Source organism: Caldanaerobacter sp. (assembly GCF_049701115.1).
GTDB lineage: Bacteria > Bacillota > Thermoanaerobacteria > Thermoanaerobacterales > Thermoanaerobacteraceae > Thermoanaerobacter.
In genome coordinates, this window is the sequence record NZ_JBNATX010000003.1 from 1 (window position 1) to 57,671 (window position 57,671).

General features: G+C 36.9%; 57 protein-coding genes, 2 tRNA genes, 1 other RNA gene and 1 riboswitch (1 of these 61 running past the window's edge). Of the genes, 14 read left to right on the forward strand and 46 right to left on the reverse strand.

The genetic code is table 11. The features are described 5' to 3' along the window. Nucleotides 1–45: 45 nt before the first annotated feature. From ACPLVE_RS02255 to ACPLVE_RS02330, 16 genes are all read right to left on the reverse strand, one after another. Nucleotides 46–1,161, reverse strand: coding sequence for a Nif3-like dinuclear metal center hexameric protein (locus ACPLVE_RS02255; RefSeq protein WP_424609455.1), 1,116 nt, complete (start codon nt 1,159–1,161; stop codon nt 46–48). Beyond that, nucleotides 1,121–1,825 carry a tRNA (adenine(22)-N(1))-methyltransferase gene (locus ACPLVE_RS02260; RefSeq protein ID WP_424609457.1) on the reverse strand — a complete coding sequence of 235 codons (705 nt, stop codon included), beginning with the start codon at nt 1,823–1,825 and terminating at the stop codon, nt 1,121–1,123. Before ACPLVE_RS02260 ends, ACPLVE_RS02255 begins: the two co-directional genes overlap by 41 nt. 63 nt (nt 1,826–1,888) lie before the next feature. Next, nucleotides 1,889–1,964: transfer RNA gene (locus ACPLVE_RS02265), tRNA-Ile, on the reverse strand. 6 nt (nt 1,965–1,970) lie between these two features. Next, nucleotides 1,971–2,045, reverse strand: a tRNA-Asn gene (locus ACPLVE_RS02270). A 53-nt stretch (nt 2,046–2,098) separates the two neighbouring features. Beyond that, on the reverse strand, nt 2,099–3,178 hold the full coding sequence (gene rpoD / locus ACPLVE_RS02275) for an RNA polymerase sigma factor RpoD (RefSeq protein ID WP_424609459.1): 1,080 nt from the start codon (nt 3,176–3,178) through the stop codon (nt 2,099–2,101). A 13-nt stretch (nt 3,179–3,191) separates the two neighbouring features. Continuing rightward, nucleotides 3,192–4,994, reverse strand: coding sequence for a DNA primase (gene dnaG / locus ACPLVE_RS02280; protein WP_424609461.1), 1,803 nt, complete (start codon nt 4,992–4,994; stop codon nt 3,192–3,194). Nucleotides 4,995–5,090: 96 nt separating this feature from the next. Then, nucleotides 5,091–6,110, reverse strand: a complete 1,020-nt coding sequence (locus tag ACPLVE_RS02285) for a deoxyguanosinetriphosphate triphosphohydrolase (protein WP_424609463.1) — start codon at nt 6,108–6,110, stop codon at nt 5,091–5,093. Between the two features lie 60 nt (nt 6,111–6,170). After that, a complete protein-coding gene (gene secG / locus ACPLVE_RS02290) occupies nt 6,171–6,410 on the reverse strand; it encodes a preprotein translocase subunit SecG (protein ID WP_424609465.1) in 240 nt (79 codons plus the stop codon). 124 nt (nt 6,411–6,534) lie between these two features. Beyond that, entirely contained in the window at nt 6,535–7,824 is a 1,290-nt protein-coding gene (gene eno, locus ACPLVE_RS02295; RefSeq protein ID WP_424609467.1) for a phosphopyruvate hydratase, read from the reverse strand. A gap of 25 nt (nt 7,825–7,849) precedes the next feature. Further along, on the reverse strand, nt 7,850–8,596 hold the full coding sequence (gene tpiA, locus ACPLVE_RS02300) for a triose-phosphate isomerase (protein ID WP_424609469.1): 747 nt from the start codon (nt 8,594–8,596) through the stop codon (nt 7,850–7,852). 13 nt (nt 8,597–8,609) lie between these two features. Further along, on the reverse strand, nt 8,610–9,794 hold the full coding sequence (locus ACPLVE_RS02305) for a phosphoglycerate kinase (protein ID WP_424609471.1): 1,185 nt from the start codon (nt 9,792–9,794) through the stop codon (nt 8,610–8,612). A gap of 67 nt (nt 9,795–9,861) precedes the next feature. Beyond that, nucleotides 9,862–10,869: a type I glyceraldehyde-3-phosphate dehydrogenase gene (gene gap, locus ACPLVE_RS02310; protein WP_424609473.1), complete on the reverse strand. Its 1,008-nt coding sequence runs from the start codon at nt 10,867–10,869 to the stop codon at nt 9,862–9,864. Between the two features lie 47 nt (nt 10,870–10,916). Continuing rightward, nucleotides 10,917–11,939, reverse strand: a complete 1,023-nt coding sequence (locus ACPLVE_RS02315; RefSeq protein ID WP_424609475.1) for a sugar-binding transcriptional regulator — start codon at nt 11,937–11,939, stop codon at nt 10,917–10,919. A gap of 118 nt (nt 11,940–12,057) precedes the next feature. Continuing rightward, complete coding sequence (gene rpoN / locus ACPLVE_RS02320) at nt 12,058–13,413, reverse strand: RNA polymerase factor sigma-54 (RefSeq protein WP_424609476.1); 1,356 nt, start codon at nt 13,411–13,413, stop codon at nt 12,058–12,060. Between the two features lie 115 nt (nt 13,414–13,528). Next, on the reverse strand, nt 13,529–13,801 hold the full coding sequence (locus tag ACPLVE_RS02325) for an acylphosphatase (protein WP_424609478.1): 273 nt from the start codon (nt 13,799–13,801) through the stop codon (nt 13,529–13,531). A gap of 4 nt (nt 13,802–13,805) precedes the next feature. Beyond that, a complete protein-coding gene (locus ACPLVE_RS02330) occupies nt 13,806–14,642 on the reverse strand; it encodes a Cof-type HAD-IIB family hydrolase (RefSeq protein ID WP_424609480.1) in 837 nt (278 codons plus the stop codon). A gap of 173 nt (nt 14,643–14,815) precedes the next feature. On the opposite strand from ACPLVE_RS02330, the gene ACPLVE_RS02335 reads away from it, so the two are divergent. Then, a complete protein-coding gene (locus ACPLVE_RS02335) occupies nt 14,816–15,238 on the forward strand; it encodes a Fur family transcriptional regulator (protein ID WP_424609482.1) in 423 nt (140 codons plus the stop codon). A 70-nt stretch (nt 15,239–15,308) separates the two neighbouring features. Here ACPLVE_RS02335 and ACPLVE_RS02340 read toward each other — a convergent pair whose 3' ends face one another. From ACPLVE_RS02340 to ssrS, 11 genes are all read right to left on the reverse strand, one after another. Beyond that, nucleotides 15,309–16,799, reverse strand: a complete 1,491-nt coding sequence (locus ACPLVE_RS02340; protein ID WP_424609484.1) for a VanW family protein — start codon at nt 16,797–16,799, stop codon at nt 15,309–15,311. A gap of 98 nt (nt 16,800–16,897) precedes the next feature. After that, on the reverse strand, nt 16,898–17,539 hold the full coding sequence (nth, locus tag ACPLVE_RS02345; RefSeq protein WP_424609607.1) for an endonuclease III: 642 nt from the start codon (nt 17,537–17,539) through the stop codon (nt 16,898–16,900). A gap of 5 nt (nt 17,540–17,544) precedes the next feature. Beyond that, the gene (queG, locus tag ACPLVE_RS02350) at nt 17,545–18,666 is read right to left on the reverse strand and encodes a tRNA epoxyqueuosine(34) reductase QueG (RefSeq protein WP_424609486.1); all 1,122 of its coding nucleotides are present in this window, start codon (nt 18,664–18,666) and stop codon (nt 17,545–17,547) included. After that, on the reverse strand, nt 18,663–21,023 hold the full coding sequence (locus ACPLVE_RS02355) for a Lon protease family protein (RefSeq protein WP_424609488.1): 2,361 nt from the start codon (nt 21,021–21,023) through the stop codon (nt 18,663–18,665). The genes queG and ACPLVE_RS02355 overlap by 4 nt, the downstream gene beginning before the upstream one ends. 98 nt (nt 21,024–21,121) lie before the next feature. Continuing rightward, nucleotides 21,122–21,352, reverse strand: a complete 231-nt coding sequence (locus ACPLVE_RS02360) for a small, acid-soluble spore protein, alpha/beta type (RefSeq protein WP_424609489.1) — start codon at nt 21,350–21,352, stop codon at nt 21,122–21,124. 82 nt (nt 21,353–21,434) lie between these two features. Continuing rightward, the gene (locus ACPLVE_RS02365; protein WP_424609491.1) at nt 21,435–21,623 is read right to left on the reverse strand and encodes a ferredoxin; all 189 of its coding nucleotides are present in this window, start codon (nt 21,621–21,623) and stop codon (nt 21,435–21,437) included. A 102-nt stretch (nt 21,624–21,725) separates the two neighbouring features. Next, nucleotides 21,726–22,388 carry an iron dependent repressor gene (locus tag ACPLVE_RS02370; RefSeq protein WP_424609493.1) on the reverse strand — a complete coding sequence of 221 codons (663 nt, stop codon included), beginning with the start codon at nt 22,386–22,388 and terminating at the stop codon, nt 21,726–21,728. A 65-nt stretch (nt 22,389–22,453) separates the two neighbouring features. Beyond that, complete coding sequence (locus ACPLVE_RS02375; protein WP_424609495.1) at nt 22,454–23,806, reverse strand: radical SAM protein; 1,353 nt, start codon at nt 23,804–23,806, stop codon at nt 22,454–22,456. 138 nt (nt 23,807–23,944) lie between these two features. Continuing rightward, complete coding sequence (locus tag ACPLVE_RS02380; protein WP_424609497.1) at nt 23,945–25,477, reverse strand: methyl-accepting chemotaxis protein; 1,533 nt, start codon at nt 25,475–25,477, stop codon at nt 23,945–23,947. A 305-nt stretch (nt 25,478–25,782) separates the two neighbouring features. Further along, on the reverse strand, nt 25,783–27,426 hold the full coding sequence (locus ACPLVE_RS02385) for a nucleoside kinase (protein ID WP_424609499.1): 1,644 nt from the start codon (nt 27,424–27,426) through the stop codon (nt 25,783–25,785). A gap of 70 nt (nt 27,427–27,496) precedes the next feature. Continuing rightward, a non-coding RNA gene (gene ssrS / locus ACPLVE_RS02390) (6S RNA) lies at nt 27,497–27,675 on the reverse strand. A gap of 101 nt (nt 27,676–27,776) precedes the next feature. Here ssrS and ACPLVE_RS02395 point away from each other — a divergent pair. After that, nucleotides 27,777–28,610, forward strand: a complete 834-nt coding sequence (locus ACPLVE_RS02395; protein WP_424609501.1) for a radical SAM protein — start codon at nt 27,777–27,779, stop codon at nt 28,608–28,610. Here the strand turns inward: ACPLVE_RS02395 and ACPLVE_RS02400 are convergent. After that, the gene (locus ACPLVE_RS02400; protein WP_424609609.1) at nt 28,605–29,462 is read right to left on the reverse strand and encodes an RluA family pseudouridine synthase; all 858 of its coding nucleotides are present in this window, start codon (nt 29,460–29,462) and stop codon (nt 28,605–28,607) included. The genes ACPLVE_RS02395 and ACPLVE_RS02400 overlap by 6 nt on opposite strands. A 63-nt stretch (nt 29,463–29,525) precedes the next feature. Here ACPLVE_RS02400 and ACPLVE_RS02405 point away from each other — a divergent pair, with 63 nt between their 5' ends. Beyond that, nucleotides 29,526–29,990, forward strand: a complete 465-nt coding sequence (locus ACPLVE_RS02405; protein ID WP_424609503.1) for an NUDIX hydrolase — start codon at nt 29,526–29,528, stop codon at nt 29,988–29,990. Here the strand turns inward: ACPLVE_RS02405 and ACPLVE_RS02410 are convergent. Then, nucleotides 29,951–30,160, reverse strand: coding sequence for a YgiT-type zinc finger protein (locus tag ACPLVE_RS02410; RefSeq protein ID WP_424609505.1), 210 nt, complete (start codon nt 30,158–30,160; stop codon nt 29,951–29,953). The genes ACPLVE_RS02405 and ACPLVE_RS02410 overlap by 40 nt on opposite strands. A 240-nt stretch (nt 30,161–30,400) precedes the next feature. On the opposite strand from ACPLVE_RS02410, the gene pckA reads away from it, so the two are divergent. Both pckA and ACPLVE_RS02420 read left to right on the forward strand, forming a co-directional pair. Beyond that, a complete protein-coding gene (gene pckA, locus ACPLVE_RS02415) occupies nt 30,401–31,966 on the forward strand; it encodes a phosphoenolpyruvate carboxykinase (ATP) (RefSeq protein ID WP_424609507.1) in 1,566 nt (521 codons plus the stop codon). 91 nt (nt 31,967–32,057) lie between these two features. Continuing rightward, entirely contained in the window at nt 32,058–32,189 is a 132-nt protein-coding gene (locus ACPLVE_RS02420; RefSeq protein WP_424609509.1) for a hypothetical protein, read from the forward strand. 40 nt (nt 32,190–32,229) lie between these two features. On the opposite strand, the gene ACPLVE_RS02425 is transcribed toward ACPLVE_RS02420, so the two are convergent. The 9 genes from ACPLVE_RS02425 to ACPLVE_RS02465 all read right to left on the reverse strand — a co-directional run bounded on the left by ACPLVE_RS02425 (nt 32,230) and on the right by ACPLVE_RS02465 (nt 40,762). Then, nucleotides 32,230–33,552: a replication-associated recombination protein A gene (locus ACPLVE_RS02425; protein ID WP_424609511.1), complete on the reverse strand. Its 1,323-nt coding sequence runs from the start codon at nt 33,550–33,552 to the stop codon at nt 32,230–32,232. 11 nt (nt 33,553–33,563) lie between these two features. Next, nucleotides 33,564–33,926: an HIRAN domain-containing protein gene (locus ACPLVE_RS02430; protein WP_424609513.1), complete on the reverse strand. Its 363-nt coding sequence runs from the start codon at nt 33,924–33,926 to the stop codon at nt 33,564–33,566. 272 nt (nt 33,927–34,198) lie between these two features. After that, nucleotides 34,199–35,005: an SDR family NAD(P)-dependent oxidoreductase gene (locus tag ACPLVE_RS02435; protein ID WP_424609515.1), complete on the reverse strand. Its 807-nt coding sequence runs from the start codon at nt 35,003–35,005 to the stop codon at nt 34,199–34,201. A 47-nt stretch (nt 35,006–35,052) separates the two neighbouring features. Next, a complete protein-coding gene (locus ACPLVE_RS02440) occupies nt 35,053–36,309 on the reverse strand; it encodes an MFS transporter (protein ID WP_424609517.1) in 1,257 nt (418 codons plus the stop codon). A 7-nt stretch (nt 36,310–36,316) separates the two neighbouring features. Next, a complete protein-coding gene (locus ACPLVE_RS02445) occupies nt 36,317–36,892 on the reverse strand; it encodes a carboxymuconolactone decarboxylase family protein (protein ID WP_424609519.1) in 576 nt (191 codons plus the stop codon). Between the two features lie 25 nt (nt 36,893–36,917). Beyond that, complete coding sequence (locus ACPLVE_RS02450; protein ID WP_424609521.1) at nt 36,918–38,108, reverse strand: patatin-like phospholipase family protein; 1,191 nt, start codon at nt 38,106–38,108, stop codon at nt 36,918–36,920. 151 nt (nt 38,109–38,259) lie between these two features. Continuing rightward, nucleotides 38,260–39,156: a zinc metalloprotease HtpX gene (gene htpX / locus ACPLVE_RS02455; protein ID WP_424609523.1), complete on the reverse strand. Its 897-nt coding sequence runs from the start codon at nt 39,154–39,156 to the stop codon at nt 38,260–38,262. 18 nt (nt 39,157–39,174) lie between these two features. After that, the gene (locus ACPLVE_RS02460) at nt 39,175–39,720 is read right to left on the reverse strand and encodes a LemA family protein (protein WP_424609525.1); all 546 of its coding nucleotides are present in this window, start codon (nt 39,718–39,720) and stop codon (nt 39,175–39,177) included. 67 nt (nt 39,721–39,787) lie between these two features. Beyond that, a complete protein-coding gene (locus ACPLVE_RS02465; RefSeq protein ID WP_424609527.1) occupies nt 39,788–40,762 on the reverse strand; it encodes a P1 family peptidase in 975 nt (324 codons plus the stop codon). 77 nt (nt 40,763–40,839) lie between these two features. Between ACPLVE_RS02465 and ACPLVE_RS02470 the strand changes: the two genes are divergently transcribed. Further along, nucleotides 40,840–41,964: an N-acetyltransferase gene (locus ACPLVE_RS02470; protein ID WP_424609529.1), complete on the forward strand. Its 1,125-nt coding sequence runs from the start codon at nt 40,840–40,842 to the stop codon at nt 41,962–41,964. Here ACPLVE_RS02470 and ACPLVE_RS02475 read toward each other — a convergent pair. Both ACPLVE_RS02475 and rlmD read right to left on the reverse strand, forming a co-directional pair. Beyond that, complete coding sequence (locus tag ACPLVE_RS02475; RefSeq protein ID WP_424609530.1) at nt 41,959–43,047, reverse strand: glycosyltransferase; 1,089 nt, start codon at nt 43,045–43,047, stop codon at nt 41,959–41,961. The two genes, ACPLVE_RS02470 and ACPLVE_RS02475, sit on opposite strands and share 6 nt — an antisense overlap. Before the next feature lie 93 nt (nt 43,048–43,140). Next, complete coding sequence (gene rlmD, locus ACPLVE_RS02480) at nt 43,141–44,490, reverse strand: 23S rRNA (uracil(1939)-C(5))-methyltransferase RlmD (RefSeq protein WP_424609532.1); 1,350 nt, start codon at nt 44,488–44,490, stop codon at nt 43,141–43,143. A gap of 137 nt (nt 44,491–44,627) precedes the next feature. Here rlmD and ACPLVE_RS02485 point away from each other — a divergent pair, with 137 nt between their 5' ends. The 5 genes from ACPLVE_RS02485 to ACPLVE_RS02505 all read left to right on the forward strand — a co-directional run bounded on the left by ACPLVE_RS02485 (nt 44,628) and on the right by ACPLVE_RS02505 (nt 47,023). Continuing rightward, on the forward strand, nt 44,628–44,777 hold the full coding sequence (locus ACPLVE_RS02485; protein WP_424609534.1) for a hypothetical protein: 150 nt from the start codon (nt 44,628–44,630) through the stop codon (nt 44,775–44,777). A gap of 14 nt (nt 44,778–44,791) precedes the next feature. Continuing rightward, nucleotides 44,792–45,919 (forward strand): sodium ion-translocating decarboxylase subunit beta, encoded by a 1,128-nt coding sequence (locus ACPLVE_RS02490; RefSeq protein WP_424609536.1) that lies wholly within the window; start codon nt 44,792–44,794, stop codon nt 45,917–45,919. Between the two features lie 124 nt (nt 45,920–46,043). Then, nucleotides 46,044–46,166: a spore coat associated protein CotJA gene (locus tag ACPLVE_RS02495; protein ID WP_424609538.1), complete on the forward strand. Its 123-nt coding sequence runs from the start codon at nt 46,044–46,046 to the stop codon at nt 46,164–46,166. A 10-nt stretch (nt 46,167–46,176) separates the two neighbouring features. Continuing rightward, nucleotides 46,177–46,434, forward strand: coding sequence for a spore coat protein CotJB (locus tag ACPLVE_RS02500; RefSeq protein WP_424609539.1), 258 nt, complete (start codon nt 46,177–46,179; stop codon nt 46,432–46,434). Nucleotides 46,435–46,450: 16 nt separating this feature from the next. Next, complete coding sequence (locus ACPLVE_RS02505) at nt 46,451–47,023, forward strand: manganese catalase family protein (protein WP_424609540.1); 573 nt, start codon at nt 46,451–46,453, stop codon at nt 47,021–47,023. 79 nt (nt 47,024–47,102) lie between these two features. Here ACPLVE_RS02505 and ACPLVE_RS02510 read toward each other — a convergent pair whose 3' ends face one another. The 3 genes from ACPLVE_RS02510 to ACPLVE_RS02520 are packed head-to-tail and all read right to left on the reverse strand — an operon-like array spanning nt 47,103 to nt 50,927. Next, nucleotides 47,103–47,558 (reverse strand): YbaK/EbsC family protein, encoded by a 456-nt coding sequence (locus tag ACPLVE_RS02510; RefSeq protein ID WP_424609541.1) that lies wholly within the window; start codon nt 47,556–47,558, stop codon nt 47,103–47,105. A gap of 24 nt (nt 47,559–47,582) precedes the next feature. Then, nucleotides 47,583–50,009, reverse strand: coding sequence for a homocysteine S-methyltransferase family protein (locus ACPLVE_RS02515; RefSeq protein ID WP_424609543.1), 2,427 nt, complete (start codon nt 50,007–50,009; stop codon nt 47,583–47,585). Between the two features lie 12 nt (nt 50,010–50,021). After that, nucleotides 50,022–50,927 (reverse strand): methylenetetrahydrofolate reductase, encoded by a 906-nt coding sequence (locus ACPLVE_RS02520; protein ID WP_424609544.1) that lies wholly within the window; start codon nt 50,925–50,927, stop codon nt 50,022–50,024. 61 nt (nt 50,928–50,988) lie between these two features. Further along, a riboswitch (SAM riboswitch) is annotated at nt 50,989–51,088 on the reverse strand. A gap of 501 nt (nt 51,089–51,589) precedes the next feature. On the opposite strand from ACPLVE_RS02520, the gene glgP reads away from it, so the two are divergent. Beyond that, nucleotides 51,590–53,212, forward strand: a complete 1,623-nt coding sequence (gene glgP / locus ACPLVE_RS02525; RefSeq protein ID WP_424609546.1) for an alpha-glucan family phosphorylase — start codon at nt 51,590–51,592, stop codon at nt 53,210–53,212. Nucleotides 53,213–53,241: 29 nt separating this feature from the next. Here the strand turns inward: glgP and ACPLVE_RS02530 are convergent, their stop codons facing one another. Then, nucleotides 53,242–54,597: a glucose-6-phosphate isomerase gene (locus tag ACPLVE_RS02530; protein WP_424609548.1), complete on the reverse strand. Its 1,356-nt coding sequence runs from the start codon at nt 54,595–54,597 to the stop codon at nt 53,242–53,244. 176 nt (nt 54,598–54,773) lie between these two features. On the opposite strand from ACPLVE_RS02530, the gene ACPLVE_RS02535 reads away from it, so the two are divergent. Together ACPLVE_RS02535 and pepT are read left to right on the forward strand one after the other, a co-directional pair. Beyond that, on the forward strand, nt 54,774–55,271 hold the full coding sequence (locus ACPLVE_RS02535) for a nitroreductase family protein (protein ID WP_424609550.1): 498 nt from the start codon (nt 54,774–54,776) through the stop codon (nt 55,269–55,271). Nucleotides 55,272–55,289: 18 nt separating this feature from the next. Further along, nucleotides 55,290–56,519 (forward strand): peptidase T, encoded by a 1,230-nt coding sequence (gene pepT / locus ACPLVE_RS02540; protein ID WP_424609552.1) that lies wholly within the window; start codon nt 55,290–55,292, stop codon nt 56,517–56,519. Between the two features lie 137 nt (nt 56,520–56,656). On the opposite strand, the gene ACPLVE_RS02545 is transcribed toward pepT, so the two are convergent. Both ACPLVE_RS02545 and ACPLVE_RS02550 read right to left on the reverse strand, forming a co-directional pair. Continuing rightward, the gene (locus ACPLVE_RS02545; protein ID WP_424609554.1) at nt 56,657–57,433 is read right to left on the reverse strand and encodes an alpha/beta hydrolase; all 777 of its coding nucleotides are present in this window, start codon (nt 57,431–57,433) and stop codon (nt 56,657–56,659) included. 68 nt (nt 57,434–57,501) lie between these two features. After that, a protein-coding gene (locus tag ACPLVE_RS02550; protein WP_424609556.1) for a DUF1848 domain-containing protein crosses the window boundary here: on the reverse strand, nt 57,502–57,671 show its end. It continues 733 nt past the right edge of the window; 170 of the gene's 903 nt are visible here — the last part of the coding sequence; the start codon falls outside the window, past its right edge; the stop codon is at nt 57,502–57,504.

A 57,671-nucleotide genomic window follows, 5' to 3' on the forward strand; every position in this document is an offset into this window, starting at 1 on the left:
GCCAATGATATATTAACACAGTATTTTCATATTGTCAAGCCCCGTTCAAAGGCAGATAAAAGGATCTTTCTGAACCTCACTCACAAATACCTCTATTTCGTATCCTTGTTTTTGAGTTTCATCAATCAAATACTCGGCAATAAACCTAACGGCTATGTTTTCTGTGGCAAAATGCCCTGCATCAATCAAAGCCAAACCGAGGTGCTGGGCTTCTACTGCATCGTGATAACCTATATCGGCAGTTATTAAGACGTCTGCTCCTCTCACAACAGCCTTATGAATCAGGCTTGCACCACTTCCACCACATACAGCAACTTTCCTTACCTTTTTCCCTAGGTCTCCCACTACTTTAAGAAACGGAGTCTTAAGTTTTGTTTTTACCTTCAAAGCCAAATCCTTTAAAGTAGTCTCCTCAATAATCCCTATTCTCCCTAGCCCATACTCCTCCCGCAGATTCTCCATAGTATAGACATCATAAGCAACTTCCTCATACGGATGAACATTTAGCATAGCATTTATTACCTTGTCTAAGTATTTCTGCGGAACAACCGTTTCCAGTCTTATCTCTTCAACTCTCTTTAATTCTCCTATTTCCCCGATAAACGGGTTAGAACCTTCCAGAGGTTTAAAGGTTCCCGTACCTTCCACCTGAAAAGTAGAATCACTGTAATTCCCTATAAATCCTGCCCCTGCGCTGCACATAGCATTTCTAACTACATCCTCATAGCCTTTAGGCACATACACAACGATTTTTCTATAAGCTTCTACGTATGTAACATCCAAAATTTCTCTCTCATAAACTCCCAACACGTTACACAATATGTCATTCATACCATTAGGCGCTATATCAAAAGAAGTATGAGCTGCATAAAGAGAAATATCGTGTTTAATGAGTCTCATAACAAGCTTACCCGTTGGTGTGTCGGATTTTACAGATTTTATAGATCTAAAAATCAAGGGATGGTGAGTGACAATCATATCTACTTTCTTTTCTATCGCTTCTTCTACTACCTCCTGAGTAGCATCAAGCGCTACCAATACTTTAGAAACATAATGCTCGGGGTCGCCTACAATCAAGCCTACATTGTCCCAATCTTGAGCAAATTTTTTTGGCGCAAGCCTATCCATCATTGAGACTATTGTCTGGCATTTTACCGCCATAGCCCAACACCTCAAGCTTTTTTATTTTTTCCTCTAAATCCTTTCTTTTAACATCTTCCGTTGGAAGTTTGTTCAAAATATTTTGTATCTTCTTTATTTTGTAAATTAAGTACTCTTTGAGAAGAGGATGACTATTTTCTACAAGTTTGGGTCCTATCTCATAATATACCTCATCTTTAATCTCCTGTCTACCATGTTCTGCTACTATAATTTCGTAAAACTTGTCTCTCTCTTTTACTAAGTCTTCTTCACAGATTTTATACCCTTCATAGAGTAAATATCTTCTCAATTTATCAGCGTCTTTCATAGGCTGAAAGATAAACCTTTTTATAGTCTTAGCTATCTCTTTTCCTTCTTCAAGAATCTTTATTATCAAAAGCCCCCCCATCCCAGCAATGATCGCGACTTCTACCTCATAAGCTTTCAAAACCTTTAATCCATCCCCTAATCTGGTATCTATATTTTCTTTTAAACCCTCTTTTTCTATGTTCTCTATTGCCCTTTTAAGAGAACCCCAATTTAAATCGGTTGCTATCACCCGCTCTACAATTCCATTCTTAACCAGATAGATAGGTATAAAACCATGGTCAGTACCAATATCCGCTAACCTTACTCCTTTTGGAACATATTTTACAATAGTTTTCAATCGCTTTGTAAGCCTCATAAAATCCCCCAAAATAAAAAAATAAAAAGCATTTGACAACCCCAAATGCTTTTTAATCAAAGATGGTGGGCCTTCAGGGATTCGAACCCCGGACCAATCGGTTATGAGCCGACCGCTCTGCCAGCTGAGCTAAAGGCCCAAAAAGTGGCTCCTCAGGTAGGATTCGAACCTACAACCTGCCGGTTAACAGCCGGCTGCTCTACCCTTGAGCTACTGAGGAATACGCTAATATTAATTATAATGATTTTTGAGAGATTGTCAAGAAGCCATTAATTAATCAAGAAAATCTTTTAATTTCTTAGACCTTGAAGGATGTCTCAATTTCCTCAAAGCCTTCGCTTCAATTTGCCTTATTCTTTCTCTCGTTACATTAAATTCCTTGCCGACTTCTTCAAGGGTTCTGGCTCGTCCATCATCAAGACCAAATCTCAGCCTTAAAACCTTCTCTTCCCTTGGGGTCAGCGTATCTAAAACATCCATGAGCTGTTCTTTTAGCATGGTATAAGCAGCAGCTTCTGCGGGAGCTGGCGCATCCTCATCGGGTATAAAATCTCCCAAGTGACTATCTTCTTCTTCCCCTATAGGAGTCTCTAATGAAACTGGTTCTTGAGCTATTTTAAGAATTTCTCTTACCTTTTCTTCAGGCATCCCCATTTCTTTTGCCAGCTCTTCAGGCGTAGGTTCACGCCCTAACTCTTGAAGTAGCTGTCTCTGCACCCTTATGAGTTTGTTTATGGTTTCTACCATGTGCACAGGGATTCTTATCGTCCTAGCTTGATCGGCTATGGCTCTCGTTATAGCTTGCCTGATCCACCAAGTTGCATAAGTGCTGAATTTGTAGCCTTTCCTGTAGTCGAATTTTTCCACGGCTTTCAAAAGCCCAAGATTACCTTCCTGGATAAGATCTAAAAACAGCATCCCACGTCCCACATATCTTTTTGCTATACTTACCACAAGTCTTAAATTAGCCTCTATGAGGCGTTTCTTTGCTTCTTCATCTCCCTGCTCTATCCTTTTTGCCAGTTCTATTTCCTCTTCCGGGGTGAGTAGAGGTATTTTCCCAATTTCCTTCAAGTACATTCTTACAGGATCATCTATGCTGACACCCTCAGGAAGAGAAAGGTCATCCAAATTAAGGTCTTCTTCAGATATTTCTTCCTGACGAGGTTCATCTCCTACTATCTCTATCCCCATATCCTCAAAAGTATCATATACTTTTTCTATCTGGTCGGGATTCAAATCTATATCCTCAAGGGAATCCATTATTTCGTTGTAAGTCAACATTCCAGTTTTTCTTCCTTTATTTATGAGCTCATTAATGGCTTCTCTTGCTAATTCCTCATGGTTACTCATAAACATCCCCTCCCTATGGGTTCCTCTCTTTCTGTCCATCTTTTATCTTAAGCATCTCCTTTTCACAATTTTGAAGTTCAAGAAGCAATTCTCTTTCTCTTTCTATATCTCCCAGAAGATGAGCATTCAGTATTTCTTTTCTTATTTCTTCTCTTTTTCGTTCAAGATTGTTTAACAAAATTTTCTGAAGGATATCCTCCAGCATCTTAGAAATATCTTCCGCTTCAAAAAGAGCTTTAGCTATATCATTAAAATCTGAAAGCAACCCATCTTCTTCCTGAATAAGATATATTATATCTTTTATTTGAACTTGTTTTCCTCCTTCTAAATTTGACGTTATTTCCTTAAAAATAGTTCTCAATTTTTCTTCCTGAAACATTTCCGGCTTTATAACATCTTTTATCCTATGATATATCTCATTGTCGTGTAGTATTAAAGCAATTAAGTACTTTTCTGGTGATATTTTACTGCTACTGTATATATTATGCCTTATATTGCCAGTCCTATACATAAATTTTTGCTTTTTTTCAACTTCTATCTTGACAAATCGGTCAACCTCTGCTCTAATAGCATTTTCAGGTATTTGAACAGTTTTAGCCACAGTGCTAATGTAAATTTCTCTCTTTACCTCATCAGAAATTTTTGCTATTTCGGTTGCAATTTTTTTAACATATATTATTCTATCTTCAACTTTTTCAAAGTCAAGACCTTTTTTGAAAATTTTCGACTTAAATTCTATTAAACTTTCAGCATTTTCAACAAGCCTTATAAAAGCTTCGCTTCCTTCTTTTTTAACAAATTCGTCTGGGTCTTTCCCTTCAGGTATGCTCAGCACTTTTATATTTATATTCAATTTTTCTAAAATGTCAAGCCCTCTCAAAGTAGCATTAATCCCGGCCTCATCGGCGTCATAAGCAATTACAACATTTTTCTTATACCTTTTTATAAGTCTTGCCTGTTCTTCGGTCAAAGCAGTCCCTAAAGAAGCAACAGCACAATCAATGCCTGCCTGATGAAGAGAGATTGCATCCATATATCCTTCTACTATTATAAATTTATCCTCCCGAGTTTTCTTAGCAAAATTTAGGGCAAAAAGCGTTTTCCCTTTTTTGAAAACCTCTGTCTCAGGCGTATTTAGGTATTTAGGCAAAGAATCATCAAGTGCTCGCCCACCAAAGCCTATGATATTACCCCTTGCATCGATAATCGGAAACATTACTCTATTTTTGAATCTATCATGGTATTTACCACTTTTATAAACCACAAGCCCTGCTTTGCTTAAAAAATTTTCTTTATATCCTTTTCCTTTTAGGAAATTAAGAAGGTCATCATTTAAAGAGGCATAGCCTATTCCAAATTTTTTTATTGTAGTACTTTTAAGTCCTCTCTCCTTTAAATATTCTAAAGCCCTGACTCCTTCTTCCGAAAAGAGTTGACGATGAAAAAACAAAGCAGCTATCTTATTTACTCTATATATTTCTTCAATTATTCTTTTTTTCCTCGTTTCTTCTTCACTCAAATCCACTTCTTCTAAAGGAATGCCTGCTCTCTCAGCCAAAAATTCAATAGCTTCTTTAAAGCTTAAATTTTCGATATTCATTATAAAAGTCACTACATTCCCACTTGCATTACAACCAAAACAATGGTATACTTGTTTGGTAGGACTTACCATAAAAGAGGGTGTTTTTTCTCTGTGAAATGGACAAAGTCCCTTGAATTCTTTCCCTGCTCTTTTAAGGTCCACATATTCAGAAATCACATCTACAATGTCATTAGCCTCTATCACCTTCTCAATAGACTCTCTCGTATAAGCCATTAATATCACCTAATTATTCTATTCGACAGAAACTGTTAAATTCCTCTTTTTATGACGTCCAATATATATTCGACAAAAAATTAAAAAATCCTTCTTCTATAAGTCAAAAATATTTTGCTCAAACCAAGGACTGGGTAAAAAGATCTCCTTATATTTCAAAAGGGCATATTTATCTGTCATCCCTGCAATGTAGTCAGCCACAGCCCTCTCCCTTCCATAAATTTCGGCAAGTCTTATAAACTCTTTAGGCATTTTATCTACATTGTCATAAAAATAATAAAAGAGCTGCTCGACGACCCTTTTTGCCTTTTCTTCGTCTTTTTTAGCTTTTGAACCAATATATACCTTCTCAAAAAGGAAAGCCCTTAACTGATATGTAGCTTCATATATTTCCCTACTCATAGAAATCTCAGGCTTCCCTATACTGTTGTAAATCACATCTTTTACCATAGTATCTATTCTCTTCCCGTGTTTATCACCCAAAATAGCTATCAAATCTTTGGGCAAGTCCTCGGGTTTTAGCACTCTGCCTCTTATAGCATCATCTATATCGTGATTTATATAAGCTATCTTGTCGGAAATCTGCACTACTTGTCCCTCTAAAGTAGCAGGCTTTCCACCTGTAGAATGGTTTAATATCCCATCCTTCACTTCCCAGGTGAGATTAAGCCCCTTACCATCATTTTCTAAAACCTCCACTACCCTTATACTTTGCTCGCTGTGTCTGAACCCATTTTTTAGTAGTTTATTTAAAACTTCTTCACCGGAATGCCCAAAAGGGGTATGCCCTAAATCATGTCCTAAGGCAATCGCTTCAGTTAAGTCTTCATTCAGCCTTAAAGCCCTTGCTATTGTACGGGCAATTTGTGCTACTTCCAACGTGTGGGTAAGCCTTGTCCTGTAGTGGTCTCCTTCTGGAGAAATAAAAACCTGAGTCTTATGGCTTAACCTCCTAAAAGCTTTGCTGTGAATTATTCTATCTCTATCCCTTTGAAAATCAGTCCTTATATCACATTTTTCCTCTTCTCTGGCTCTACCCCGACTTTCCCTGCTTTTCGCAGCATATGGAGAAAGGAGCTTATATTCCAGCTCCTCTGTAATTTCTCTGATTTTCATCTGACCACCCGGCCTTTTTAATAGTAAAAATAAAAACCCGTAAAAGGGTTTTTTCATCGTTTATCTTGCCATTAATATTGTAAGTATTATCGATAATACTATAAAAAGTGTAGCACCGATTACTGTAAGTCTCTCTAGGGTACCCTCCAAAGTCCTCGCCTTGTGTTTACCAAAGAAGGTTTCAGCACCGCCTGCAATTACTCCAGAAATACCAGCGCTTTTCCCTTTTTGCAAAAGCACCATCACTATTAAGAATATACTAACCAACACTTGTATAACCATAAGCACCGTTGTAAGCATATATACACCGCCTCACTTAAAATTTTAAAACCCACAATGCCACAGTATATATTATACAAGTACATCTTTTGCAAATCAAGAGGAAATTTAGAAAAGGGGACGCGGAAAGTCCCCTTTAAACTTTTTATTTTCTGATGTTGTAAAAAGCATTTTTCCCAAGATATTGAGCCATACTTCCCAACGCTTCTTCTATCCTTAGCAATTGGTTGTATTTTGCAACTCTATCGGTCCTCGCTGGAGCACCAGTCTTAATCTGCCCCGCATTTACTGCTACCACTAAATCAGCTATTGTTGTATCTTCTGTTTCACCTGACCGATGGGATACAATCGTTGTATAGCCAGCTCTTTTTGCCATTTCAATAGCATCCAGTGTCTCTGTTAAAGTTCCTATCTGATTGAGTTTTATTAGTATTGAATTTGCAACTCCCATATTAATTCCTTTTGAAAGTCTTTCTGTATTGGTTACAAAAAGGTCATCTCCTACTAATTGCACCTTTTTGCCCAATCTTTCAGTTAAGAGCTTCCATCCATTCCAGTCTTCTTCTGCAAGCCCATCTTCGATAGAAACAATAGGATATTTGCTGACAAGCTGCTCCCAGAACTCTATCATTTCTTCAGAAGTTCTTACAATTCCCTCTCCTTCAAAATGGTATTTCCCATCTTCTTTGTACATTTCAGTAGCCGCAGCATCTAAAGCCAATGCTATGTCTTCCCCAGGTACATATCCGGCTTTTTCTATAGCCTCAAGTATTACTTTAATTGCCTCTTCATTCGATGTAAGGTTAGGTGCAAAACCTCCCTCATCGCCAATCGTAGTCCCCAATCCTTTGGAATGAAGCACATTTTTTAGATTATGATAGACTTCCGAACACATTCTTAAAGCTTCTTTAAAATTTGGGGCTCCTATAGGCATAATCATGAACTCTTGAATGTCCACATTATTGTCAGCATGCTTCCCACCGTTTAGTATGTTCATCATTGGAACAGGAAGCGTTTTAGCATTTACACCTCCTAAATACTGGTACAAAGGAAGCCCCAACTCTTCTGCTGCTGCCTTTGCGACTGCTAAAGAAACACCTAAAATAGCATTTGCTCCTAATTTGCTTTTATTAGGTGTTCCATCCAGTTCAATCATAGCTTTATCAATTGCTACCTGGTCTTGTGCCTCCATCCCAATTAATTCTGGCGCAATAATGTCATTTACATTCTGTACTGCTTTTAGTACGCCTTTTCCTAAGTATCTTGACTTATCTCCATCTCTTAATTCAATTGCTTCAAAAGCTCCAGTAGAAGCCCCAGACGGTACGGCAGCTCTTCCCACTGCACCACTGTCTAATTCAACTTCTACCTCAATCGTAGGATTGCCACGAGAATCTAATATTTCCCTCGCATAAATATCAATAATTGATGACATGCCACTTCCCCTTTCTATGTAAAATTTAGTAATTCACAATCTTTGCAAAATCCTCGGCCACAAGGCTGGCACCGCCAACCAAAGCCCCGTCTATATCGCTTTCTGCCATGAAACCAGAGATGTTATCCGGCTTCACACTTCCTCCATACTGTATTCTCACCATTTCAGACTTTTCCTTACCATAAAGTTCTGCTATTGTATTCCTTATAGCTTTTATAACTTCATTAGCATCCTGCGAAGTAGCATTCCTCCCGGTGCCTATTGCCCAAATAGGTTCGTACGCTATGACTACCTTCTCAATATCTTCATGAGATACACCTTCTAAAGCTTTTTTCACCTGTGTCAAGACAACCTCATATGTTTTACCCTCTTCTCTTTGAGCCAGGGACTCTCCAACACAGACAATCGGCTTTAATCCGTGATAAAGCGCTGATAACACTTTTCTGTTTACCATCTCATCTGTTTCGCCAAAATACTGTCTTCTCTCTGAATGTCCTATCACTACATAGGTTACCCCTATCTCCTTCAACATGATAGGTGAAATTTCTCCTGTGTAGGCCCCTTTTTCTTCCCAGAACATGTTTTGTGCTCCTAGCAATATATTAGTACCTTTTATGACTCTGGCAACTTCTGTCAAATCCACAAAAGGAGGGATAACTACAACCTCGGCTTTTGCATCTTTTACCAGAGGAATTAATTCTTCTACCAACTTTACCGCTTCAGAAGGGGTCTTATGCATTTTCCAATTTCCTGCAATTATAGGCCTTCTCAAAACAAACACCCCTTTACTTATCATTCAAAACATCAATTCCCGGCAGAACTTTCCCCTCTAAAAATTCCAATGAGGCACCCCCGCCAGTAGAAATGTGGGTGACTTTATCAGCATAACCAAGTTGTTCTATCGCAGCTGCAGAATCTCCTCCTCCTACTATTGTAGTACCTTTGCACTCACTCAAAGCTTTTGCGATAGCTTCTGTACCTTTGGCAAATTCAGGTATTTCAAAAACCCCCATTGGCCCATTCCATACCACTGTCATGGCATGCTTTATCACTTTTGAATATTCCTCTATTGTTTTAGGCCCGATGTCAACTCCTATTTGGTCTACTGGCATTTTGTCAATGTCAACCACTTCATAAGGTACCCCGGATTTTAACTCTTTCGCGACAACTGTATCAACAGGAAGCATGAAATTTACACCCTTCTGCTTTGCTTTTTCCATTATTTCCTTTGCTAGTTCAATTTTATCCTCTTCTAAAAGAGATTTCCCTATTTCATAACCCTTTGCCTTAATAAATGTATAAGCCATTCCACCGCCAATTAACAGGCTGTCCACTTTTTCCAGAAGATTTGTTATAACCCCAATTTTATCAGAAACTTTAGCTCCACCTAAAATCGCTACAAAAGGTCTCTTAGGATTTTCCAGCGCTTCTCCCATTATAGACAGTTCTTTTTCAATTAAAAAACCTGCAACTGCTGGAAGATATTTGGCAACTCCTGCAGTAGAAGCATGAGCCCTATGAGCAGTGCCAAAAGCGTCATTTACGTATACATCTGCTAAAGATGCCAGCTCTTTTGCAAATTCAGGGTCATTCTTTTCCTCTTCTGCATGGAATCTAACATTTTCCAAAAGAAGAACTTCCCCTTCTTTTAAGGCCGCAGCCTTTGCCTTAGCATCATCTCCAATCACATCTTCTGCCATAATTACAGGTTTTTTTAAAAGTTCAGACAGCCTTTTTGCAACCGGCTTTAAAGAGTAATCCGGATTGAATTTCCCCTTAGGTCTTCCTAGGTGAGATACCAGTATTACTTTTGCGTTGTGATTTATTAAATATTCAATGGTAGGAAGAGCTTCCCTTATGCGCCTGTCATCTGTTATATTCTTATTTTCATCCATCGGCACGTTAAAATCTACTCTAACCAAAACTCTTTTTCCACTTACGTCTATGTCTCTCACCGTCTTCTTTTTCATTTCAAAAAACCTCCCCTATATTAGGATTTAAAGGTCCGGTCCTTTAAGGACGCGGACCTTTGTCCCGTTACATCCTTTCGGCTATATAAAGTGCCAGGTCTACAACTCTGTTAGAATAACCCCACTCATTGTCGTACCAGGAAACAACTTTGACAAGTGTCCCCTCTACAACCATTGTAAGAGGTGCGTCTACTATTGAAGACCTGTCGTCTCCTTTGTAGTCCACAGATACCAGAGGTTCTTCTGAATATCCCAGTATTCCTTTCATATATGTCTCAGAAGCCTCTTTCATAGCGGCATTTACTTCTTCTACAGTGGTTGGAATTTCTACCTCAGCTACAAGATCTACAACAGAAACATTAGGCGTCGGAACTCTCATTGCAAAACCGTTCATCTTGCCTTTTAACTCAGGAATCACCAAGTGAATAGCTTTTGCCGCACCAGTTGTGGTAGGTATTATTGAAACAGCTGCAGCTCTTGCCCTTCTCAAATCGCTGTGAGGAAGGTCCAATATTCTCTGGTCATTTGTATAAGAGTGAACTGTTGTCATCAAGCCTTTTTTAATGCGGAATTTATCATTTAACACCTTTGCAATAGGAGCTAGGCAGTTTGTTGTACAAGACGCATTGGAGATCACATGGTGATTTGCGGGGTCGTACATATGCTCATTTACACCCATCACAATTGTAACATCTTCATTTTTCGCAGGAGCTGTAATTATAACCTTCTTAGCCCCGCCCTGTATATGCTTTACAGCATCCTCTTTGTTAGTGAATCTTCCTGTAGACTCAATTACAATATCTACACCCAAATCTCCCCAAGGCAATTTGCTCGGGTCTGTCTCCTTGAATATCTTTATCTCCTTCCCATTGACAATCAGAGAATCCTCGGTATAAGAAACTTCACCTTCAAACTTGCCCAGTACAGAATCATATTTGAGAAGGTGAGCCAGTGTCTTAGCATCTGTCAAATCGTTGACAGCTACAAACTCAAGATCGGCATTTTTCTTTAATGCAGCTCTGAAAACATTCCTTCCTATTCTTCCAAAACCGTTAATTCCTACTCTAACACCCATTATGTACTCCTCCTTGTTAGTTTTTTAAACACCCTATTCAGGTGTTTTTATACCATCTTTAGAATCTCAAAAGCAGCTCCCTCGTCGGTCACAAGAACCTTCACATTTCCACTCCTGCAGGTAGCTAAAATAGCTTCCGCCTTGCTCTTTCCACCAGAGACACCTATAAGATGTTTCACCGCCTTTAAGTCATCTATCGTAAGGAAAATACTAGGTGTCGCGTATACTATTTTCCCCTCTCTATCAAAATAATATCCTAGGCTCTCCGCTACTGCTCCCTTTTCCTTCAAGAACTGTCTCGTAGATTGAGGAAGATTTCTCCTTTCAGCCATTACATCAGCTCTACCTATCCCAAAGATAAGGATATTCGCTTTTTTCAGTATATCAACTACCTCTTTTATATCAGGCTCTTTCATAAGGCTTTGTACTGCTTCTTTGCTCAAATGATCCGGTACATGCAACATTTTATAGGTACCACCGAGTTTTTTCGCAAGAATAGAAGCTATCGTATTTGCTTGCTTTTCAACTTCCCTACCTAAACCTCCCCTTGCAGGAACCACTACTATGTTGGATTGACTGTACAGTTGAGGCATTCCGCTAGCCACTTCTAAAACAGTAGAACCTCCTGTTAAAGCTATAATGCTGTTATATTCAATTATTTCAGTCAGATAGTTGGCAGCGGATTTACCAAGCTCTTTTTTCACCATCGGGTCTTCTTCAGCATTTCCAGGAATGAGGATGACTTTTTGAACGCCTAACTTCTCCTCCAGTATTTTTTCAACATTATTAAGCCCTTTTAGCTGATGTATAAAGTCTTTTAGACTTTCTATAAGTTCTTCCCCTTCCTTTGTAACAGTCATACCTACTGGATTAATGTCTATAAGACCTTGGGATTTTAAAAAACTGACTTCGGTTCGTATTATCCTTTCTCCTAAATTTAGCTGGTGGGAAAGAGCACGACGCCCAATAGGCTGGTTGAAATAGATATTCCGCATTATAGCATACCTTTTTTCCAGGAGTTCGATGAGTTCTGGCACTATCTTTTGTTGCAAGGCAATTATATCCTTCATGTCTTTTCCCTCTTCAGGACACTCACCGTCCCGTTATTCTTTAAATGTCCCGCCATTTATAAAAATAACTTACATGAACTATTTTATACTAATTTCAAAGCTTTTTCAATAGAAAAACTCAATATCTTTTTCTTTTAAGAGTAGAAGGAATGTTGCACTCCTCTCTATATTTTGCCACGGTCCGCCTAGAAATATTTATATTTTTTTCTTTTAAAATTTCTGCTATTTTCTGGTCGCTCAGAGGATTAGCCGGGTCTTCTTCTTCTATCAGCTTTTTAATCAGATTTTTAACAGTCTCTGCAGAAAATTCCCTTCCATTCTGTCCTAAAAAACCGGATTGGAAGAAAAACTTGAGCTCGAAAGTTCCTCTAGGAGTTTCCACGTATTTGCCATTTATTGCTCTACTCACGGTGGATTCATGTATTCCCAATATGTCAGCAACTTGTTTTTGAGTAAGAGGTTTTAGATAGTTTATCCCCTTATCTAAAAATTCCCTCTGAAGATCCACTATTGCTTTTACAACCCTATAAAGGGTCTCTTTTCTGCTTTCTATACTTTTTATAAGCCATATTGCCGATTGCAGTTTAGAGGTTATATATTTTTTAGCATCTTCATCAGAACTTTCCAATATAGAATAGTAATAACTGTTTATGCGCAACCTTGGAATATTAGAATCGTTTATTAATACTACATACTCTCCATCCCTTTTTATAACTTCTACATCAGGGACAATATATCCCTCTGATTCCTCTGAAAAAGCATTTCCCGGTTTGGGATTCAACTTTTTTATGAGGTCTACTGCTCTTTGTACCTCTTTCACAGAAACATTGTAAAGCTTCGCTAAATAAGAATACCTTCCATCTGCAATGTCTTCCAAATGTTTTTCAACAATTTCTTTTACAAGACCTCTATAGTTTCCCTGAGAAATCAACTGAAGCCTCAAACATTCTTTAAGATTTCGCGCTCCTACACCAGGAGGGTCAAAAGATTGAGCAACAGCCAATGCTTCCAAAACTTCTTCTTCGGTACAACCTAGTATTTGGGCAATTTCCCCTACTTCTTCTTTTAAGTAACCACTGGGAGTTAGGCTAAAAATTATATATTCGCATATTTTGCGAATTCTAGCAGGAACAGGAGTTATATATAGCTGAAAAAGAAGATGATCGCTTAAGGTAGGTTTTTTAGATAAAAAATTCTCATAGCTTACTTCATCTATCTCCTCATCATCAGAATCCCCGTAATAGAACCTCTCCTCCATTTCCCTCACATTTCTTACTAATTCCTTTACATCAAACGAATACATCTCTTCTTCTACTTCTTCTCGTTCAAGAAGAGGATTTGTTTCTAATTCCTGTTGTATCAGCTCATTAAGTTCCAGTGCATTTAACTGCAAAATTTCAATCGCTTGTTTTAGTTCCGGTGTCATTATTAACTTTTGGGTTTGCTGAAGTCTAAGGTCAAATTCCATCTTCATACCAATGCACCCTCAATCCCATCCCACATCTCAATTTAACCTACTAAATAGATGAAGCTTTTTTTATATTATATCATATTTAAACGTTTAAATAAATAAAAAGAAAAGGAAAATCTCAATAAATGCGAAAATCCTTGTACTGCCCCTTATATTCCGACCATCTTTCTTCTACATTTTCCACTCTTGCCCATCTAAGACCAGTCTTTATAAAATGTATAAGTTCCTTTATGCTCTCTTCATCCCCCTCTGCTACTACTTCCACACTCCCATCATAGAGATTCTCTGCATATCCTGTAAGTCCAAGAGACGTGGCTTTTTGATATACAGAATATCTGAGCCCCACCCCCTGAACATGGCCGGTTATCCTCAAGTGAACAGTCTTTTTCATATTCTTACTCCCCTCTTTCAGTATTCAATATGAATTTCTCAATGACATGCTTTACCCCATCCTCCATGTTTGACTTTGTAATATAATCCGCAGCCTTTTTCACTTCATCAATCGCATTTTCCATTGCTACGCCCAATCCTGCAAATTTAATCATTTCTAAATCATTCTCGCTATCACCTATAGCTATCATCTCTTCCCTCGATATTCCTAAATATCCCCCGAGAATCTCTAAAGCCCTTCCTTTACTGACACCTTTATTCATTATCTCAATATTATCTACATAAGAACTTGTAATCTGCACCTCTAATCTTTCTGAAACTTCTTTTCTTATTTTAGCAAGAATATCAACATCATCGTTAAAAACTATCACTTTTAAAATCCTATCTTTTAACCTATCTGCCTCTTCTAATGGATTGTTTATTTCTTCGACTTCCACTTTTATTTCTGTCTTTAGAAGTTTATTCCACTCTGCATATCTCTGAAACTTATTTGTAATTTCTGGCGTATAAACAGTAGTATCACTTATCAGCTGAAAATACGTACCGTATTTTTGGCAAATCTTTATGACTTCTATCATATTATCATAGTCTAAAATACTTTCATAAATAGTGTTATTTTCTGGATCTCTTATCAAAGCACCATTACTTGCAATGATATACGTCCTAAAACCTATCATATCTGCGTAAGCATATGCTGAGGCAAACACTCTTCCCGTTGCAATTACCACGTATACCCCCTTTTCTCTCGCTCTGTGAAGGGCTTTTATATTCTCCTCCGAGATAGTCTTATCATGCCTTAAAAGTGTATCGTCCATATCAATGGCAATGAGCTTATACTGCACTTTTTTCAACTCCTTTTGTTATTCTGTTCAATTATTATTATACCTTATTTAAAAATTTCAGTCGATATGCTTTCCTAAATAAAAAAGATTGACACTATTTAAAAATAGGGATATAATAAAAAGACGAAATATTAAGAAAGAAAAATTATTTTTTATGGATTGGAGTGATAATTATGGAGGAAATTACTGCTCTTCTAAAACAAAAGGGACTTAAAGTCACCCCACAGCGTCTTGCCATACTCAATTTCCTTATGAATACAAAAGAACATCCCACCGCTGAAACCATTTACAAGAAATTAGTCTCGGATTTTCCTACCATGAGCCTTGCCACAGTGTATAAAACATTGGAAGTCTTAAAAGAAACAGGCTTAATACAGGAATTAAATGTAGGAGAGGGCAGTTTCAGGTATGATGCAAAAACTTCTCCTCATCCGCATTTGGTCTGTATAAGCTGTGGAAAAGTAGAAGACATGGATGAAAACATGTTCAAGGATCTTCTTCAAGAAGTCCAAAAATATACTGACTATAAGCTGGTAGAGCAACGACTTTATTTTTATGGATATTGCCCCGCCTGTCAGAAAAAAATGAATAATTAAGTACTTTTTAAATTAAGTGGCATTTTGTGTTAATGCTATAGAAGTGCATTTATACACAAAATGCCACTTTTTATTCTGTGTCCCCTGTAGTTCCTCCTTCTGGTGGTACTTGTGAAGGAATATTGCCTATGGGATTAACTGAATCCACAGGCTTTAAATTGCTACTTGTGTTTCCCTTAGGCATTTTTTTAGTACCCTTTTTTATAACTCCATCAACAGGCTTGTAAAGGTCCTTGTATAGAAATTCTTTTTTCACAAGCTTCCCATTTTCATAAATCAACCTATAAACATTGACTTTATAGCCTATCTGAGGCTTTATTTCCTCAACTGTCTCGCCCTCTGGAAGATTAGGGTCTTCTACATATTTTATTTCAGGCTCATATTTTTCCACGATTTCTGATTGTATATCTACCCATCTGGAAGGGTTTTTTACATGTCCGTAAATATTTATAAAAAGCTTGTTTCCTTCTATGTAGGACTCTATGTAAATAGGATAATTAGTAGAATTTTTGAATTTCAAGTCCAGTACATCTCCCGAAATGGTAGCATCCTGGCCCGGTGGAACATACGCAACAGGGAAACTATGGTGATATCTTTCTACAATCGTTATGTCTGCTCTTAACACTGCATTGTAAAGGGTTGTCGCTACCTGGCATATGCCACCCCCCAAAGCCGGAACAAGTTTATTGTCGATTATCACAGGAGCCTCTTTATAACCTCTTTCTATCACTCGCGGACCTAAAGCTTTATTCAAAGAAAATACCTCTCCTGGTAGTAAAAGAGTCCCATCTATCGCTCGCGAAGCCACCACAAGATTGTCACTTCTGTTTACATCTTCTGCATTAAAAACAGTGGAAAAGGTGGAAATTCGTCCATTTATTAAATCTAACATGCTTTTTGTAATCTGGGGCAAAATCTTTTTAAAAGCTACCGGCACCTCTATTTTGCTAAATTGCCTTCCTTCTATAGCAGTCTCAATCTCTTCCAACATTCTTTTGAGAGTTTCCTCCTTATTTACTTTAACTCCTGGTTTTTCTGGAGTTATGCTTTTTACACCCCTCACAATTCTTATAGATGCATTTTCAGGGTCTTTATCAATCTTTTCTGCAATTTTTTTAACAAAAGCATCAAGAGCTTTTCTCTCGTAGTGAAGGGACAGAGTAAAATTCTTTCCTTCTTTCCCTACCGTATAAATCTCTTTTACTCTTTCTAAAATATTTCCCTCTCTCCCTACCTGATAGGCTCTATTTACTGTTTCTTCGTAATCATAATAAAGTCCTATATCCTCCGATGTAATCTCAAAAAATTCTCCCTCATAGACAGCCATAATAGTAAAATTAGGGATTTTAAACTTCTCTTTTAATAAGTTTAAAGCTTCTTCCCTCTCCATCCCCCCCACATCAAGTCCTTCTATAAACACTCCTTTTGCTATATAAGAAGAATTTAAAAGCACATAAAAGTAAGCGAGAACAAAAGAAAAGGCCACTGCTAATGCCAAAGCAACTATTAAATAAAAATAATTCCGTTTTTTGTTTTTATTGCTTCCACCCTTCGCTTGCATCTATTTCTCTCCCGCCTTTAATTTTAATTCTCCTTTTTAATATATGACAAATTTCTCCTAAATACAATTAATTATTTCTTAAAAAAATTACACAAATATTAATTTTTTTTCTTTTTAAAGTACAAGCAAAAATTTTTAACAGGACACTCATCGCATTTGGGTTTCCTTGCCGTACATATGTTTCTACCGTGGTGAATGAGAAGGTGATGAGAAATCGACCACAAGTCTTTGGGTATAATTTCCATTAATTGTTTCTCCGTTGTAAAAACATCATCACTGTCAGCAAGTCCTATTCTATTTGAAACTCTAAAAACGTGAGTATCAACGGCTATAGCATCTTTTGCAAAAGCATTGCTCAAGACCACGTTGGCAGTTTTTCTGCCCACCCCCGGTAAAGTCATTAATTCTTCAAGAGTATCAGGCACTTTTCCATTGTACCTTTCTTTAAGAATCTTACAAGTTTCAAGTATGCTTTTTGACTTGTTTCTATAAAGGCCACACTCCCTTATCTCTTCTTGAAGTTCCTCTGGAGTCAACTCCAAAAAATCTTCTGGAGTTTTATACTTTTTAAAAAGCCGTTCTGTAATAATATTCACTCTTTTGTCTGTACATTGCGCCGATAGAATAGTGGCAATCAAAAGTTCGAAAGGGTTTGTAAATCTAAGTCCGGATTTTGCATTAGGATATGTTTTTTTTAAAATTTCTATCACTTTTAAGGCCTCTTCTTTAGATATTCGCACTTTCCTCACCTTTCTAATCTTTGTAAAGCCTCCTCCATCATCTTTGCAGCAAAATCATCTTTCTCATCTTTAAGAGCCTTCCTTATCTCCTCCAGCGCTTTATCTTCTTCTTCCAGGTAAGATAATGCCCAGGCACTGTAACCCCTTAAAAGAGGGCTTTCAGATTTTAAATGTTTTTTTATATGTTCTACACAGTCTCGATTTTGTAAGTTAACACAGGCAATTATTGCATTTCTTATTATAACATTTTTCCCCCTCCAAGAAGAAGCGGTAGGCCCAAAAATTTCTCTAAACTCTTTATTGGTCATGTTCAAAATTCGAAGAAGACTATATCTTGGCAAAAGATTAGTAGGTAAAAATTCTTCCCTCTTAACCTTTTTAGCCCTTTTGTTAAAAGGACAAACTTCCTGACACGTATCGCAACCGTAAATCCTTCTTCCTAATTTTTTCGAAAGTTCTTCCTCTATTTTCCCTTTCTTTACTGTTATAAATGAAAGGCACTTGTTGGCATTAACTAAATAGGGCTTTTCTATAGCTTTTGTGGGACAAGCCTTTATACACAAATCACAATCACCACACTTCGATTCTTGAGGAGTATCCGGTTCAAAATACTTGTTTATCAGGATTTCTCCTAAGAAAAGATAAGAACCATATTCTTCGTTTATTATAAGTCCATTTTTGCCAAACCATCCTATTCCAGCATGGTAAGCTATAGCTCTCTCCAAAAGAGGATTATTATCTACAAGAGAAACCATATTTGCCTCGGGACATTCAGATTTCAAGAATTCACATAGATTTCTCATCTTTTCCCTTAAAATCAAGTGATAATCTCTTCCCCAACTGCTCTTTGAAATTATGCCAAAATTTTTATCAAAAACTTTTATCTCGTATTCTACATTGTAAGACAAGGCTATGGAAATTATGCTTTTGACATCTGACAAAATAAATTCAGGAGAGACCCTCTTATCAGGGTTTCTCTCCTCAATAGAACATTCATAACCCCATTTTTTTCTTTCCTCTAAAAAAAACTTATATTTCTTAAGACAATCGGCTGGAGCAAAACCTATTAAATCTATCCCTATACTTTTAGCAAAAGCTTTTACTTCTTCTTTTTTTATACAGCTCACTTTCTCTCTCCTTTGTCTTCTTTTCTATTTGTAAGAAGTTCATAATAGTATTTTAATTTGTCATAAGCCCTTTTATAAATTTCTTCAAAACTTTTCCCTGTAAGTATTTCCATACCTTCTTCTACCGTCTTTACACTGTATATGTGAAAAACCCCTTTTTCCACTGCTTCTACTACCTCATCCGATAAAACCAAATTGGATACATTCTGGTAAGGAATTATAACGCCCTGCTCACCCGTTAACCCTTTTTCCTTGCATACCTTATAAAACCCTTCTATCTTATAAGTAACTCCTCCCACAGGCTGTATCTCCCCAAATTGGTTCACCGAACCAGTAACAGCTATTCCTTGTTTTATAGGAACATCTGAAAGACTTGACAAAAGAGCATAAAGCTCTGTAGAAGAGGCACTATCTCCCTCTACTCCCTCGTATGACTGCTCAAAGACGATTCGTGCAGACAAAGTAAGAGGAAAATCCTTCGCAAATTTGCTCCCTAAATATCCTGTAAGTATCATGACACCCTTATCATGAATTCTCCCACTCATTTTGGATTCCCTTTCTATATTCACTACTCCTTCTTCTCCAGGATAAGTTGTTACAGTTATCTTCGATGGTTTGCCAAATTGATAATCTCCTAAATCGATAACGGCCAATCCGTTTACCGCTCCCACTCTTTCACCAGTAGTTTCTATCAAGTAAATATCTTTTTTAAAATACTCTAATATTTTCTCTTCTAATCTGTTTACCCGTTTTATTTTTTCTTCGATAGCTTTCTTTACATGAGTTTCTTTTACGATTTCACTTCCTTCTATATTGGCCCAAGCATCTGCCTCGTAAAGTACCTCTACGATCTCATTAAATCGGGTAGTCAACTTGTTCTGATCCTCAGAAAGCCTGGTACCATACTCTATAACCTTAGCAACAGCAGTCTTGTCAAAAGGCTTCAGATTATCCTCAAGACAGTGGGTTTTTATAAATGAAGCCAATTTCTTTATATTTTCCTCATTAAACTCCATCTCTTCGTTAAAATCTACTTTTACCTTAAAAAGCTTGCCAAAATCTTCATCATAATTGTAAAGAAGATAATAAAGATAAGGAGTACCTATCAACACTACTTTTACTGAAAGCCTTATTGGTTCCGGCTTTAGCGATGAGATAGACAAAAATCCGTACTGTGAAGAAATATTTTCAATGATTATTTTCTCTGTCTTTAAAGACCTTTTTAATGCATCCCAGGCAAAAGGATATGAAAGGACATCCTTTGCCTGCAAAATCAGATAACCACCATTTGCCTTATGCAGAGCACCAGCTTTTATTTTAGTGAAATCAGTTGTGGCAACTCCAAAATCACTTTCGTACTCTATATTCCCTACCAAATTATTATAATTAGGATTGTATTCAAAAACAACAGGAGCACCTTCTGTATTACTATTGTCAACAAACAAGTTCACCATGTATTTCTTAAGAAAACTTTTATCCTTTCTTAAGAAAGGGAAAGGAGTACCATCGCTCTCTGAAGTCTTGAAACTATCAATATTATCCAAAATATCTTTTTTAACACTTTCCAGATAATTGATGATATTTTCATATTCAGCATATTTAGATTTTAACTCATCGATTAAGTGCCCTACAGCAAAAAGACCTATATCATTGTCAAGTTTTTTGATCTCTTCCCTCGCCTGTTTATCTAAAAGCTGCATTTCCTTCCACACCTGCATAGCTTTTACTTCAAATTCTGCTGCTCTTTTTTCAATGGACTTTCTTACCTCTTCATCCAGCTCCTGAAACTCCTCCTGACTTATCTGCCTTCCGTCAATCACAGGAATACTTATAAGTCCTGTTCTTGTATCCTTCAAAATGAAACCATACTCTCTTGCAAGCTCATTTAAACTCTCCAAAAGCTCATTCTTTTTCTCTTGGTATTTTTTTACTATCTCTCCCTTCTGTACCTCATAAGAATCCGACTCAAAAGCTTTAGGCACATCTTTTTGAAGCTGTTCTACAAACTCTTCCATATCTTTTTTAAACTCTTTCCCAAGCCCAGGCGGCAACTCTATTGCAACAGGTTGAGAGGGCTTTTCAAAATTGTAAACATAAATCCAATCATTAGGTTTTTTTTCTTTTCTAGCAACTTCTTTTATGTAAGTGGCAGCAAAGCTCGTTCTTCCTGTGCCTGTGACACCCGTTATAAAGATATTGTAACCCTTTTGTTTAACTCTTACCCCGAAGTCCATGGCTTCCTGAGCCCTATCCTGTCCTATTATTCCCTTTAAAGGTGGAAGGTCCTCCGTGGTCTCAAAACCCAAAATTTGAGGATCTACATACTTTTTTAACCTCTTTGGTTCCAGTCTTTCCATAAAAACACCCCTAAGATTTTTTATAATAATTACTATTCGACAATAAATCAATTTTTCCTGCTTTTCTCCAAAAATATCATATAGGCTGAGGAAAATCCTCAGCCCTCTTTGTCGTCTATCTTACCATCTTTTTTATCCATCTCTTTTTCTGCAAACTTTATCATCTTTTTTACCATATTTCCACCTATTTTACCTACTTCTCTTGTGGTCATGTTCTCCCAACCACGTTTTTCGACATCGTCATCTAAATGTAATTCTTCAGCCACTTCTTGCTTTAAAGAATCTAATTCATCTTCGGCTTTAGGGTATAATTTTTTTCTCTTCCCCATAGAACCCCTCCAAAATTCTTTTTAAATTTATTTTACCCTAAAGCCATACCTAAATACATGAAAAAACCCGGAAAAATCCGGGTTATGCCTCTTTAATAGCTTCAGTTGGGCAAGAACTCATTGCATCTCTAACACAGTCTTCCAAATCTGCTGGAACTTCATCCACAATTGCGTGAGATTTGCCATCCTCATTCCAATCGAAGACATCTGGACACATGTCTATACAAACTCCGCAAGCTATGCATTCATCCTGATCTACATATACTTTCATTATACTTACCTCCCAAAATTTATTATGTAAAATTTTACGTATACATTATACCATTCCTTCAACTTTTCTTCAATAGATTCCAAAAAAAATTAAGCTGCTGCATCATGTCGCAGCAGCTATCAGGTCTTTTAAAAAATTATTTAAAAGATGTATATCTTTTTGATCAAGTTCATTCAGATGCAACTGAAATCTTCTAATATTCTCAGAAAGCACCTTGTCCACATCGGTTTTTATTTTATTGTAAAGCAAGACACCCAGTACCGTTCCACCAAACAAGACCAATGTGGAAGCCGGATTTACGCAAGTTAAAATATTGCTTTCCAAATTCTGAAGAGAAAGCCCAGATATCATTCTCAATTTTAACAAAAAAGCAGCAATAGCATAAGCGCAAAACTCCAGCGGCTTTGTAGCATGAAACATGCCATTCAATAATTCTTCCAGGGAAGTATTTTTTCCATTCTTAACTTTGCTTATCAAGTTTTCCTTAAGGTTTTCCCACTCGTTTGTAGAAATTTTATCAAAAAGTTGGTACGCTTTTTCTGTCGGAATAAATCTTACCACGGATCTACCCTGGCTTTTCCCTTCCTCTAAGTAATATTCTGCTTCTAAATATTCCCCTTTTTCGAGTTCTTTTAAAATATCATACGCAGTCCACCGGCTGATTCCCATCTTTTCAGCCACATCACTATAATGAATAGGTTCTTTTTTTTCATCATAAAGTTCGACCACGATCTTTAAAAATTCCCTTCTCCTATTTGTAAGCATCTTTGCACCTCGTCCTTAAAAGTAATGGACCACATTAACTTTTATATGAAAATTCGACAACATTGTCAAGCTTCTTTTTTCACTGCCATTCTTACTGCCATTTTTTCCTCCCAAATTTTATCGGCCACTTTGCCCCAGTTATCGGCTACAACTCTCAAATCCTCATACAAATTTTCTATATGAGATGCCGGACTGTTTTCTGTATGTTTTGCTTTGGATTCTCTGACAATTTCTAGAAGTTTTTCAGGGTTATCAATGAGAGGGCAAGGTCTTAGATGATTTGGATTAAAAGGCTGTCTCTTTCTATAAGCTTTCATTATAGGAGATTGTAAGGCCTCTAAAAGACTCACATCTTTTATATTAACATTGGAGTAGTGAATAAAAGCACAAGGTTCTACTTCACCTGCTGCATTTATGTGTAAATATCTTCTACCTCCCGCAATGCATCCTCCGCTGTATTCCCCGTCATTCCAGAAATCAATTGCAAAAAGTTCCTTTGTAGCTCTTATGTAATTTATTCGCTCGTACATATACTTCCTCTGCTCAGGTGTTACCATAAAATTAATGTCTGGATCCCTTCCAACTGGCACATAAGTAAAATACCATGCAAAAGCTGCTCCCTTATCTATCATCATGTCTACAAATTCATCGCTTGAAACTTCTTCCACATTTGTTCTCGTATAGACAGTAGAGTATCCAAAGAGAACTCCATTTTCCCTCATTAAATCCATTGCTCTCATAACTTTGTCAAAAGTACCCTTGCCTCTTATCGCATCGTTCGATTCTCTAAAGCCATTAATGCTTACTGCAAAAGTTATATTGCCCACCCTCTTTACCTCTTTTATCATGTCCTCATCGATCAAGGTACCATTTGTAAAGAGGTGGAATACCTGATTTTTATGCTTTTCAGCAAGCTTTATAATGTCTTTCATGCGAAGGGTAGGTTCTCCACCTGACAGTACTATAAAGTAAACTCCCAATTCTTCTGCCTCTGTGCATACCCTATCCATCACTTCAAAAGGTAGGTTGTGAGGTTTATACTGGCCTGCCCAACATCCTACACACCTCAGATTACATGCTTCTGTCGGGTCCATTAAAATCGCCCACGGAATGTTTATATCGTATTTTTCTTCCAATTCTTTCTGCTTTGGAATACCTTTAAGACCCGAATAAATGAAAAAGTTTACTCCCAGAGTCTTTATTATGTTCTTATCGATTCTCTTAAGTAGCTTCACAGCATATCTGTACCAATTACTGTTTTTATCATCTAAAAACCTTTTAACTTGCTCTATCTGCTGCTTGTGCTGGGGCATCACTGCTATTTTTGAGAGCAAATTCGCTATGGCATCTAAGTTTTTCTCCGGGTCTTTTTCAACATAGTTTATAATGGCACCCACAATAGGGTCAAGAACATTCATCTCATAACCCTCCCCTTTTATTTTCCCCAAAAAATCAAATTGACCCAAAAAACCCAAATTCCATTTCAAGCATATTATACCACTTCAAAAATAATATTTCAAGGACATCTATTCTATTTTATGCAAATCTTATGTATTTTATTTGCCCAATTGGACATCTCCTCCAAAAACTCCAATAACTCTATCTCCCTTGTAGACAGGAATTGCTATTGTTACACAAATTTCATTTGTCGCTAGAGAAATATAAGGCTCTGTTACTGTTACTTCCCCCTCAATAGCTCTCTGAAACCATGTCCTGTGATACACATTAGATATGTCTACTTCAACGGAAATAGCCTTTATATCTCCATTTTCCATTATCGAGAAAGCTAATTCGAAATTAGGATATTTCTGCACCACATCCATGATTATATCCTTTGCTTTATATCCAAAAAGCTCTTCCCCTTTTTCTTTTGCTATGTTTTGGAGTATTTTCTTAGCTTCTTCTATTTTTCTCTTTTGATCTACTGTAAGTTTTACTGTCTGAGAAAATTTCTTTACCAAATTTTGAAGCTTCTCAGCAAAATTATTCAATCGTCTCATCATCTCTTTTAATTCTTCCATTGAAGATACCTGCTCCTCTGTTGAAGCTAGTGTCTCCTCAGTATTAGCCGCAGTCTCTTGAGTAACTGCTGCAATTTTGTGATTTAAATCTGCAATTTCTTTTATCTTCTCATATTGAGAATTGATAAGACTATCTACAAAGGAAATAGCTTCTGCTACATTCTCACTTGAATCCACAACACTTTTTAATTTTTCTTTTACTTGACTTGCATATGAGAGATTTTCCAGCACCCCCTTGACTTCTTCTTCGAGCTTTGTTGAAACTTCTTTTATTTTATCTTGAATGCTTTTTGTGAGAAGAACTATTTCTCCAGCTGCAGAAGCCGACTGTTCTGCAAGTTTTCTTACTTCTTCTGCTACAACTGCAAAGCCCTTTCCATGTTCACCTGCTCTTGCCGCTTCAATAGCTGCATTAAGAGCCAACAAATTTGTCTGGTCAGCAATCTTATTTACCATACCTATTATATCTGTTATTTTATTAGCTCTTTCTCTTAATTCTGTTACTTCTTCTATAAGTTTTTTGTTTTTGCTAGCACTTTTCTCCATCCTACTTATAAGTTCCAGCATAATCTCTTCATTTACTTTAATTTCTTTCTCCATGTCGATAGCCAAACCTTTTGTCTCTTCAAATTTGTTTTTAACCCTCTCATTTAATTCAAAAGTTTCGCTGGCATTTTTAGCTGTTCTCTGAGCTGCTACTGCCTGTTCCTCGGCTCCTTTCGCAATCTCTTCTAAAGCAGTTGAAATTTCTTTTGCTGCGGTGGTAACGTTATCAACTGCAACCATTAACTTTTTAGAGCTTACCACTGTCTGTTCCGCGGTCTGCTGGGACTCCATAATAAGCATTTTAAAATTTTCCAGAAAGCCATTAAGGCTCTGGGCCAGCTCTCTTAATTCTTTAACGCCTTTTATCTCAATCTTTTGCGATAAATCCCCTTTTGCAATCAAATTTATTGTTTCTCGCATTTTTATTAGTGCCAAAGCTATGTTTCTCTTTGATATCCATAAATATACGAAAAATACAATTAAGATTACTGCAATTCCTATTTCATAATAAAAAATACGCATAATAGTCCTCCTCCTCATTTAGTGTCTATTAAAAAAATCGGCATTTAGCCAAAAATATTAAAGCATTTATTTTTTATTTTTATACAATTCCTTGATTCACTTCTGTTTTTTTATATAAATGAAAAAGGTATATGTTTCTCAGACTGTTAACAAAATGAATAAGTAGCATTTTGTGTGTAAATGCGACTTGTTGTAAAAGCGGTAACTAAACTTGGCGAACTTGCGGAGCGAAGGCGGGGCGAGCAAAGCGAGCGGATTCCTAGCCCGAAGGGCGAATTGGCCGGTACCCCACCTAAGCCCTTTCTTCACACATCCAGACAGCTTCCACCTATAAATTCCCTTATGATTGAATTAGGAGGAATAGCAAGTTCATCTTCTATTGGATAAAAATAACTTAAAAATTCCAGCATCTCTTTTGCAATAGAATAAGCAGGCTCATCTTTGGGAACCTTCTTTAAAAGGGGTTCAGCATACTTTTTTAATACGGGAAGTTCATAAGGCAAGAAGGAGTTGAACATGACATCTGCTTGCTCCTGATATGGGAAAATCCAGCGTTCTTCTCCTTTTCGCACCCGAGGCCACATATTTATAGTCTCAGCGGCATCAGAAGACCTAAACTGGCTATCTCTAACTATTCGCCTTATAAGTCTTGTTTGAGAAGTTGGGATCCTGTTATGTTCATCTAAATTTAGCTGAGTTATTGCACTCACGTATATTTTATACTTATTGTCCTTAGGAATCTGAGCAGTTAGTTTCTCATTAAGCCCGTGAATTCCTTCCATCAATATTATCTGGTCTTTCTCAAGTTGAACCTTTCTACCAACAGGTTCTCTCTCGCCTGTCTTAAAATTAAAAATAGGTATTTCCACTTCTTCTCCCTGTATTAGTTTTATCAAATGCTCATTAAATAGCGGTAAATCTAAAGCATCAATAGATTCAAAATCATAATTGCCGAACTCATCTTTAGGTGTAAGTTCTCTGGGCACAAAGTAATTATCAAGAGAAATAGCGAAAGGTTTTAGACCGTTTACTTTAAGCTGTACACTTAGCCGGTGGATAAAAGACGTCTTTCCCGAAGAAGAAGGACCTGCAATGAGAACTACTTTTATCATCCTGTTTGAAGCGATGTAATCTGCTATTTTTGAAATTTTTTTCTCATGAAAAGCCTCGGAAACCAAGACCAGATCTCTTGCTCCCCCTTTTTTTATAACCTCATTTAAAGAAGCCACATAGTTTATTCCAAGAATATGAACCCATTCCTCTGCCTCTTTAAAAATAGAAGCAAGCTTTGGAACATCTGTAAATATAGGTAAAGATCTGGGATTGTAGATATCTGGTGCAATTAAAATTACTCCTGGAAAGTAAAACCTTATGTCAAATACTTTTAAATAACCTGTGGAGGGAACGCAAGGGCTATAGAAAAAATCAACCGTTCCATCACAGTAATACACAGGCACTTCTTCCTTGTCAACACCTTCAAAAAGTCTAACTTTTTCCACTAATCCCTCTTTTTCAAAAAGTTTTATGGCTTCTTGCCTTGGAAGCATTTTTCTTTCTATTTTTAAGTCTTTATCTATAATTTCCTTCATTTTTTCTCTTATCGAAGCCACTATTCGGTTATTTATAGAGTAACCATGAATTTCACAATATAATCCTTTCCCGAGAGAATGCTCTATTGTAACAGTGGCACCCGGGAGAAGTTCTTTTACAGCCTTTATAAATACAAAAGTAAGACTTCTTCTGTATATCCTCGTACCCTCTTCTAACGTAGTATCTACAAATTCTACAGAACTATCCTCAGAAACTCTGCAATTCAAATCCTTAAGCTCATTATTCACCTTTGCTGCAACTATTATCCCATTGTAAAAATGCTCAAAATCCTTAGCAATATCTTCAAGCCTTACATTTTCTGGATATTCATATTCTTTCCCTTTTACTATTATCTTCATAGAAAATCTCACCTCGACACTATTATACTCCAATTTTATAAAAAATTAAAAGCCCCAAAAAGGGGCTCTAACCTTACCCATGGAGCCGTACGGCTATGTTTTCATCCCTGCTCTCGCAGGTGGGTACCCTGTCACCAGCTTCTGAAGTCCTGGCTTTAACAGGCATTTCATCCGCTGATGAACCCGAGTTCCCGTATGGGTTGCGTTGGGTGAAAACAAATTAGCCTGCTACAAACTCCCCAGGAACATTTGTTTTTCGTTTACAATTATAGTGTACACTAATTCTCATAAAAATGCAACAAAAATTTAAAAATAACAATGGTATAATAAACTTGAAAAGAGGTGGTTTTATGAGGTGTAATCTGTGTCCCAGAAAGTGTAATGTAGATAGATCAATAGAAAGAGGCTTTTGCGATATGCCATGGCAAGCTAAAGTTTCGGATGCTTTTTTGCACTATGGGGAAGAACCTTTTATAAGTGGGAATAAGGGCTCTGGTACGGTATTTTTTAGCGGCTGCAATTTAAAATGCGTATTTTGTCAAAATTACGAAATAAGTCAGTATAAGTTTGGCACTTTTGTCACAGAGGAAGAGCTAGCAGAAATATTTTTAAAGCTTCAATTGAAAGGAGCACACAATATCAACCTCGTAACCCCTACAATTCACGCTTACTCAATAAAAAAATCTCTTATTCTTGCAAAAGAAAAAGGACTTAGAATCCCTGTCCTTTACAATACTAATGCCTATGAAAATGTCGAAACCATAAAAATGTTTGAAGGGCTCGTTGATATATACCTGCCTGACCTCAAATATTATGACAACACGATAGCTTTCAAGTACTCAGATGCGCCTGATTATTTCAAATACGCTACCCAGGCAATATTAGAAATGGAAAGACAAGTAGGAATACCAGAATTCGATGAAAATGGTATTATAAAGAGAGGACTTGTGATAAGACATTTGGTAATGCCCGGATATGTAGAGGACACTAAAAAAATCCTCCTCTGGATAAAAGAAAATCTGCCTCAGGGAGTATACGTAAGCCTTATGAGTCAGTATACCCCTTATTATAAGGCAAAAAATTACCCCGAAATAAATCGAAGACTTAATTCCAAAGAATATAAAGAAGCCGTCGAATTTTTCTTTAAAATTGGACTTAAAAATGGAATCTTTCAAAATTTATAAAAACTCAAAAAGTCTTTTTATGTCGTCTGGAAGAGGAGCGTAAACCGAGATTACTTTCTCTTTTAAAGGATGAAAAAAAGTAACTCTATAGGCGTGAAGAGCAGGTCTATCAATATGAAAAGTAGGTTCCCCATATAAGTCGTCTCCCACGATGGGATGCCCTATATAGTTGAGATGTACTCTTATCTGATGAGTTCTACCAGTAGCAATTTTGATTTTCAAAAGCGAAAATTCCTCTGTCGCCCTTAGCGATTTATAATAAGTAATAGCCCTATCCCCTTCTTCCGAAACCTCCCTTTCAATTGTCATAAAGGACTTCCTTTTTATAGGCATATCAATAATTCCTTCTCCCTCCAGCCTGCCTTTCACTACAGCATAGTAAAATTTGTTCATAGGTTTTACAATTTGAAGATAATATTGCATAAAAGGTTCTTTTGCAAAAATGACAATACCGGATGTACCCTTGTCTAACCTGTTAACAGGCCTTATCAAAGTTTTTATACCGTTTTCCTTAAAATAATAGGCAATACCATTAGCCAGCGTTCCTTCTTTATACCTTCTTGTAGGATGTACTACCATGCCTGCAGGCTTATCCACGATTAAAATTTCATCATCCTCATAGCAAATTGAAAGCTCTATTTTCTGCGGCAGTATATCAGAAGAAGTATCAAAAAGAGAAAGTTCTATCACATCTCTCTCTCCCAAAATTTTCTTTACGTTTACTCTTTCGCCGTTTACGCGTATTTCTCCATGCCATTTATACATCTTAATCAATCTTGTTGAAAATCCCCTTTTTTTTAAAAAGCTCTCTAAAGTAAGCCCTTTTTCATTTTTCCCCACCACAAGTTTCATCTTCTCACCATTTTCTTTAAAATTTATGCTATAATCTAAGTAAAACAACTAGTTGGTGATGTTATGAAAAAAGTAATAGTCGGCGTTGGTGGAATAGTAATAAAAGAAAATAAAGTGCTTCTCGTACGCCATACTTATGGCAGTTTCAAAGGAAAATGGATAATACCCGGCGGACACGTGGAGGCCGGAGAAAATATAGATGACGCCATTTTAAGAGAAATAAAGGAAGAAACTTCTATTGATGCAAAAGTAAAAAATATAATCTCTGTAAGAAGCATAATTCTGCCAGATGGCAGTTCGGAAATATACATAGTGTTCCTTTTGGACTATATTTCTGGAACACCCACACCTGACAATGTAGAAAATGACGGTGCGGAATTTTTTGACATAGAAAAAGCCATAAGGGATGAAAAGGTAGTTTATCTTTCGAGATATCTTATTGAAAAAGTGTGGAGTAAAAGTTACAATTCTCTCACATTAGACCCTATTTACCCTTTTAATAATTCGAAATTCAAACTTTTTTCCTGAAACTCCCCTTTAAAAACCGCATCCAATATATCCGTATCGTAATATATAGCTCCGCACTTTTGGCACACATAAGCTGGGACATCTTTAAATACTTTTTCTTTTCCGTTTTTCACTATCTTATATTCTACTTTCTTTATTTCTATATTTCCACCACAAAAACATTTCTTCACATAGGTCACTCCTTGATTCTTCTTTCGCTTATGCTTTTTTATTATAACACATTTTCGACATTTTTGCTTAAAAATTTACCCTTTTCATCTTCGGAAAACTTTAATCTCTTGAAAAATTATTTGAAAAGTGTTAGAATGTTATTGGAAATTACAATTTTATACTCTATAAGATATTTTTTGCAATTACTGAATCGAAAAATTGCAAAAATATATTTCAAATACCAAAAGGAGGCCTTATAAATGCTTCAACTTGAAAAATTGGGTTTAATCAATTTTAAAAACGTTTACCGAAATTTGTCTGTTGCAAAACTGATAGAAGAAGCCGTAAAAAGAGAAGAGGGTGTTCTCATAAACAATGGAGCTTTTGATGTCTATACAGGAAAGTATACTGGTCGATCTCCAAACGATAAATTCATAGTAGATGACCTGGAAATACATGATGAGATCTGGTGGGAGAACAATAAACCTATTTCTCCAGAAAAATTTGAAAAGCTCCTTAACAGATTGACTGCCTATCTACAGGAGCGAGACATCTTTATTTTTGATGGATTTGTAGGTGCAGACCCTGCGTACAGAATCCCCATAAGGGTAATAACAGAATACGCATATCAAAGCCTCATGGCAAGGCAACTTTTCATAAGACCTTCAAAAAAAGAATTAGAAAATTTTATACCTGAATACACTTTGATAGCTGCTCCCCGTTTTAAAGCAATTCCCGAAATTGACGGTACAAATTCAGAAGCTTTCATCATATTGAATTTTACTAAAAAGTTAATAATAATAGGCGGCAGCCAATACGGGGGAGAAATTAAAAAGGCTATTTTTACACTTATGAACTACCTAATGCCAAAAAGAGGCGTGCTTTCTATGCACTGTTCTGCCAATATGGGAAAAGATGGCGATACTGCTCTGTTTTTCGGCCTTTCTGGTACTGGAAAAACTACTTTATCTGCTGATCCCGAAAGATTTCTAATCGGAGACGACGAACACGGATGGTCTGAAAAAGGAATTTTTAACTTTGAAGGCGGATGTTACGCTAAATGCATAAACTTGTCAAGAGAAAAAGAGCCTCAAATATGGGATGCCATAAGATTCGGCGCAATTCTTGAAAACGTTATATATGATGAAGCTACAAGGGAACCTGATTACACAAGTGATAAAATTACTGAGAATACGAGAGCAGCATATCCAATTGACTTTATACCTGGCGCAATTCAAAGTGGGGTAGGAGGACATCCCAAAACTATAATCTTCCTCACTGCAGATGCCTTTGGAGTTCTCCCTCCTATAGCTAAACTCACAAAAGAGCAAGCAATGTACTATTTTCTATCTGGGTACACCAGCAAGCTTGCTGGAACAGAAAGAGGAATAACAGAGCCACAGGCCACTTTTTCCACATGCTTTGGGGCTCCTTTCTTACCTCTGCCCCCAATGGTATATGCTAAAATGCTAGGAGAAAAAATTGAAAAATACGATACAAAAGTTTTTTTAGTAAATACTGGATGGTCAGGAGGGCCTTATGGAGTTGGAACACGAATAAAATTAGAATACACCAGAAGGATGGTATCAGCTGCTTTAAAAGGTGAATTAGATAAAGTAGAATTTACCAAAGACCCTATATTTAATCTTAACATCCCCGTTTCTTGCCCCGGAGTACCTCCTGAAATCTTAAACCCCAGAAATACATGGAAAGATAAAGAAGAGTATGATAAAACGGCGAAAAGACTAGCCCAGAGATTTATAGAAAATTTTCAAAAATATAAAGACGTAAGTGAAGAAATAAAAAATGCTGGTCCTAGAATATAAAGAGTTCTCTCTGCGATGTGCAGAGAGAACTTTTTATTTGCCTTTTACATATTATAAAATTGACTCTTCTAAAAAGGAGGTCTTGTAAAATATGCCTGGCAAACCTGGTAAACAAAAAAATTCTGAAAGCCAGTGGATATGGATCATAATAATAATATTGATAATTTTACTTTTCGTACCTGGTATAATAATATTTGAAGATCCAAAAGATGAAAAAGTATAGAAAAATAAGGCGGCATTTTGCATAGTGCAAAATGCCGCTTTTATTTCCCTTTCAATTTTAAAATCTGTTCCATTCTCTCTCTTAACTTTTTTTCAAAACCTGAATCGGTAGGAATGTAATATCTTCGACCCTTAAGATTTTCGGGCAGGCATTCCATATCAGTAACTTTCTCTTCAAAGTCATGAGCATATTTATAACCATCTCCATACCCCAATTCCTTCATCAACTTTGTATGGGCATTTCTCAAATGCATGGGAACCGGCTCGGCAAAAGTCTCCTCTGCATCTTTTTTTACCCTGTTGTAAGCTACATAAAGGGCGTTTGACTTAGGAGCTAAAGCAAGATACACAGCTGCTTGAGCAAGATTTACACTGCACTCGGGCATCCCTATATAATGAGAAGCTTCATAAGCAGCAATAGCTATGGAAAGAGCCTGTGGATCAGCCAATCCCACATCTTCTGAGGCAAATCTTATCATACGCCTTGCAATATAAAGAGGGTCTTCCCCTGCCTCCAGCATTCTGGCCATCCAATAAAGAGCAGCGTCCCAATCACTATTTCTTAAAGACTTATGAAAAGCAGAAATCAAATTGTAATGCTCTTCTCCTGCCTTATCATAAAGTAAAGCTTTTTTCTGCATGACGTCAGAAAGAACCTCATCTGTTACAACTCTTTTGCCGTTGATAACCTTTGCTGCCATCACCGCCATCTCTAAAGTATTAAGAGCTACTCTTGCATCTCCATTAGAAAAAACCGCAATTTTTTGGAGGGCCTCTTTATCAATCTCTACGTTGTAAAGTCCAAGTCCCCTCTCTTCATCTTTTAAAGCCCTTTCAAGAATAATTACTATATCATTTACTTCCAAGGGTTTTAACATGAAAACTCTGGAACGCGATAAAAGAGCAGAATTTACTTCGAAAGAAGGATTTTCCGTGGTAGCTCCAATCAATATTATATTTCCCTTTTCCACATGGGGCAAAAACGCATCCTGTTGCGCTTTATTAAATCTGTGAATTTCATCTATAAACACAACAGTTTTTTGTCCATACATAGCATCTCTCTCAGCTTGGGCCATTATCTCTTTTATTTCTTTTATCCCAGAAAGCACCGCGCTAAAATTGACAAACCTAGAATTTGTCATGCTAGCTATAATCATCGCAAGGGTAGTCTTCCCTACGCCGGGAGGGCCCCAAAGTATCATAGAAGTTATGCTGTCTTTTTCTATTAGTTCTCTTAAAGCCTTACCTTTTCCTAAAATATGCTCCTGCCCGACAAATTCATCTAGAGTTTTCGGCCTCATTCTATCCGCCAATGGCCTATTATTCTCAAAATGAGCATCAAACATGGAGGTCTGCCTGTGCATATTTATCACCATCAAGTCTTATTTTTATTTTTTCTCTTCTTCTTTTCCCTCACCTTAAATTTTAAGGTTATTTTTATAAAATCATCCTCTAAAAATTCAGCTATTGCATAATCCTTGCCTACAAACCTGATAGTGCCATATCCATAAGAACCAAATTTGTCATAAAGCCTACCCGCACTATAACATCCCTTAGGAACGGTTCCAACGCTATTAGCTACATAGCCAATTTTACCTAAATATGGAAGTGTTACTGCTATAGCTTCTTCGTCATAATCATTGTTATAGTCTTTCTCGAGTTTAACTATCATTCCTGGCTTTAATATACTAGAATTATAGTAGTGGTTAAGTCCTGTTATAGCAAAATAAATTTCCATTTTCACCACTCCTTCTGACGTATGAATTCAATCCACTTCTTAGTTTCTAAGCCACCCTAATTACATTTTTCTTCTAAAAAAGAAAAGGTTAATCCTTTAAAATAAAAAGGAGTAATCAGCAAAAGCTATAAAGGGCATGAAAATCTTGAAAAAATAAGATTTACCAGTTCTAATATCAAATTCACTAATAAATTAAAAGCTTTCCTTTATTATACCTTTTTTTCGCTATTTTTAAAATAGCAAATTAACAGTATAGGCGAAAACTCTGTCTTTTAAAAATTTAATTCACTTTCTTCAATTTCAACAAGCCTTAAAGTTTCCTCCCACAGCCTTCTTTGGAGTTCCCTATCGTAAGTGATAGGCTTTGACCTTGAAGGTTTACCATTATCAAAGTACATCCCAGTGACATTATTTTCCTCAATATATTTTATTGTGTTAATCACATTTTTAGCCCCTTCCTCTACGCTTGATCCTATGGCACCCCAATTGTTTATTAAAAGTTTGGTATTTATTACTCCCGGATGTAAGCAGTTAACATATGCTTTTCCCTTTAACCTTTCAGCAAGGTAGTAAGTAAATAAAGTTATATAAAGTTTTGAGAGTGAATAGGCTTTATAGCCATCATACCCCTTTTCTAGCTGCAAATCTTGAAAATCAATTGAAGAAGCATGTGCCATTGAACTTACATTCAATATGTATCTAATGTCTACACCTTCTTTTAACAAAGAAATAGTAAGATAAAAAGGAGCAATGTAGTTTACCATGAAAGTCTTTTCAAAACCTCTATCTACTATCTTCCTTTGAGGCTCAAATGTAGCAGCATTATTAAGGAGCCAATCTATATTTTTAAAAGTTTCCTTTACTGTCTTTATCATTTTGTCAAGGTCTGAAAAAGCAGAAAGGTCTCCCTTTAGCAGAAAAACATCTTTCCCTGTTCGTTCTTTTATTTCATCTGCCAGTTTATTGAGCTTTAGTTCACTTCTTCCATGGATGACCAAATCATAACCTTCTGAAGCAAGTTTTTTTGCCACTTCTCTCCCTATACCGTCTGTAGCACCTGTTATGAGAATGACACTCATTTTCTTTCCCTCCTTTTATTAAATATTACCATTCAAAGTATTAATAATCAATCAAAATTCATATTCAGTCTACTTAATAAAAAAGCAGTATACATTATGACTGATACCATAATAAAAGTTGTGTAAAACCCAAAATACTTTATAAAAATTCCTCCTGCCAAAGGCAAAAAAGCCACTAATAGATTTAAACTCCCTCTTATGCCAAGATAAAGAGGTCTATCCACATCAGGAGCAATCTCTAAAAAATAAAGGTCGAAACCTATTCCTCTTCCACTGCCTATAAAACCTATTAAAAGAAATAAAATCATGTACGAAAAAAGTCCCAAAGGCTTTAGTAAAATAGCAATTATTGGTAGAGTGCCCCCTAAGAGTATGCAAATTCTCAACACCGACTTTGGGCCTAACTTTTTAGATATCGCAGCCCACAAAAAATTTGAAAAAATATTTCCCACTATCTGTGAAATTACAAAAAAGCTTAAATAATTCATATAATTTTCGAAATTATGCTTTATAAATACGATATAAAAAGGGAGAATCATGAGGCTGAATCCAGTAAGATTTTCTACAACTATAAATTTAACAAATTCTTTATCTTTTTTTAAGATACTTACAATTTTCTCTAAATATTCACCTAAACCATGGATATTTTCCTCTTTCTTTACGGTAGAAGGGGGTTCTTTCATAAACAAATAACCTAAAACTCCAACAAAAAGTCCAATTCCCCCTATTAAAAAGGCTATAGAGTAGTTTTTGGGGAACTCCAAAGCCCCAGGTTTAAAAATCCAGGCAACCATTAGTCCCCCAGTCAGAGAGCCAACCCCATTAAAAAACTGCTTTATTGCAAAAAAACCCCCTCTTTTCTCTGAAGGCAAAAGTTTACCTATTAAGTCTGTATAGGCGATTCCTGCAAAACCTCCGCTCAAAGAAAATATGAATATGAGAAGATAAAAGCCTAATAATGCCAATAAAGGTTGGGTCTTTGCCAGAAGAAAAGTCACCACAGCCATTCCAATAAAACTTAAACTCCTTATGTAAATACCTAAAATAAGGAATTGTTTTCTATAAGGAAAACCACTTTGAAAACGCCCAAAAAGCCAATTAAAAGCAACAGGAGCTCCTAACATAACGGAATATAAAGCTCCAAAAGCAACTGGACTATTGGTAAGTTGCGATATAAGAGAGGGTAGAATGGTGTTCATCTCTATCATCGTCATAGTAAGAGCAATAAAAAAACCATGCCAGATAAACGGAAAATAAGCGTTAAAATTGTTGTCTTCAGTAAATCTCTCTCTTAATTTTTCCAATCTCCTATTACCCCCTATCGCTTTTTTTAAAAAGATTTTTTATAAGTATGAATGGTGCAAATAAAAATATGCCAAAAACTATCCCTACTTCATCCCTCAAAGTGCTATTAGAAAAAGGCTTTCTAGAAAGCCTCATCCTAAGAGCATGAAAAGCATTGCCGTGTGTATTACCTACCATAATGGCTCTAATCGCCTTCATTATGCTGTAGGCATACTCTTTGCCGTATACTTCTACAAGCCTGTCATATGCCTCTTTGTCTGGGTTTCCAGCAGTTTCAGCATAATGTTCTGCAAACATCAGAGCCACGAGCTGTTCCTCCGGCGCATCCTCGAATTCTCCTTGTAAAAGCTTTTTGATTTCCTCATTAGACATGCCTGACTTTAATGCCATCTGTGCATGAAAATAGCTACAATAAGGGCAACCATTGACCTGGGTCACCGCCAGCATTATTCTTTCAAAGAAATCTTTATCAAGCTTTACTTTTTTCTTCGGCTTCTCAAGTCCTCTGTCGGTTAAAAAATCTTCCAAAAACCTGTAGAAAGTTTTAACATCGTAAAATCTATGTTCGCCTTCTTTATCCATAAAATTCTCTGCCTCCTTTTTGGACTTAACAGAATAATACTTTACCAGCTTCCTTTAAAATCTCGTTTTTAGCAAAAACTTTTTTAACTATTTTTTCTATCACACTTTCTTCTGTCTCCGTAGTAGCTTCTTCCCTAATCTTTACTCTTACCTTCTCTATTAATTCCTTATAGGAATAGACTTTAAACCGCTCTAATTTATACTCTTCTGCCAGGTTTTCCAAAATTACAAGAAAAATATCCTCATAATCAGCTTTCGATCCTAAATTTGAAAGAGATGCTAATTTAGGAATTATAAATTCGAAGACAGCTCTTTTTTCCGGTATCTCATCGTCTATTTCCAGAATCCTCTTTAATTTTTTAACTTTTTCCGCATCTATCCTCATAAGATAGTCAATAAAAAATTCTTCTTTTTCTTCGCATTTGATGTAGTATTTCTTCCCCTTAAGTCCTTTTAAAGCCTTTAACCCATCGTAATACCCCAGTTTTAAATTATATATAGCCCTCATTCTATCAAACTCAAGAATTCCTCCTAAATTTTCTTTTGGAGAAATGATGGTGACATTTAATCCTGTAAAATCGACTTTTCTCACTATACCAAAACTTCCTGTTCTTATGATTATTAAGTCCTTGTACCCCTTATCTATAAGCAGATTGGCGGGAAGGTTGTTGTAAACTCCGCCATCTAAAAAGCTCTTTCCATCAATTTTCTCTCTCTTAAAGACAGGCAAGTAAGCACTTGCCATCAAATAGTCAATAAGTTTTCCGTATGGTATATCTTCAATATAAAGTTCAAGGGGCTTAAAATCACTTAAAGAAACTGTCACAATTGCAAAATCCTTGCCAGAATTTCTTATCTTGCTCTCTTCTATTGCCTCTTGCAATAGTTGCCTCAAAGGACTTATATCTAAGCCCCCTTCTTTTATTATCCCTCTTAACTTTTCTAGAAGAAGAGCTATGTCTTTACTTTCTAATCTGCCCTCTTTAAATTTTTCTATCTCCTCGTCACTTGCCTTTATAACTCTTGAATAACTAATGTTCTCCCATATTTCCCAGGCCTTATCTATGTCGCCCTGCACAAAAATTGCACCGTTTAAGGCTCCAACAGAAGTTCCAGCTACCCCCCTGATTTCAAGCCCCTCTTCTGTAAGAGCCTTGTATACTCCTACCTGATAAGCTCCTCTTGCGCCTCCTCCTTCTAAAACCACCCCGTACATAGTAAAACCCCCAAAAACTTTTCCAGTAAAAAGTATACCACAATCTTTTTAAAAAACAAAAAACCAAGAAGTGGCATAAAGCCACTTCTTCCAGTTTGTTGACATAACCCTCTTATTTAAGAAGCGTTTCATGGTTCTAAATACAGTAACGCTATATAGTTAGGCTTTTTAGCCTTCTTATTCTTTCCTCAATTGGAGGATGGGTAGCAAAAAGGCGCTCTACTTTTCCAAAAGGATTGGATATAAACATATGGGCAGTAGCATTCGATGCTGTTCTCATGGGTTTTGCATAATTCCCAATTTTTTCTAATGCCGATGCGAGCCCATACGGGTCTCTCACAATGTATGCACCTGTAGCATCAGCCAGAAATTCTCTCTGTCTTGATATAGCAGACCTTATTATCAAAACCACAATAGGCGCTATTATAGAAAGTATAAGCCCTATTAAAAGAAGTATAAAGCCAAGGTTGTCGTTTTTGTCTCTTCTTCTTCCTCCTACCCCCCACCACATGCTCCTTAAAAAAACATCTCTTAAAAGTATTATCAATCCCGCAACTATTGCCACCACCGTCATTAAGAGAATGTCTCTATTCCTGATGTGGGACATCTCATGAGCGATGACTCCCTGTAACTCTTCTCGATTCATGGTTTTTAATAGACCTGTAGTAACACAAATCGCAGCATGTTTCGGATCCTTTCCGGTAGCAAAGGCATTAGGCTGGTTTTCATGCATTATATACACTTTGGGCTTTGGAACCCCAGCGGCAAGAGCTACTTCTTCCACTACATTGTGGAGAAGATAATATTCTTCCGGGTCTGCAGGTTCTGCACCTACTGAAGCCAACGCTATTTTATCAGACTGCTCATAAGCTATCCAGTTGTATAAGATTATAAAAATCGCTAAAAAAACTATACCTGTTATTCCCCAATTAAAATACCACACGAAAAAGTATCCTATGGCAAAAAGCATCAATGAAAACAGCACTATAAAGAAGTAAGTTTTTCTGACATTTTCTGCTTGGAGCTCGTATAAAGTCTTCTTGCCCATAATTCTCATCCTCACATTTTAAAACTGTACATTAATTGGTCCTCTCTCTCCTTCATCTACCGGATAATATTCCTTAGGGGTAAGTCCCATCATTTTAGCAACAATAGAAGCTGGAATCCTTTGCTGGGCAGCATTGTATTGCATAACTACATCGTTGTAAAACTGTCTTGCAAATGCTATTTTATTTTCCGTATTAGTAAGTTCTTCTTGTAATTTTAAAAAGTTCTCATTGGCTTTAAGTTCAGGATAGTTTTCGGCAACAGCAAATAATGTCCTTAACGCTTGTGTAATCTGATTATTGGCATCGCCTATCTCCCTTACACTACCAGAACCCATTGCTTTGGCCCTCAGTTCCCCCAGCTTTTCAAAAATCTCCTTTTCGTGAGCGGCATATCCTTTTACTGTATTAACAAGATTAGGTATTAAATCGTATCTCCTTTTCAGCTGTACATCTATCTGTGCCCATGCATTCTCTACTCTGTTTCTCAAGTTGATAAATCCATTATAAGTCAGTATAAACCAAAGCACTATTACTGCTATAATAGATAAAATTATCCACAACATTTTCAATCACTCCTTCAATTTTTATGCACTTTAATTTTATTACATTCTTCCAGAAAAAGCAACAAAATTAAACTTTTTTTAGGTCTTTATATGACTTAAGTCCGTGAATGGAATCCGCCTCAATTACAGCCTTTACTACAGCCTTTTCTACTGCCATCACTGCCAAAACCGCTAAAGCTGTAATGTCTACTCTTACCTCTCCCGTACCCATGACAAAGACAGTATCTCCATCAAACATTGTATGTACAGGCCTTATAGCTCTTGCATAACCATTATGAGCCATCATAGCGATTCTATTAGCCTCTGGTTTGGTTATTAAAGCATTAGTAACCACAACACCTATAGTCGTATTACCTTTAAATATATCCCTTTCAGGCTTGATGTTTTTTACTATCTCCCTCTCTGTTCCTACTAGTATTCTCTTCTTCTCATCTAAAAGCCCCGCCAATATTTCTCCTGTCTCAGGATCTATAACGTCTCCCAAAGCATTGACTGCAACTACAGCTCCTACTTTCAGCTCTCCAGCCTTGATAGCATAGCACCCTATTCCGCTTTTCATCGCTCTATTCATACCAAAAAGTTTACCAACTGTGGCTCCAGTACCAGCTCCCTTACTTCCACATTCAAAAATCCCCTTTTCAGCATTGACGCAAGCTCTATACCCCATTTCAAAATCTGGCCTCCTGTAGGGATTGCCTACAGAAAGGTCGAAAAGTATGGCGCTGGCTACTATTGGAACCTTTACTTTGCCTACCTCAATCCCCACCCCTTTTTCTTCTAAATATTTCATCACACCTGAAGCAGCTTCAAGTCCGAAGGCTGATCCGCCCGCCAAAACTACTGCATGAATTTTATCTACAAGATTTTCTGATCTTATAAGGTCTGTCTCCCTCGTACCAGGAGCTCCTCCCCGCACTTCTACGCCGGGAGTCGCTCCTTTTTCACACATTACAACGGTACACCCAGTCCCTGCTTCCAAATCCTCTGCGTTTCCCAGCCTTATTCCTTCAATTTCTCTGATATCTATTTCTTGAAGTTCCATTTCTCATTACCTCCATTTCTCAATTAAAACATTATGTGATATAATAAATTAAAGTCTCAAAGAGAAGGAGATAAAATATGAAGATCGAAATAAAACCTGTAAAGTCCCTTCAAGAACTCATGGTATTTATAAAATTACCCTGGCAAATATATAAAAATAACAGAAACTGGGTCCCACCTCTTATATCGGACATGAAAAACACCTTAAATAGAAAAAATCCTGCTTTTTTAAACATAGAATTTGAAATGTTTTTAGCCTTCAAAGAAGGTCAACCTGCGGGAAGAATTTTTGTCGGAATAGATAAAAATTTAAATCAAAGAAAAAATCTAAAAATGGGCTACTTTGCTCTGTTAGAAACTATAGAAGATTTCGACGTTTTCTTTGGATTAATGGATGCTGCTATCAACTGGTTAAAAGATAAAAACATCAATTTAATCAAAGGACCTGTTTCTCCTTTCGGCGTGAAAGGAGATGAATACAAAGGACTTCTTATTAATGCTTACGATATGCCTCCCGTCTTTATGAACTCTTACAATCCTCCTTATTACAAAAGTTTTATAGAAAGATATGGCTTCGAAAAAGACTATGACCTTTACGCCTATTACTTAGACCCTAAAAAACTTTTTGCAAAAGACCCTAAAAAAATCTTAGAGTATGCCCAAAAAAAGTACAACTTTTATCTCAAAAGCATCAATTTAAAAGCTATAGACAGGGAGGTGTTGGATTTAAAAAAAGTAATAGACCTTTCTGTACCTGATGAATGGGAAGACTTAGTCCCTCCTTCCCTCGAAGAAATAAAAGAAATGGCAAAAAAATTAAAACCGTTTGCAGACCCTGACCTCATAGTAATAGCAAGGTCACAGGAAAACCCTATTGGATTTGGCCTTGCTCTCCCTGATTATAATGAAGTCTTAATTCATATGAAAGGCAAGCTCACTCCTTTTTCTATAGCAAAATTTCTATGGTATAGGAAAAAAATTGAAGGAGTAAGATTCTTTACCATGTTCGTAGTTCCGGAATTCAGGCAAAAAGGAGTTTCTTACGCTATATATTACCAGACCTTTTTAAACGGCTTAAAGAAAAATTATTCCTACGGTGAAGGCTCTACTATTGGAGAGGACAATTTAAGAATGAGAAAAGATATAGAAAGCCTCGGAGGAATTCACTACAAAACTTACCGAATATATAAAAAGCTTCTATGAATTTTTCTTTTCAGGCACCTCTATTTTCTGGATATAACCCCCTTTTGAAACTCTATATCTTATACCTCTCCATTCAACATATGGATTAGATAAAGCGTACAAAAGATAAAAACTACCAAATATATCAAACAAAGGCCCCATTATAAAATCAACAATTTTTATTTCATTTTTTGTGACTTTTCTCATCAAAAGAGACTGTATTACTCTAAAAAAGAGAAAAATGAGCGACAAAAATATTACTCCTTTGCTTTTGGTTAAGATACCTATCATTAAAAATATCCAATACCAGGAAAGCATAAGTACAAATAAAGGTAACTCTGTGAGTATATGGGTTTTTATCCCTACCCCTATTCTTTTAGCATAATTTAAAGACCTCTCCATTGGAAGAACGTTCACATGGCACTCTACAAAGGGGCCTAAAACCAACTTATAACCCATCTTGTAAAGAGTCTCTCCTAAATGAAAATCCTCAAGAAGAGAACTACCAAATCTTTCAAGTCCTCCAACCTTCTCCAGCAAATCTTTTCTCATCGCAAAAGCTGCACCTGTAGCTCCCATATTGAGATTAAGCTTTGTGAAGAATGCCCATAAAAAGTCTGTTTCACTATTCTGAAGAAAGGTAAAAAACCTAGTCCAAAAGTCTTTTCCGCCTATATTCACTTGCCCGCAGGTAGTCATTCCTACCCCATGTTTTCTTAGAGGTCTCACCATTTTCACTATAAAATCAGGTTGCACTCTTATATCACTATCCACAAACACCAATGTTTGGTATTTTGCCAATTTCATACCATGAATCATATTAGAACTCTTCCCATTCAACCCTTCTATCAGAGGGTTAACTGTAATTGCCGCATCCAAATTTGGATAATAATCTTCAACCAGTCTTTTTACTACAGGAATAGCAGGGTCATTTTCATCCTGAAAACTGAAGACATGTTGAAGAGGTCCTCTATAATTTTGTTCAAAAGTAGACATTACGTTCTTTTCAAATTCAAAATCCAGATCCTTTATTGGATGTATTATAGTAACTCCTTCTTTTTCATCTTCTTCATTTGAATCTATCACATTGTATGTCCAATCCATATGTTTTTTTACAAAAAAGATTTGAGCAGCCCAGAAAAAAATGAAAAATAAGCCTAATAAAAGTTCTGCATAAAACATCGCAATCTCCTTTCCTCACTCTTTTTCAAGAAGCCCCACTGATTCCACATGATAAGTGTGGGGAAACATATCAATCAACTTTATTTTCTTAACAGAATATCCCTTTTCATTAAAAAGTTTTAAATCCCTCACAAAGGTCTCTGGATTACAAGAAACGTATATTATCTTCTCTGGACTCAACTTTGAAATATCCTCTATTGTTCTCAAGTTTATCCCAGCCCTTGGAGGATCAACTATCACCACATCGGGTTTTTCATTTATCTCTTTCAGCTTTTTAGAAACATCTCCTGCGAGAAATTCTATGTTGTCAAGCCCATTTAATTTCGAATTTTCCCTCGCTGAGATGACCGCCTCTTCCACTATCTCTATTCCAAATACTTTTTTTGCCACAGGCGCCATTATTATACCTATTGTTCCTGTACCGCAATAAAGGTCAAATACCACTTTCCCAGACACATCCCCTGCAAAGTCCCTCACAGTAGAATATATCCTTTCGGCACCATAGGAATTTGTCTGAAAAAAAGAAAAAGGGCTTATTTTAAATTTAAGACCTAACAATTCCTCAATCAAATAATCTCTTCCATAGAGTATCTCCATCTTTTCACATATCACTGCATCCGAAAGAGAATTATTATAAGTGTGTAAAATACCCACTAAATTCGCTATAAATTCTGCTTTTTTATAACGTTCGACCAGCTCATTAAAGTTGTGGTCTATCTGAGTAGTGGTTACGATATTTATCAAAAGTTCATTGTTTTTTGAAGCCTTCCTCACTACCAGATGCCTCAGGTACCCCTCATGAGTCTTTTTGTCATAAAAAGGCAATTCTTTTTGCAAAGCATAATCAAAGGCTATAGAAAGAGCTTTTTTAAAATCCTCGTCTACAATATTACACTTATCAGTCATCACTATCTCGTAAAACTTTCCCTTTCTGTGAAGCCCTAAGGCTTTATTTCCTTCTTTATCCCTTCCAAAAGTATATTCCATCTTATTCCTATAACCATAAACCCTTGGGCTAGCTTCTATGCCCAAAAATTCGAAATCGGCTATTCCTTCTTTTTCAAGGAGTTTTAACACTCCTCTTTCTTTTATCATCAACTGAGTCTCGTAGGTGAGATTCTGATAAGTACAACCTCCACACTCACCAAAATGAGGACAAGGGCTCTCTACTTCAAGAGGGGACCTTTCGATAATTCTTATAACTTCTCCTTCTAATTCTCCCTTTCGTTTCCGTACTCTTGCTTCTACCTTTTCTCCTATTACTCCGCCTCTGATTTTTATAGGTTTCCCCTCATAGAAAGCTATCCCCTTACCTTTAAAATCCATTTCTTCTACCTGCAAAGTCAAGACCTTTCCCTTTTTCATGGCTCATCTCCTTTCTTACATTACAAATTATACCCCAATTTCACTTATATTTCTAATGTAATTTTTAAAAAACCTTTACATAAATTAAATAAAATTGTATACTAAAACTTGGGCAAAAGTATTGTGAGGTGATATGAATGATACCTGATACTGTGTTAGGAGCCGTCTATCTTTCTATAGTAGATATGATTTTACTTTCATTGCTCCTTCTTTTAATTGGAGCCATACTCTCTAAAATTTTTCCCTTGTTTGGTAAATTAGAAAAATTTTTTAGCACAAAAAAATAAAAGGAGTGTAAGAAATGGAGTTATTGCTCAAACTTTTTCAAGATATGCTTCATACTACAGGCCTTGTCCATATCACATGGAGGAATATATTACTCATAATAGTAGGAATAGTTTTGATATACTTGGCAATTGTAAAAAAATATGAGCCTTTTCTTCTGCTGCCAATAGGATTTGGAAGCATAATTGCAAATGTCCCCGGCACAGGGTTATTAGATCCCGGAGGTCTCATACATTTTTTTTACTTAGGGGTTGAAAAGGTTATCTATCCGCCTCTCATTTTCTTAGGAGTAGGAGCAATGACAGATTTTGGTCCCATGATTGCAAACCCCAGCATAATGATACTCGGAGCCTTTGCTCACATAGGGATATTCATCGCCTTAATCGGGGCAAAACTTTTAGGTTTTAGCATATTTGAAGCCGGAGCAATAGGAATTATTGGCGGTGCAGATGGTCCGATGGCAATTTACGTAACACAAAAATTGGCACCACATCTTATGGCTCAAATATCAGTAGCAGCTTACTCTTATATGGCTTTAATGCCATTGATACAGCCCCCAATCATGAAGCTTCTTACCACAAAAAAAGAAAGACAGATAATGATGAAACAACTTCGTCCCGTATCAAAGACAGAAAAAATAGTTTTCCCTATATTCATAACCATTATAATAGACCTTCTACTCCCTCCCATAGCTCCTCTTATAACCATGTTCATGCTGGGCAATCTTCTAAAAGAGGCTGGGGTAGTAGATAGGCTTGCAAAAACAGCAAGCGGAGAATTTATGAACGTTATAACCATTCTTCTCGGTGTATCTATAGGTTCCACAATGAAAGCAGATACCTTCTTGACTCTTAAAACTTTAGAAATACTCTCCCTTGGACTGATCGCTTTTATGACAGGAACTGCAGGAGGCATTTTGGGAGCAAAGCTTTTAAACTACCTTTCTGGCGGAAAAATAAATCCCCTTATCGGATCTGCTGGTATTGCTTCTGTACCAATAGCAGCAAGAGTTTCTCACTCCGTCGCCATAAAAGAAAATCCATACAATTTCCTGATAATGCATGCTATGGGGCCCAACCTGGCAGGAGTCTTTGGAACGGCAATAGCAGGAGGAATAATGCTGGTTTTGTTGGGCGTCCACTGAAAAGTTTTTGTAACATCAAGGGTAATTTTTGAATAGTATATAGCAAATTATATTCTTCGGAGGAGTATATGTCATGTATTATCAAAACTATCACCCCCAAAATTTTACTCAGGAAGGCATTAGTATGAGGCTTGCTCAAGCCTATGTAATCATACAAAAATATATATCGGCATACCCACCAGAAGAAGCCCTCAGAAAAGGCACCATTTTCCCTGAATTGGATTTACCCTACAAGGCTGAAAGATGAGGTGAAATAAATGGAAGCTAATAAGATAGAACTCCTCAAAAAAATTATGGAACTGGAATTCGTATGCATAGACTTAAACTTGTACCTTGACACACATCCCGAAGACCAGAAAGCGCTAAACGACTATAACTACTATTCAGGACAGTTATCCCTATTGAAGCAGCAGTACGCTCAGTACTATGGCCCTCTAATGCCTTTTGGCCACTGTCAGAGTCAATATCCATGGAAATGGGTAGAAGAGCCCTGGCCTTGGGAAATAGAGTACTGACATTGAGGTGGAAAAGATGTGGGTATATGAAAAAAAGCTCCAGTATCCTGCTAAAGTATGTAAACCAGATATAAAAATGGCAAAATATTTGATAGCTCAGTACGGCGGACCGGATGGGGAATTAGCTGCAGCACTAAGGTACCAAACGCAGAGGTTTGTAATGCCAACTGGAAAAGCAAAAGCTATATTGACAGATATAGCCACTGAAGAGATGGCTCATCTTGAAATAATAGCTACCCTTGTATTCAAACTCTTAAAAGGAGTTCCGGAAGAAGTACTAAAAAGAGAAGGTCTGGGAGAATACTATGTAGAACATGATAAAACACCTTTTTATGTAGATACCACCGGGATGCTCTGGAGTGCTGCTTATATACAAGCAAAAGGCGATCCAATAGCAGACCTTCATGAGGACATGGCAGCCGAAGAAAAAGCTCGATCCACGTATGAACACCTTATAAATCTTACAGATGACCCTTGTGTAAAAGACACACTGCGCTTTTTAAGAGAAAGAGAAATAGTTCATTTCCAGCGTTTTGGTGAAACTCTAATGGATATACAAGAATATTTGCAACATAAAAAATATTTCTAAAAAACAAGAAGGGCAATTCCTTTAATTAAAAAATCATACAAAAGGAATTGCCCTTCTTGTTGGAAGGAGGGAAACACAATCATTCACATACATCTACCCATTCTCCTTCTACAATTTTATCCAGATCTTCTACCCTGACTTCTAAAGCAGCATTAACATCACCTGCTGCCGGATATACTATCTCATAGTTTTTTAAAGAAACATCGTAATATACCTCAACAGGGGTTTTTAGACCATAAGGACAAACTCCTCCCACAGGATGTCCTGTAATTTCAAGCACTTCTTCTGGAGTGGCCATTTTTGCCTTGCTTTTAAAAGTATTTTTAAATTTTTTGTTATCTATCTTTTTGTCACCGGATGTAATTACCATGATATACCTGTCTTTCAGTTTAAAAAGCATTGATTTTGCTATTTCACCAGGAGTAACACCTAAAGATTCAGCTGCTTTTTCTACAGTGCTAGTATCCTCAAAGGTCTTCACTTCAAGTTTTATACCTCTCTCTTTAAGAAACTTTTCTACAGCTTCTTTAGACAATTCTACCACCTCATCAAAACTTTTTTAAAAACTGCAGGTTTTGCAAACCAAAGCCTGCTTTAAGAAAAACTTATCTGCAATCTTGACAGCATCTTGTGCTGTTTTCCCATAGTAATCTGCTCCTATTTTAAAGGCATAATCTTCTGTTAAAACAGCTCCTCCTACCATCACTTTTGCTTCTGTCTTTTCTTTAAGCATTTTTATAATCTTCTCCATATTGAAAAGAGTAGTAGTCATAAGGGCACTCAATCCCACCAAAGGGGCACCGGTCTTTTTAACTGTCTCTACTATGACTTCCCCCTTGACGTCTTTGCCAAGGTCTATGACTTCATAGCCGTAATTTTCAAGTAATACTTTAACTATATTTTTGCCTATATCGTGAACATCTCCTTCTACTGTAGCCAATACTATGGTTCCCTTCGAAGCGCTTCCCTTGGGAAGCCTTTCCTTTATAAGTTTAAAAGCTCCTTGAACCACCTCCGCAGAACTTAACAGCTGTGGCAAAAAGTATATCCCTTTTTCATACCTATCCCCCACTTCCTTAAGAGCAGGAATTATCACATCATCTACAATAGAAAGTGGATCTTTATCTTCAAGAAGTCTTTTTACCACATCCTCAACTCCAGCCTTTTTCCCCTCTAAAATCTGCTCATAAAGCCTTTCATTTAATTCCTTATTTTCTCCTCTTAAAATCCGATCATTTCCCCTGTTTTCTTCTGATTTTGCCCTCTGCCCATAAATCCTTAAATAATACTGACTTCCCTTATCTTTATTGAGTAAGACCATAGAAGCTCGCAAGGTATCCATCAGCGCTTCATCACAGGGATTAACAATAGCTGTAGTAAGCCCATAAGCTGCGGCCATCGCCAAAAAAGCAGAATTTATCAACTTCCTCTCTGGAAGCCCAAATGAGATATTGCTGAGCCCCACCACTGTATTTACTCCCAAATTCTCTGTTATTTCTTTAATCGCCTCTAAAGTTTCCACAGCAGCTGACTGTTCAGAAGAAACAGTAAGGACGACAGGGTCTATTATGACATCCTCTTCGGGAATTCCGTACTCCTTAGCTTTTTCTAATATTTTCTTAGCATTTTCAACTCTTTCTTCCCTGTCTTTGGGCAAACCCTTTTCTCCCACAGTCAAACCCACGACACAGGCTCCATATTTCTTAACTATCGGCAGGATCTCCCTTAAGCTTTCTTCTTTAGCATTAACCGAATTTATTATAGGTCTACCTCTTAAAACTCTTATTGCCTTTTCTATAGCTGCCACACTTGTGCTATCCAACTGTAAAGGCAAATCTACAGCATTGGCTACTGCAAAAGCCACTTTAGGAAGCATCTCTTCTTCCTTTATTCCCGGAACTCCAACATTGACGTCCAGTATTTCTGCACCGCATTTTTGCTGCTTTAAAGCTTCTTCAACAGCCAACCCAACATCTCCGTTAACAAGGGCTTCACTTAATTTCTTCTTGCCGGTAGGATTGATCCTTTCTCCTATAACTCTCAAAGGATATTCTTTCCCTATAAAAACTGTGCGCGTATTAGAAGAAACAGCTGTGAATCTGTTTTCTATTTTCTTAGGTTTTAAACCATAAACTGCTTCTTTAACAAGCTTTATATAATAAGGATTAGTTCCACAACATCCTCCTACTATGGAAGCCCCTTTTTTCACAAGTTGTGGAAAGAAACTCGCGAATTCTTCCGGCTTTAAATCGTAAACCGTTTTGCCATCTCTTATAACAGGCATTCCTGCATTTGGCTGAGCTATTATAGGAATGCGAGCCACTTGAGCCATCTTCTCCACAACATCCACCATTTTATCTGGACCTGTTGAACAATTGACCCCTATAGCATCAAGCCCCAGCCCTTGAAGGCTTACCACTACAGTGACTGGGTCTGAGCCCATTAGAGTTCTCCCATCTTCTTGGAATGTCATTGTACATATCACTTTCAATTTCGTATTTTCTTTCGCTGCTAAAATCGCAGCTTTTGCCTCTAGCATATCTGACATTGTCTCTATAAGCACTATATCCGCCCCTGCTTTTTCTGCCGCAACAACTACTTCCTTGAAAACCTCATAAGCTTCATCAAATGTCATGTCTCCAAAGGGCGCAAGAAGTTCCCCTGTTGGACCCACTGAAAGAGCTACTGGTAGATCTTTCGCTGCTTTCCTTGCAATTTCCACTCCCTTCACTACGATCTCTTCTACACGATCCTCCAAGCCATATTTTTTAAGTTTTATCCTATTTGCCCCAAAAGTGTTGGTCTCTATTACTTCAGCTCCTGCCTCAACATAACCTTGGTGTACATCAAAAACTATCTCCGGCTTTTCCAAATTCATATATTCTGGGCATTCACCCGCTTTAAGTCCCCGTTCTTGAAGTTGGGTACCCATAGCACCGTCAAACACTACTACTCTATCTCTACACTCCTTAAAAATGTCTATCAAATCATGTCCCCCCTACTTTGTCTCAACTTCTTTTTCCACTAATGGCATTTCTTCTATCCGCGAAAGTATCTCAAAAACGAAGTCCACACTTCCCATAGGCATCACGTGAATACCTGCAACCCTATCTTTTATCTCTTCAATGAATTCGACAGCTAGTCTCAATCCCTCTTCTTTTCCACCCTTTTCGAGTTTTTCTAATATCCTTTTAGGTATTTCTATCCCAGGTACTTTTTCTATCAACTTTAAAGCCATTTTATAGCTCTTCAATGGAAGAACGCCAACCAAAATAGGCACCTTTACTTCTTTTGCCTTATCTAAAAACTTAAAAAGAACTTCTTTATCATATACCGGCTGAGTCTGTATAAATTCTGCTCCTGCTTCCACCTTTTGATAAAGTTTCTCTATAGCTTCTTTCCTTAGGTCATTAGGATTAGCGGTTGTTCCTGCACAAAAAGAAGTGGGAGAATCAATCTTATTTCCATTATAATCAACGCCAGAATTCAAGGCCCTTATCATCCTTAAAAGCCCAATAGAATCTACATCGTATACGCCCTTTGCTTGAGGTGTATCTCCTAACAGAGGGCTATCCCCTGTTAATGCTAATATATTTCTGACTCCCAAGGCATAAGCCCCTAAAAGCTCTGATTGAAGCCCTATAAGATTTCTGTCTCTGCAAGTCAAATGAAAAATAGTTTCGATATTGAGATGATCTTGAAGTATGTGCGCAAGAGCAATGGGACTCATCCTCATGTTTGCCATCGGAGAATCGGTTATATTAATAGCGTCCACTATCCCTTTTAACTTACGTGCTTCTTCTATAGCCTTGGTTACTTCAATCCCTTTTGGCGGAGAAATCTCCACGGTTATCACAAATTTCTTTTCTTTAAGTTTATTACACAACCTATCATTTTTCAACATCTATGCCCCTCCTTTTTAAAAATAAAAAAGTCCCTTCGCTAAAAGAAGAGACTCCAAGAATCTCTCATCTTTCAGCGAAACCGCTGCAGGAATTGGCACCATGCACTAAGGCTGGTTGCCGGGTTTCATCGGGCCAGTCCCTCCACCTCTCTTGATAAGAGATTTTAAAGTATTAAATTGTTAAACTATTTAAACTATATGATACTATGGATTAACTCCTATGTCAATAGAAATTTTTTAGTCCTCTCTAAAGATTTTGCAGGCCTTTAACTTTTTTAAAATAAATCTGTAAATTTTTTATGTTATTTGCTATACTATGATTGTAAAGAATATAAATTTTCGAGAAAGGAATGTTTTTCATGTTCTCATCTCTTATTTTTGGTATCCTTTCTATTGCATCAATTATACTTTACGGTTTAATCTGGTGGAAAATTTTTGATAAAACTGGTTATGGAGGAACATATGGCCTTTTGATGTATATACCTATTGTGAATTTTATAATGCTTTTAGTATTAGCATTCACTGAGTGGCCCGTACATAAGATATAAAAATTATTGAGCAATAACACTATTTTTATTTTTAATAGCTTGTGCAAGCCCTTGCATAACTAAAAGTTTAATATTATAATATACTTAACTACTGCACAAATAAGGAGGATCAATATGGAAAATAAAAAACTTCCGAGAGTAGCTTATTTTTGTATGGAATACGGCCTTGAGTCAAATTTCAAACTTTACGCTGGAGGTTTAGGTATTCTAGCAGGGGATTACCTTAAAGCTGCAAAAGAAATGAATCTCCCAGTAGTAGGAATAGGAATACTCTGGAAACAGGGCTATACTGAACAACACATTGGTGAAGATGGATATCCCTATGATGCATACCGCAACTACACTCGAAATTATGACTTTTTGAAAGACACGGGAGTGAAAGTAAAAGTAAAAATAAGAAATAAAGATGTGTATTGCAAAGTATGGCTGGTAGACAGTTTTGATAACGCCCCTCTCTATCTTCTGGACACAGACATCCCCGAAAACGGCGACAGATGGATAACCGGACAGCTTTACGGCTGGTTTGGTGAGGAAAGGGTTGCACAAGAAATCGTACTGGGAATTGGTGGTGTAAGAGCTTTAAGAGCTTTAGGAATAGATGTAGACATATATCATTTCAACGAAGGTCATGCTGCATTAGCAGGAATCGAACTCATAAGAGAAAAAATGGAAAACGAAGGGCTAACTTTTGAAGAAGCCTGGGAAGCGACTCGCAGGGAAATAGTATTTACTACTCATACTCCTGTAAAAGAGGGGAACGAATCCCACGACCTAGAACTTTTAATGTACATGGGTGCCAACAACGGGCTTACTATAGAACAGATGGCTCAAATCGGTGGAGTGCCTTTTAATATGACGGTGGCTGGATTAAGGCTTTCTAAAATTGCAAACGGCGTATCCAAGCTACATGGTCAGACCGCCAATAAAATGTGGGAGCATATAGAAAATAAAGCGCCAATAATCTCCATAACCAATGGAATCCATAGAGGTACCTGGGTAGACGAAAGAATTATAGAAGCCTACAAAAAAGGTTCTGGACTTTTAGAAACCCATAACCTTCTTAAAAAAGAATTAATAGACTTCGTATATAAAAAAACAGGAGTAAAATTGGATGCAAATAAACTTCTCATAGGCTTTTCACGAAGAGCAGCTCCTTATAAAAGAAGTGATTTAATCTTTACGAATGAAGAAATTATAGGGAAATATTTAAAAGAAAAAGACATACAAATAGTATTTTCCGGAAAGGGCCATCCGCTGGATGATGTAGGAAAAGAAATCGTGGCAAGAATAGTATCCATGGCAAAAAAATATCCTGACAGTGTAGTATTTTTGGAAGACTATGACATGACCATTGGCAAGATGTTGACAAGAGGAGCAGATGTATGGCTAAACAATCCAAGAAGGCCTCTTGAAGCAAGCGGAACTTCTGGCATGAAGGCAGCGATGAATGGAGTTTTAAACTTGAGCATTCTTGATGGTTGGTGGCCAGAAGCCTGCATTGATGGAGTAAATGGCTGGCAATTTGGAGATGGGTTTGAATCAGATAACTTTGAAGAACTTGATAAGCACGATGCAGAAGCTCTATATGATGTGCTTCTCAATAAAGTAGTACCCACTTACTACAACGATAAGAAAAAATGGGAAGAAATGATGAAAGAAAGCATAAGAACTACTTTTGAAGCCTTTTCTGCAAATAGAATGCTTCAAGAATATTATGACCTTATGTATACCAAATAAAAAGTCCGGGTGAGTACCCGGACTTTTTACTATCCCCTCAATCTTTTTTCTAACTCTTCCCTTTCTTTTTCAAATCCAGGTCTTCCTAAAAGCGCAAACATGTTTTTCTTATAGGCTTCTACTCCCGGCTGGTCAAAAGGATTAACGCCATTTAGGTATCCACTTATTGCACAAGCCATTTCAAAGAAGTAAACTAAATTTCCAAAGTAGAAAGGCGTTATTTCCGGAATGTTAACTACTAAATTGGGCACTCCTCCGTCTGTATGAGCAAGAAGCGTCCCCTCAAAAGCTTTTTTGTTTACAAAATCTATCGTCTTCCCTGCCAGGAAGTTAAGCCCATCTATGTTGTCTCTATCTTCTTTTATGAGGATATCTTTCGCAGGTTTCTCCACATTTAATACAGTTTCAAATATGTTCCTGCTGCCTTCTTGTATGAATTGTCCCATAGAATGAAGGTCAGTAGTAAAATCTACAGAAGCAGGGTAAATTCCCTTTTGGTCTTTCCCCTCGCTTTCGCCAAATAACTGTTTCCACCATTCAGCAAAATAGTGAAGCCTTGGTTCGTAATTCACTAATATTTCTATGACTTTCCCTTTTCTGTAAAGAATGTTTCTCAAAATAGCATACTGCATGCTTATATTCTCATTTAAATCTTCCTTTGTATATACAGTTGAAGCTTCGTACGCTCCTTCCATCATTTCGTCTATATTTATACCCGCTACTGCTATAGGCAAAAGTCCTACTGCGGTGAGTACAGAATACCTTCCTCCTACATCATCAGGTATCACAAAAGTCTCATACCCTTCGGAATCAGCTAATTTTTTCAAAGCACCTTTTTCTTTGTCTGTAGTAACATATATTCTAGACCTGGCCTTATCTTTGCCGTATTTCTTCTCCATAAAATCTCTAAATACTCTAAAAGCTATTGCAGGTTCTGTTGTCGTGCCAGATTTAGATATTACATTTATAGAAACTTCTTTTCCTTCTATGAGTTCAAGTAAGTCACTTAAATATGTAGAACTTATGCTGTTTCCAGCAAAATAAATCTCCGGCGTCTTCCTCTTACTTTTTGGCAATAAATTATAAAAGGAATGAGAAAGCATTTCAATTGCCGCTCTTGCCCCTAAATAAGAACCACCTATACCTATAACTACAAACACATCAGAATCTGATTGAATCTTTTCTGCTGCTTTTTTTATGCGTTCAAACTCTGATTTATCATAATCTTTGGGAAGACTTACCCATCCTAAAAAGTCATTTCCTTGAGCATTTTTATTAAGTACCATCTCAAGAGATAACTTTGCATGCCTTTCCATATATTCAATTTCCTTTTCACTTACAAATTGCAATGTTTTTGAATAATCAAAACCTATCAATTTCCTCATATGTAAACCTCCATTCTTTATTTACATACTTATTTTATACCATAAATCTATGTTGTTCAAGTTTTTCAAAAGTATGTATAAGTTTACTTAGCTTTATTTTTACATACCCATAAATTTCTGTCAATCTTTTTGGAATTTTTACTTTATGGGATATAATATAAGGAGGAGGTGCAATTATGGAGGCTTTAGAAGTTTTAAAAAAGAGGAGAAGCATAAGAAAATACATTGATAAACCCATCCCAAAAGAAATTTTAGAAGATATCATAGACTGTGCAAGACTTGCCCCTAGTGGAAATAATGCTCAGCCATGGCACTTCATTGTCATAACAGACAAAGAAAAGCTCAAATTCATATCAGAAAAAACAACCTACGGAGATTTTATCAAAGATGCAGCAGCCTGTGTGATAGTATACTGCGAAAAAGACAATAAACATCATTTAGAAGACGGTTCCGCTGCTACGCAAAACATACTACTTGCAGCCACTGCCTATGGAATAGGTTCTTGCTGGGTAGCAGGTTATAATAGAAGTTATGAAAAGGAAATAAATGAATACTTAAACGTGCCTGATAATCTCCGCATGATATCAATAATATCGCTCGGTTACCCTGCTGAAGATCCACAACCCAAATACAAAAAAGACCTTTCTGAAGTTTTACACTGGGAAAAATTTTAAGAGAAAGAGGGGGTAAAATTGTCAAAAGTAGTTGAACGTTTTTTGAGATATGTAAAATACCACACAACTTCAGATGAAAATTCCAACACTTTCCCGAGTACAGAAGGACAGCTTATCTTTGCAAGAGAACTGGCAAAAGAATTAAAAGAATTAGGACTATCTGAGGTAGAGGTAGACGAAAATGGATACGTCACAGCACTGCTTCCTGCCAACACAGATAAAAAAATCCCTACAATAGGTTTTATAGCTCATATGGATACAAGCCCTGACATGTGCGGTAAAGACGTAAAACCGCAAATAATTGAAAATTATGACGGAAATGACATAGTGCTAAACAAAGAAAAGGGCATAATCCTCTCTCCCAGTGAATTCCCCGAATTGAAAAACTACATAGGAAAGACATTGATAACAACAGATGGCACTACCCTTTTGGGGGCTGACGACAAAGCTGGAATAGCAGAGATAATCACCGCAATTGAGTATTTGATAAATCACCCGGAAATAGAACATGGCAATGTAAAAATTGCCTTTACTCCTGACGAAGAAATTGGAAGAGGAGTAGACAAATTCAACGTAAAAAAATTCGGCTGCGATTTTGCCTACACTGTAGACGGAGGAGAACTTGGCACTATAGAGTACGAAAATTTCAATGCTGCTAGCGCCAAAATAAAGATACACGGCAGAAACGTTCATCCTGGAACCGCAAAAGGCAAAATGAAAAATTCCATTTTAATAGGAATAGAGCTTCAAAACATGCTGCCAGAACTAGAAAGACCTGAACACACAGAAGGATATCAGGGCTTCTACCACTTAAATAACTTTCAAGGCACTGTAGAAGAAACATCAATGTATTACATCATAAGAGATTTTGACAAACGGACTTTTTCAGATAAAAAGGAATACATAAAAAGGGTAGTAGAAACTCTAAATAAAAAATATGGTGAAGGTACAGTAGAGCTGGAACTTAAAGACCAGTATTATAACATGAGAGAAGTTATAGAAAAGCACATGCACATAGTAGAAACTGCCATGGAAGCAATGAGGTCTCTAGGGATAGAACCAAAGGTAGTACCAATAAGAGGAGGAACTGACGGAGCACGACTGAGTTTTATGGGACTTCCTACGCCCAACCTCTTTACAGGAGGCCATAATTTCCATGGTAAATACGAATTTATACCTGTAGAATCGATGAAAAAAGCTGTGGAAGTTATAGTAAAAATCATAGAACTTTATGGAAAAAAAGAATAGCTTATTTGTTATCTTTTGTTTTGTTAGTAAAGTTTTCCTTAATTTTAAGTGGCATTTTGTGTTAATGCTTGTAAATCGCATTTACACACAAAATGCCACTTCTTTATTTTGTCAACCAACTGAAGATAGCTTATTTGCTATCCTTTTAGTTGCTCCTCAAAAAATTTTACAGATTCTTCTATTGCCTTCCTTTCCCACTCGAGATTTTTAAAGGTATGGTCTGCTCCCTCTATAGCTACTCGGAAAGCAAGATCGCCATATACCTCTTTTAATATCTTATCGGAAACACTAAATTCTACCGCCTCATCCTTAGTCCCATGGACTATCAACACTTTTTTATCATATCCTTTGGACATTTTAAAAATATCATATAAAGCTATATCCTCTACAAAATCTCTACTGAGTTTTAGCCCACCTATGTCAACATATCCTAGACTTTCCATGATTGCTCCATACTGCCTTGCTCCCTCTGCCATTATGAGCTCCGGCATATTAAAAGCAGGTGCCCATAAGACTAGCGCCTTAATATCCTCCTTCTTCTCTTTAGCTATTATACCTGCTATAGCTCCTCCCATACTGAGTCCCAAAAGACCTATTCTTTCTACATCCGTAGTCGGCTGCCTTTTAACGAAATCTAAAATCTGTCGTGCATCCTCTAATTCACCGCTAAAGGTCATTTCACTAAAATCTCCATCGCTTTCCCCTGAACCGTAAAAGTCAAATCTCACACTGCCTATTCCCGCTTTTTCCAAAGCTCTGGACATTTTTACAAAAATAAAATGAGACTCTACCTTATTTCCTGTAAAACCGTGAAACATAACTACCATAGGAACTTTTTCGCGAGCTTCGTCAGGTAAATGCAACATACCTCTTAACGTTTTGCCATCGTATGTGAATTCGACAGCCTTCTGCATAGTATCACCCCCCAAGAAATTGGCAACTTAGTTAACTCAATTATACTACATATAAGAAAACTTTTCCACTAACCCTTCGTTTTTTCCCTTACTATATCTCCTTCCACTAAGTGACTGCATAAAAGAGGAGAATTAATATCAAAATTTTTTACATTTTTTCTTATCGCTTCTCTACTTGAATTGGCATAACAGTATATGCATCCGTGAAGGCATGTATCGTAAGTTCCTATGTCAACAC

Coding starts and splice junctions, on each gene's coding strand:
- ACPLVE_RS02505 (WP_424609540.1), top strand. CDS start 46,451: ATGTGGGTATATGAAAAAAAGCTCCAGTATCCTGCTAAAGTATGTAAA.
- ACPLVE_RS02260 (WP_424609457.1), bottom strand. CDS start 1,825: ATGAGGCTTACAAAGCGATTGAAAACTATTGTAAAATATGTTCCAAAA.
- ACPLVE_RS02315 (WP_424609475.1), bottom strand. CDS start 11,939: ATGAAGGATATAATTGCCTTGCAACAAAAGATAGTGCCAGAACTCATC.
- eno (WP_424609467.1), bottom strand. CDS start 7,824: ATGTCATCAATTATTGATATTTATGCGAGGGAAATATTAGATTCTCGT.
- ACPLVE_RS02385 (WP_424609499.1), bottom strand. CDS start 27,426: ATGAAGATAATAGTAAAAGGGAAAGAATATGAATATCCAGAAAATGTA.
- ACPLVE_RS02435 (WP_424609515.1), bottom strand. CDS start 35,005: ATGAGTGTCATTCTCATAACAGGTGCTACAGACGGTATAGGGAGAGAA.
- ACPLVE_RS02460 (WP_424609525.1), bottom strand. CDS start 39,720: ATGTTGTGGATAATTTTATCTATTATAGCAGTAATAGTGCTTTGGTTT.
- ACPLVE_RS02405 (WP_424609503.1), top strand. CDS start 29,526: ATGAAAAAAGTAATAGTCGGCGTTGGTGGAATAGTAATAAAAGAAAAT.
- ACPLVE_RS02465 (WP_424609527.1), bottom strand. CDS start 40,762: ATGGAACTTCAAGAAATAGATATCAGAGAAATTGAAGGAATAAGGCTG.
- ACPLVE_RS02305 (WP_424609471.1), bottom strand. CDS start 9,794: ATGAAAAAGAAGACGGTGAGAGACATAGACGTAAGTGGAAAAAGAGTT.
- rlmD (WP_424609532.1), bottom strand. CDS start 44,490: ATGAAAAAGGGAAAGGTCTTGACTTTGCAGGTAGAAGAAATGGATTTT.
- ACPLVE_RS02335 (WP_424609482.1), top strand. CDS start 14,816: ATGGAGGAAATTACTGCTCTTCTAAAACAAAAGGGACTTAAAGTCACC.
- ACPLVE_RS02370 (WP_424609493.1), bottom strand. CDS start 22,388: ATGCTTACAAATAGGAGAAGGGAATTTTTAAAGATCGTGGTCGAACTT.
- ACPLVE_RS02470 (WP_424609529.1), top strand. CDS start 40,840: ATGAAGATCGAAATAAAACCTGTAAAGTCCCTTCAAGAACTCATGGTA.
- rpoD (WP_424609459.1), bottom strand. CDS start 3,178: ATGAGTAACCATGAGGAATTAGCAAGAGAAGCCATTAATGAGCTCATA.
- ACPLVE_RS02365 (WP_424609491.1), bottom strand. CDS start 21,623: ATGAAAGTATATGTAGATCAGGATGAATGCATAGCTTGCGGAGTTTGT.
- ACPLVE_RS02535 (WP_424609550.1), top strand. CDS start 54,774: ATGGAGGCTTTAGAAGTTTTAAAAAAGAGGAGAAGCATAAGAAAATAC.
- ACPLVE_RS02380 (WP_424609497.1), bottom strand. CDS start 25,477: ATGCGTATTTTTTATTATGAAATAGGAATTGCAGTAATCTTAATTGTA.
- ACPLVE_RS02325 (WP_424609478.1), bottom strand. CDS start 13,801: ATGAAAAAGACTGTTCACTTGAGGATAACCGGCCATGTTCAGGGGGTG.
- ACPLVE_RS02400 (WP_424609609.1), bottom strand. CDS start 29,462: ATGAAACTTGTGGTGGGGAAAAATGAAAAAGGGCTTACTTTAGAGAGC.
- ACPLVE_RS02485 (WP_424609534.1), top strand. CDS start 44,628: ATGATACCTGATACTGTGTTAGGAGCCGTCTATCTTTCTATAGTAGAT.
- ACPLVE_RS02425 (WP_424609511.1), bottom strand. CDS start 33,552: ATGCACAGGCAGACCTCCATGTTTGATGCTCATTTTGAGAATAATAGG.
- ACPLVE_RS02530 (WP_424609548.1), bottom strand. CDS start 54,597: ATGAGGAAATTGATAGGTTTTGATTATTCAAAAACATTGCAATTTGTA.
- ACPLVE_RS02420 (WP_424609509.1), top strand. CDS start 32,058: ATGCCTGGCAAACCTGGTAAACAAAAAAATTCTGAAAGCCAGTGGATA.
- dnaG (WP_424609461.1), bottom strand. CDS start 4,994: ATGGCTTATACGAGAGAGTCTATTGAGAAGGTGATAGAGGCTAATGAC.
- ACPLVE_RS02445 (WP_424609519.1), bottom strand. CDS start 36,892: ATGGATAAAGAAGGCGAACATAGATTTTACGATGTTAAAACTTTCTAC.
- ACPLVE_RS02545 (WP_424609554.1), bottom strand. CDS start 57,433: ATGCAGAAGGCTGTCGAATTCACATACGATGGCAAAACGTTAAGAGGT.
- ACPLVE_RS02495 (WP_424609538.1), top strand. CDS start 46,044: ATGAGGCTTGCTCAAGCCTATGTAATCATACAAAAATATATATCGGCA.
- ACPLVE_RS02395 (WP_424609501.1), top strand. CDS start 27,777: ATGAGGTGTAATCTGTGTCCCAGAAAGTGTAATGTAGATAGATCAATA.
- gap (WP_424609473.1), bottom strand. CDS start 10,869: ATGGGTGTTAGAGTAGGAATTAACGGTTTTGGAAGAATAGGAAGGAAT.
- secG (WP_424609465.1), bottom strand. CDS start 6,410: ATGCTTACAACGGTGCTTATGGTTATACAAGTGTTGGTTAGTATATTC.
- ACPLVE_RS02500 (WP_424609539.1), top strand. CDS start 46,177: ATGGAAGCTAATAAGATAGAACTCCTCAAAAAAATTATGGAACTGGAA.
- ACPLVE_RS02450 (WP_424609521.1), bottom strand. CDS start 38,108: ATGTACGGGGTGGTTTTAGAAGGAGGAGGCGCAAGAGGAGCTTATCAG.
- ACPLVE_RS02355 (WP_424609488.1), bottom strand. CDS start 21,023: ATGGAAAGACTGGAACCAAAGAGGTTAAAAAAGTATGTAGATCCTCAA.
- htpX (WP_424609523.1), bottom strand. CDS start 39,156: ATGGGCAAGAAGACTTTATACGAGCTCCAAGCAGAAAATGTCAGAAAA.
- ACPLVE_RS02255 (WP_424609455.1), bottom strand. CDS start 1,161: ATGGCGGTAAAATGCCAGACAATAGTCTCAATGATGGATAGGCTTGCG.
- ACPLVE_RS02490 (WP_424609536.1), top strand. CDS start 44,792: ATGGAGTTATTGCTCAAACTTTTTCAAGATATGCTTCATACTACAGGC.
- ACPLVE_RS02430 (WP_424609513.1), bottom strand. CDS start 33,926: ATGGAAATTTATTTTGCTATAACAGGACTTAACCACTACTATAATTCT.
- ACPLVE_RS02340 (WP_424609484.1), bottom strand. CDS start 16,799: ATGCAAGCGAAGGGTGGAAGCAATAAAAACAAAAAACGGAATTATTTT.
- ACPLVE_RS02520 (WP_424609544.1), bottom strand. CDS start 50,927: ATGTTGAAAAATGATAGGTTGTGTAATAAACTTAAAGAAAAGAAATTT.
- rpoN (WP_424609476.1), bottom strand. CDS start 13,413: ATGAAGATGGAATTTGACCTTAGACTTCAGCAAACCCAAAAGTTAATA.
- pckA (WP_424609507.1), top strand. CDS start 30,401: ATGCTTCAACTTGAAAAATTGGGTTTAATCAATTTTAAAAACGTTTAC.
- ACPLVE_RS02285 (WP_424609463.1), bottom strand. CDS start 6,110: ATGAAAATCAGAGAAATTACAGAGGAGCTGGAATATAAGCTCCTTTCT.
- ACPLVE_RS02475 (WP_424609530.1), bottom strand. CDS start 43,047: ATGGATTGGACATACAATGTGATAGATTCAAATGAAGAAGATGAAAAA.
- ACPLVE_RS02375 (WP_424609495.1), bottom strand. CDS start 23,806: ATGAATGTTCTTGACCCTATTGTGGGTGCCATTATAAACTATGTTGAA.
- ACPLVE_RS02360 (WP_424609489.1), bottom strand. CDS start 21,352: ATGGGGAAGAGAAAAAAATTATACCCTAAAGCCGAAGATGAATTAGAT.
- glgP (WP_424609546.1), top strand. CDS start 51,590: ATGGAAAATAAAAAACTTCCGAGAGTAGCTTATTTTTGTATGGAATAC.